We start from the raw sequence: 57,671 nt of genomic DNA on the forward strand, positions 1-57,671 counted from the left end.
TGTCGCAATTGGCCGGCGCCACGCTGCAGGTTCATAGCCGCATCGATAACTACATCAAGGTCGGCGACCCGTCTGAACCGCAACCTTACGTGCATGCGCCGACGGTGCTGATGGAGTTGTCCGGCGATGAGTTGCTGGTGCAATCGCAAGTGAGTGAAGAGTTGCCGGGCGCGGAGTTGAAGGTGTCCCTCGAAAGGACAACCGCTGCGCCGCTGCCTCGTGAACTGCAAGGGCAAATCGAGCTTGCCCGGTTGAATCTGGAGCAGGGGCGTGAACATCCATTATTCATCTGCGCCCGGCAGCGCGATCAATCCCGAGTCTGGACCTCGGCGCTGTTTCTTACGTTATAAACGGCCATAAAAAAGGGCAGCTCAAAGCTGCCCTTGTCCCAACCCATTCCTTAGGCCGCGGTAAACAGCTTGTGCGGATCCATGACGAATTTCTTCGGCGCCCCGGCATCGAACTCGTGGTAGCCACGCGGCGCGTCGTCCAGGCTGATCACCTGCACGCCGACGACCTCGGCAATCTTGATCCGGTCCCACATGATCGCCTGCATCAGCTGACGGTTGTACTTCATCGTCGGGGTCTGGCCGGTGTGGAAACTGTGGGACTTGGCCCAGCCGAGGCCGAAACGGATGTTCAGGCTGCCATGCTTGGCGGCTTTATTGACCGCACCCGGGTCTTCGGTGACATACAGACCGGGGATACCGATATTGCCGGCGACCCGCACCACGCCCATCAGCGCGTTGAGCACATCGGCCGGGGCCTCGTGCTGCGCGCCGTCATGGCCGTGGCCACGGGCTTCGAAGCCGACCGCATCGACCGCACAATCGACTTCCGGCTCACCGAGCAGGTTGGCGATTTGCTCGTGCAGCGGAGTGTCCAGGGTCAGGTCGGCGATCTCGAAGCCCTGGGCCTTGGCATGCGCCAGGCGCAGCGGATTGACGTCGCCGACTATCACCACCGCCGCACCCAGCAGACGAGCGGAGGCGGCGGCAGCCAGTCCGACCGGACCGGCGCCGGCGATATACACCGTGCTGCCAGGGCCGACACCGGCGGTCACCGCGCCATGGTAGCCGGTCGGCAGGATATCGGAGAGGCAGGTCAGGTCGCGGATTTTCTCCATTGCCTTGTCGCGGTCGGGCAGCTTCAACAGGTTGAAGTCGGCATACGGCACCAACACATATTCGGCCTGGCCGCCAACCCAGTCACCCATGTCCACATAGCCATAGGCACCGCCGGGGCGCGCCGGATTGACCGTCAGGCAGACGCCGGTGTGCTGCTCCTTGCAACTGCGACAACGGCCGCAGGCGACGTTGAACGGCACCGATACCAGGTCACCGATCTGCACGTTTTCCACGTCACGGCCCTTCTCGATGACCTCGCCGGTGATCTCATGGCCAAGCACCAGCCCGACCTGGGCCGTGGTCCGGCCACGCACCATATGCTGGTCGGAGCCGCAGATATTGGTCGAAACCACGCGCAGGATCACGCCATGGTCAATGCGCTTGCCGCGCGGGTCTTCCATTTTCGGATAGGGGATGGTTTGCACCTCGACCTTGCCTGCGCCGAGATACACGACACCACGATTACCAGACATGATTTCACCTCGCTTTTGTTGTTGTGAGAACACGGCCCTTGTACTGCGAAGGGTCGCGCGGCCTTACAGTGCGGCGGTAAATGTCTTGCGTTTGCGCGTGAATGCAGATGGGTTGGAAGTCACCTTCCAACGATGCGTGATAAGCAGTCATCGTATTGATCCTACGCCTGGTATCAGCACCCTGCGAGGGCATTTAGCACCCAATTACCCCCCCGGTTGGCAGGGCTGTCGCAGGAGTAACGGGCGCTGAACGCCGTGTTTGCCCCCCCATCAAAGCACAGCGCTTAAAATATTTTTATCTGATAAATGTTTTATTGACTAAAAAATAATACCGGGTAATTATTTCCCTGCATCTGCTTTCACGCAGAGTCATTTTGCAGGGGAAACCCGATGAGTCAGAACACCGTGCCGTTGTTGGCCAGTCTTTACATCGAGACGAATGAATCGTCACTCCACAGGCGCTTGGCGCCTTTGTTTATGCAGGGTTTTCCGGCCGAGCCGAAACGCCGCGTCACCTGGAACAACTGGATGCGTCCACCGTTCAATCAGTGGGGGTTCCGCAATCTGGCGCGCCTGCGTCCCTCCATTGATGTGGAGGCGGGTGGCGGACCGGTCAGCGTCTTGAAGGAAGCACCACAAGCGCTGGACGAACTGCACTTCGACAGTGAATGTGGCTTGAGCGTCAGTGTCATCGATCATCTGGTGGTCAGTCAGACCGACGCCTTTTTGGTGATGCAGGGCGACACCGTGCTGTTCGAGCGTTACTTCAACGGCCAGCGTCCCCGGGACCGGCACGTCATGTTCTCGGTGACCAAGTCGCTGATCGGCACCCTGGGGGAGCAACTGGTCTGCGATGGCATCCTCAATCCGGAGTTGCCGGCGGCGTTTTACGTGCCCGAACTGTTGGGCAGCGCGTTTGGCGATGCCACGGTGCGCCAGCTGTTCGACATGGCCGTGGGCATCGACTACAGCGAAGTCTATGACGATCCCAACTCCGAGAGCTCGCAGTACGGCTATGCCTGCGGTTTCCAGCCGGCACCTGCGCAGTACGCTCAGTTCGAGTCGCTGTATCAGTACCTGCCGTCGCTGAAAAAACGCGGCAGTCATGGCGGCTTTTTCCATTACGTGACCGCCACCACCGAAGCCCTGGCCTGGGTCATGGAGCGCGCTTCGGGCAAGGCTTGCAATCAATTGCTGCAAGACATCTGGAGCCAGTTGGGGTGTGAGCGCGACGGCTACTTCATGGCCGATCCTTGGGGGCGTAGCGTTGCCGGTGCCGGTTTCAACGCCACCTTGCGAGACATGGCGCGGTTCGGTCGGCTGCTGGCCGACGACGGTCGCCATGATGGGCTGCAATTGCTGTCGACCGAGACGGTTGCACGCATTTGCGCCGGCTCCGATCCCGCGATCTACGCCAAAAACTCCGAGTTCTCCCAATGGACCCCTGACGCCTCCTACCGCAGCCAGTGGTACGTCTTCAACGACCACAGTCAGGCGATCATGGCCGGCGGTATCCACGGCCAGTACCTGTTCGTCGATAAGCCGTCCGGTGTGGTGATCGTCAAGCAGTCATCGCTGACCGAGGCTGTCAGCCCGTTCGATGCTGACAGCGTGCGCATGCTGCGTGCCATCGCCGCGCACCTTACTCACTGAAACGCCTCATAACGACAAGAAGTTTGCGACCTATTCGCCTGGCTCGACCAGGTGTTGGCGGCGCTTTGCGCCGCCATTCACTGCCCTGTAACAACAATAATCACACAGGAGCTTCATATGGTTCTCATGACGCGTTTCTCTCGAACGCTCTTAGCGGTCAGCTTACCCCTGACCGCCCAAGTCGCACTGGCGGGCTACACCTTCGAGGATGGCAACCTCAAGGGTGAGGTCAACTTCACTGCCGGCGGTGCGACCCTTTCCACCCGTAACGTCAACTTCGGCAGCGGCCGCGTCGATGCGCGCAGTGGCAAGAATGGCGGTACGAAAATCGACTGGCAGGAGCTCTACGTCAAGCCCGGCGTCAAGCTGGAATACGCCCTGCAGCCAGACTTCAGCCTGTTGGCCGGTGGCTCGCTGGTGGCGGCGACCACCTTTGGCGACGGCGATGCCGGCGGCTTCACCCGCAGCTCTGATGGTGATGTAGCCACCGAAGAACTCTACGGTGGTTTCCGGGCCGGGGAGTGGACGCTCACAGCCGGTCGCCAGAACTACATGATCGGGACCGGCTTCATCGTCATGGACGGTAACCTCGACCAACTCAAGGACGGCGCCTACTGGCTTGGCCCCAGAACCGCCTTCAAGGATTCGGCCATCCTGGCCTGGGATCATGGCGCATTGAAGACCCAGGCCTTCACCTTGCGGGTCGATGACGATCTGGGTGACTTCCGCATGACCGGCGCTAACCTGGACTACAACCTCGACGACCAGGTGACACTGGGGGCCATGGCGATGAAGGTCAACGCGCTGGGGCCCAAGGGCAGTACACTGCCACGACGCCGGGACGGGATGCAGGTGTACAACGTGCGTGCGTTGAAGGCCAAAGTACCGGGCGTGCCGGACTTGACCCTGAATGCCGAATACGCCGTGGAACGGGGCAGTGGTGAAGGCGTGGATTACGATGCCAACGCCTGGTACGGTCAGGCGGATTACGCCTTCAACACGTTGCCGCTGACCCCGGTGATCGGCTATCGCTACGCCAGTTTTTCCGGCGACGACAACCTCGCCGACAACCGGCAGAAAGCCTGGGAGTCACTGAGCAAGGGCTTCGTCGACTGGAGCACCTGGCTGGTGGGGGATGTCGTCGGCAACTACCTGCTGTTCAACAGCAACGAAAACGTCCAGCAGTTCTCGCTCAAGACCCACCTCAATGAAACGCTGACCCTCGGCGCGATCCACTATCAGTTCTGGCTGGACGAGAAAAACTACATGGGTGCGCAGGTCAGCGATCGGCGCTTTGCGGACGAGAGTGTGGTTTTCCTCGACTGGACCCCGACGCCGTCGTTCTATACGTCGCTCTCCTATAACTGGGTCAAGCCGCTGGCCGCCGCCAGGCAGGTGTTCGGCGATGACCAGAAATTCAGTGCGCTGGAACTGTACTTCACCTACCGCTATTAAGTGCCGCGAGCCTTCGCGGCCGCGCAGGAGTGCTTCACCATGAACACGTTTTTGCGTAACACCTTATTGGGCGCTGTAGTGTCGTTGCTGGCCAGCGGTGTGTGCCTGGCTGAAGAGCGCACGGTGCGGATCTACAACTGGATCGAATACCTGCCACCTGAAGTGCTCAAGAGCTTCCAGGAGGAAACGGGCATCCGTCCGATCTACGACGTTTTTGACAGTGTCGAAACCCTGGAGTCCAAGCTGCTGACCGGCAATTCCGGGTATGACGTGGTGTACCCCGGCAGCGCCAACCTGAGTCACCTGATCGCCGCCGGTGCCGTCCAGCCGCTGGACCGCAACCAGCTGCCGAACTGGCGGCACCTGGACCCGGAGTTCATGAAAACCCTGGAAGCTGCCGGTGATACGGGCAACCGCTACGCAGCACCGTATCTATGGGGCACCACGCTGATCGGCTACAACGTCGACAAGGTTCAGCAAGTCCTGGGCGCCAATGTGCAGATGAACACCTGGGACATGATCTTCAAGGAAGAGAACCTCGCCAAGCTGGCCAGTTGCGGTGTCGGTTTCCTCGACGCGGCCAATGAAATCGTGCCCATCGCCTTGCACTACAAGGGCCTCGACCCCAACAGCCAGAAGCGCGAAGACTACCCGCAGGCCCAGGCGGCGATGATGAAGATTCGCCCGCACATCACCTACTTCAACTCCTCACGCTACGGCATGGACCTGGCCAACGGTGACATTTGCGTAGCCGTCGGCTGGTCGGGTGGCGTGGCGCTGGCCAAGCAACTGGCCGATGCGGCCGGCAAGGGCGTCAGGGTGGAGATGGCGTTACCCAAGGAAGGCGCGCCGATGTGGTCGGACGTGATGATGGTGCCGACCAACGCCCCCCATACCAAAGAAGCTTATGAGTTCATCAACTACATCCTGCGCCCTGACGTCATTGCCCGGATCAGCAACAAGATCGGTTACCCCAATCCGAACAAGGACGCCACCGCACTGGTGAACGCCGAGATCCGTAATAACCCCAACATGTATGTGCCGGACGAAGCGCGCAAAACACTGTTCGCTCTGCAGCCCATGCCGGCAGCCGTGGAGCGGATCCGCACCCGCACCTGGACCACCATCAAGACCAACCGCTGATCATCGTGACGCCGGGCTCGCCAGCGATGACGCGCCTCGGCTATGGCATGCAGCCAGTCTGGGAGGAGGCTGGCGTTCTCAGGCCCGCATTCCGTAAAAGAGCAGCTCGGTGATACGCCTTACCTGGGCGGAGTGTGACTCGATGTCCGGCTGTTCCTGGTTGACCAGCCTGAACAACTGCAGGTGTGAGTAGTCGTTCAACAGGAAGGCGGCCAGGTCGACGTTGAGGTCGGCGCGTAGCTTGCCGGCCTGTTGCAGTTCTCTGAGTAAACCGCTGATTTCGGCCCTGAGCGCATCGTTCATGGCCCGATAACCTTCGGGCAGTCCGTTATCACCACCAAATAGAATCAACGGCAGCAGTTCACGCCAGAGACTGGGATGCATGACTTCCAGGGCGTAACCGGTCAGCAGGCGTTCCAGGTAGCACAGGGCGTCGACCGGATCCTCAATTTCAGGGATCTGGTTGCGGGTGTCCTTGAGTGCGCGCTGGTCGGCGTCGTGCAGGATTTCCAGGATGATTTCCTGCTTGTTGCCGAAATACTTGAACACGGTGGGCGCCGACACCCCAGCCTGGTTGGCGATCTGTTCGATGGTGGTGTTCTGGAAACCTTGACGCTCGAACAGTTCGATCGCCGCCTTGCTGATGGCTTGGCGTCGTTCGACTTTCTGACGTTCACGCAGTCCGCTCACGGTTGATCCCTTGTCGCTATGAATAAAGGGGGCGCATGTCGCCCAATCATCCATGCAAAATACTTAATCGGGTAAAACTTTTAAAGCGCTAATTTCTGTAGTGCGCGTTTATCCCGGAAGCGAAAAGTCTCGTTGGCTGATGGCGAGCGTCCTCAGGCTTAATAGTTAATTTTATTAATCTTTTACGCACTGTTCAGCGTGCATTGACCCGCCTGAATCAAGCCGATGCCTGTCGGTATTTTTTCAGTCGATAGGCAAACTGCGCACGACTCAAACCCAGCAGTCGCGCGGCAGCGGCCAGATTGCCTTGGCTTTTTTGCAGCGCTTCATCGATCAGGCGCGACTCCAGCCCTTCAATGGAGAAGCCGTGTTCCAGGCGAGCCAGGGTCTCCAGCAAGGCCGGGCGAGGCTGTGTGCCGGCGGGACTCTGGTCGGTTGCGGCGAGGCTGCCATTGTCGTCCAGAGAGTACGCATCCTGCGGCATGGGTTCGTTGCGAAACAGGTGGACCAGATCGATGGCTTGGCCGTCTTCGCTGGCGATCAGGCCGCGCTCCACCAGGTTCTGCAGTTCCCGTACGTTGCCGGGGAAGTCATAGCGCAATAACACCTTGAGTGCGCGCATGGTCAGGCCGGCGGGTTTGCGGGCGTAGGCCTGACAGAAGCGCCGCAGGAACGCGTTGACCAGCAACGGAATGTCGTCGCGACGTTCGCGCAGCGGTGGCAGCACGATGGGGTAGACATTCAGCCGGTAGAACAAGTCTTCGCGAAATTCTCCGGCCGCCACGGCTTTGCGCAAGTCGACATTGGTGGCCGCCACCACCCGGACGTCGACCTTGATGGGCTGGCCACCGCCGATGCGCTCGATCTCTCGCTCCTGCAATGCACGCAGCAACTTGCCCTGACCCGGCAGGCTGAGGCTGGCGATTTCGTCGAGAAACAGCGTGCCGCCCTGGGCGCGCTCGAAGCGTCCGGGGCGCGAATGGGTCGCGCCGGTGTAGGCGCCACGCTCGACACCAAACAGCTCAGCCTCGATCAGATTGTCCGGGATGGCGGCGCAGTTGAGCGCCACGAAAGGTGCTTGATGGCGTGGGCTGAACTGATGCAACTGACGGGCGAACAACTCTTTGCCGACCCCGGACTCGCCGCTGAACAACACCGTGGCGGGCGTCGGCGCCACGCGCTGCAAGGCGAGGGTAGCGGCATTGAAGGCCGCGCTGGCGCCAATCGGTTTTGGCCCGCCGGGGTTTTCGCTGTCGTCATCCTGGGGGGCGGGCGCCGGGGCTTGAGGCTGTTTGGGCTCGGCGCTTGAGGGTGAGGCGGTGAGATAACTCAGGTCCTGCTCGACATCGCCCCATTGCTCGGCGGTCTTGCCGATCACCCGGCAGCTCTCATGGCCCATGCCCCGGCATTCGGTTTCGCGGAAGATCACCAGACGGCCGAACAGCCCGCTGACATAACCGATGGCATAGCCCAGTTCGGTCCAGCACACCGGATCCTGGCCGATCCCGTAGGCGGCGATATGTTCGTCGGCCTCACAGGAGTGGTGCCAGAGGAATTCACCTTCATAGAAGCCTGAGTCGGCGTCGAATTTGAAGTGCAGGGGTTCGACCTTGGTCATGCCTTCGAGTGTATGCAGACGCGTGCCGGCCGAGAAAACCGCCGCGGCGTCGGCGTCCGGCCAGCGCTCGCGGATCAGTCGCGCATCGCGTGCGCCGGAGAGATAGCCGGTGCGGGTAAACAGGCCGCGGCTCTGTTCCAGTCCCTGGCGCTCGATAATTTCCCGTCGCAGCGCGCCGAAGGATGAGCTGTGCAATAGCAGCATGCGCTGGTCGTTGAGCCAGATACGTCCGTCAACAGGGGAAAAGAACAGGCATTCGGTCAACTCGGCCAGGGTCGGTGAGTTGCCTTCGGCCAGTTGGGTACTGTCGCCTCGGGGCGAGAAATGCTCCTCCTGCACGGCAAGATGAGGAAGCAGCGAATGGGGATTGTTCATTGTTATGCCCCTGAGCGAGTCGACTGATCGAAATGATCAACTAGCAAAACAGTTATTAAACATAACTTTATCATTTGGACAAGTGGCGAGCTGCCGGCTGTACGCCAAGCACCTTGTCCTATTCGCAAACACCCCTCTACAGCCCGCAGGCCAGAGCCTTCGCCACTTGAAATGCGGCGCGACGCAGGAAGTCGGCACAGCCCTTGCTCTAGCGCTTTCACCACGCAGACGCCTTGCATCGTTTTAGCAAGGCCGCGTCAGGCAATGACAAACACAAGAGCCGGGAGACCGAAATGTCGGTAAGTGAACCATCTGATTTTCTGCGGGACGAGCCATGGCGTGAACGCATCTTCAATGGCGACTGGCTACGTCCATTGGGCGGCAGCCATAGCGTCATCGAACCGGCCACCGGCGAGGTGTTGACCGTCACCGGCTTGGCCGATGCAGCGGACATCGCGTTTGCCAGCCTGAACGCTGCTCGTGCTCAACCGGCCTGGGCGGCATTGGGGCCACGGGAACGCGCAGAGATCTTTCGTAAAGCTGCCGCACTGGCCCAGCAACACTTTGCCGAACTGGCGTTGTACATCGCCCGGGAAAGTGGCGGCAGCCTGTTCAAGGGTGAACATGAGGTCCGTGAGGCGATCGTGTTGCTGCATCAGGCGGCCGGGCTGCTGTCGCAACCCCATGGTCTGGTTCTGCCGAGCGAAGCGGGGCGTTTGTCCTATGCACGCCGATTGCCCCATGGCGTGGTCGGGGTGATCTCGCCGTTCAACTTTCCCCTGGTGTTGTCCCTGCGTTCGGTGGCGCCGGCGCTGGCGGCGGGCAACGCCGTGGTGCTCAAGCCCGATCCGCAGACCCCGGTCAGTGGCGGTTTCATCATTGCCCGGTTGTTCGAGGCGGCCGGTCTGCCCAAGGGTTTGCTGCAGGTGTTGCCGGGTGCAGCGCCAGCCGGAGAAGCGCTGTGCCGCGATCCGCATGTGCGGATGATCGCGTTCACCGGCTCCACCGCAGCGGGGCGCAAAGTCGCGGAGCTGGCTGGGCGTCATCTAAAAAAAGTCGCCCTGGAGCTGGGCGGCAAGAACTCGTTGATCGTGCTCGAAGACGCCGATCTCGAACTGGCGGCCAGCAACGCCGCGTGGGGTGCCTGGCTGCATCAGGGGCAGATTTGCATGGCCACCGGACGCATCCTGGCCCATGAGTCGATTGCACAAGAACTGGTCCGCCGGTTGGCAGAAAAGGCACGGGCAATCACGGTCGGCAATGCCGCTCGCGGTGAGGCGGTGCTGGGGCCGTTGATCAACAAACGCCAGCTGTTGCGAGTGCATGAAATCGTCACGGAGAGTGTGACGGCCGGGGCAACTCTGCAAGCCGGCGGCGAGTATGAGCAGCTCTTCTACCAACCCACGGTGCTTTCCGGTGTGCGCCCGGGCATGCGTGCGTTCGACGAGGAAATCTTCGGCCCGGTGGCCACGGTGGTGAGTTTTGCCAGCGACGATGAGGCCATCGACCTGGCCAACCGCACCGAGTATGGCTTGTCCGCGGGGATCATTACGCCTTCGGTCGGGCACGCGATGGCGATGGGCGAGCAACTCAATTGCGGGCTGCTGCACATCAACGACCAGACAGTGGCCGACGAATGCATCAACCCCTTCGGCGGACGCGGCAGCTCAGGAAATGCCGGCAGCGTAGGCGGCCCGGCCGACTGGGATGAATACACCCAATGGCAATGGGTGACGGTCAAGGATAAGGCGCCGCGTTACCCGTTCTGACGGGCCGGTTTTGCCGGGCCGACAAGGTAGGTCGGCCCACCGAGTACACAAAAATAATAAGAGGACTCAACATGAAACTCGACAACAAGATTGTGCTGGTGACCGGCGTCTCTTCGGGTATCGGCGCGGCCACGGCAAGCCTGCTGCGCAGCCACGGCGCCCACGTGATTGGCGTGGACCTGAAGGCGCCGCACATGACCCTGGATGGTTTTGTTCAGGGCGATCTGAGCAGTGCCGAGAACATCGACCGGTTGCTGGCGCAGCTACCGGCACGGATCGACAGCCTGTGCAATATCGCCGGGGTGCCGGGCACTGCAAACCCGCAACTGTTGGCGCGGGTCAACTACCTGGGATTGCGCCACTTGAGCAGCGCGTTGCTGCCACGCATCAACGCTGGCGGCAGCATCGTCAATATCGCCTCGATCCTCGGCGCCGAGTGGCCGTTACGTCTGGAACAGCACAAGGCGCTGGCGCGCATCGAAGGTTTCGCCGCCGGGCAGGCCTGGCTGGCCGAGCACCCGGTACCGGACCAGACCTGCTACCAGTATTTCAAGGAAGCCTTGATCGTCTGGAATTACCTGCAGGCCCAACCCTGGTTTCTCGAACATTCGGTGCGCATGAACAGCGTCGCGCCAGGTCCGGTTTTCACGCCGATCCTCGGCGACTTCGTGAGCATGCTCGGTGAGGCCCGAACCCAGGCCGATGCCCATCGCATGAAACGCCCCGCTTATGCCGATGAGGTAGCGGCGGTGATCGCTTTCCTGTGTGCCGACGAGTCGCGCTGGATCAACGGCGTCAACCTGGCCGTCGATGGCGGATTGGCCTCCACCTACATCTGAAATGCACACCAGTAGACGGCGGCGCAAGCCGCTACCTGTGGCGAAGCCATGCCAAAAATAAAAATAATGAGGAGCGTCCATGGACAACGTTAAACGTTGCTTTCGTTTCAAGCATTGCGCCCTGTTTCTGGCGTTATGCAGCGCCGGTGTGATGGTCGAAAGGGTCGAGGCCATGCAAATGGACCTTGGTGATTCCGACTGGAAACTGCGTTGGGACAACACCATCAAGTACAGCCAGGCCTGGCGTCTTCAGGGGCAGGACAGCCGATTGGTCAACGCACCGACCGCCAACGGCCTGTATCCCTCGATCCAGAGTCAGGGCGATAAAAACTTCAGCAGTGGCCTGGTCTCCAATCGTCTGGACCTGTTTTCCGAAATGGACCTCAGCCGGCAAAACTATGGCCTGCGCGTGAGCGGCGCAGCCTGGTACGACGATATCTACAACAAGGGCACCGACAGCAGCGAGCAAACGCATTTCCTCAGCGAAACCCGCAAGCTCCACGGTCGCGACGCGGAAATTCTCGACGCCTTCGTGTTCCTGCGCGGTGACCTCGGTGAAGACTCCCAGGGCGTGGTGCGTCTGGGCCGACACAGCCTGATCTACGGCGAAAGCCTGTTCTACGGTGGCAACGGCATTGCCAATGCCCAGGGCCCGACCGATGTGGTCAAGTTGCTCAGCGTGCCGGGGACCCAGTTCAAGGAGATCCTGCGTCCGGTCAATCAGATCTCCGGGCAGTTGCAGATCAACCCGCAGTTGTCGGTGGGCGCTTACTACCAGTTTGAGTGGGAACGCTCCAATGTGCCCGGCGCCGGCAGCTACCTGAGCGATATCGATGCCATCGGTTACGGCAGCGGTTCACTGCGCGAAGTGTTCGGCAACGACACGGTGAATGGCGGTGATTTGAAACCGCGAAATTCGGGGCAGGGCGGTATGCAGATCCGCTTCAAGCCGACCGGCACCGAGCTGGAGTTGGGTTTCTACGCTGCGCAGTATCACGACAAAACCCCGACCGGCCTGTACGCCTACCTCGACGGTGCGGCTGCGGCCGCCACCGGGTTGCCGATCCTGAGTTCCTATCGTCAGGTCTACGCCGAAGACATCAAGACTGCCGGCGTCAGCTTCTCCACCGCTTATGGGCCGTTCAACTTTGCCGGTGAAACTTCCGTGCGCTGGAACGCGCCGCTGGTGAGCAATCTGCAAGTGGTGGCCCCTGGCGTGGCGGCCGATGGCGACGATAACTCACTGTTTGCCAGGGGCAAAACCGCTCACGCCAACCTGTCGGCGATTTACCTGTTATCGCCCACCGCATTTTGGGATGGCGGCTCGGCACTGGCCGAGCTGGCCTGGAACCGCACCCTGAGCGTGACCGAGAACGCCGCCGCGCTGGATGCCAACACCACCCGCGATGCTACGGCACTGCGGGTATTGGTGGAGCCGGCGTACTTCCAGATTGTCGACGGGATCGACCTGACCGTGCCGATCGGCATGGGTGTGGTACTCGATGGGCGCTCTTCGGCGGTCAACAAATCGGGCTTCGGCAATACCCATTCCGGCGACTGGAGTGTCGGGCTCAAGGCCACCTACCTGCAGCGCTGGGATGTCGGCCTGAACTACGTGAACTTCTTCGGTGCCCCAAAAGCCGGGCTACGCGAGGACGGCAATTTCAGTTACGGGCAGTCGTTGGCCGACCGCGACTTCGTCTCGCTCTACGTGAAAACCTCATTCTAATAAGGTGGATTCGCCATGCAGAACAAAGCATTTCTCAACACTTGCGTCCTCACCCTGGCCCTTGCCGGCATGAGCCTGGCGCAGGCGGCCGTGTCGCCTGAGCAGGCTGCACGTTTGAAGACTGAACTGACACCCCTTGGTGGCGAGCGCGCCGGCAACGCCGATGGCAGCATCCCGGCCTGGCAAGGTGGTTACACCAAGGTCGCGCCTGGCTACAAGCCAGGTGACAAACGTCCCGATCCATTCGCCGGTGAAAAACCGTTGTATTCGATCAAGGCCTCGAATATGGAGCAGTACGCCAATGTATTGGCCGAAGGCACCAAACTGCTGCTGAAGAAATACCCGGACTATCGCCTGGACGTCTACCCGACCCATCGCTCGGCGGCAGCCCCGCAATGGGTGTATGACAACACCGGCAAGAATGCCACCCGCGCCACGCTGGACGTGGCGAGCGAGAAAGTCACCGGCGCCTATGGCGGCATTCCGTTCCCGATCCCGGAAAACGGTACGCAAGTGCTGTGGAACTATCGATTGTCCTGGCAGGGCGGCGACACCATCAGCTCGCCTTTCGATACCTGGCTGATGACCGCCGGCGGCAAGAAAGTCCAGGCAACCCGCGCCCAGTACACCTACCAGTTTCCCTACTACGTCGAAGACGGCAGCCTGGAAAACTTTTCCGGCAAGTACCTGGTGGGCAAGCTGCTGACCGAGTTGCCATCGTCCAAGGCCGGTGAAGGCCTGATGACCCATTGGGACCTGGACCCGGCCAACCGCGCGGCCTGGCAGTATCTGGTCGGCCAGCGCCGGGTGCGTCGTGCGCCGAACATTGCCTACGACACCCCGGACTTCGTGACCTCGGGGGTCGGTCTGTTCGACGAAGCGTTCATGCTGTTCGGGCCTACCGATCGCTATGACCTCAAGCTGATGGGCAAGAAAGAACTGATTGTCGCCTACAACAATAACCGCGCCGGCCTGGCTAAGAGCGACGACCTGGTCAAGCAGAACTTCCTCAATCCTGACCTGGTGCGTTGGGAGAAACATCGGGTCTGGGTGGTCGAGGCCACGCTCAAATCCGGCAAGCGCCATGTGGTGCCGCGTCGCACCTACTACATCGACGAAGACTCCTGGCAGATCCTGATGGCCGACGGGTATGACGCGCAGGGCAAGCTCGGACGGCAGATGTATTCGCTGACGCTGCTGGCGCCGGACCTGCCGGCCCTTACCGCGCAGGTCATGTGGGGTAGCTACAACCTCGACACCGGGGCTTACTTCCTCAACTCCTCGAGCAACGATCTGGCGGTCCAGTACCAGAAAGTCGCGAAACCTTCGGCGTCCTATTTCACGCCGGATGCCATGGCCAACGAAAACATGCGTTGAACCTGAGGGGGCCGTGGTGGGTGAGGGTGCGCGCTACGGTCGCTTGTGACTTTGCGAGTGGGATACCGACATGATGGTGCAAAAACGCTATGCGGGCTTCGGCCTGCGCCGGGGCGCCTGCGTCCTGGCATTGGGTTTGATGGCGTGTGTATTCAGCGCCCAGGCGAATACGTTTGCAGTACTGCAGCAGCCGGCACTGCCGACCGCCAAGGCCCAGCGCGCGGCATTGCTCGGGCTGACCCGGGCCGGCGAGCGACTGGTGGCGGTCGGCGAGCGCGGGATCGTGCTGCTCTCGGATGACGCTGGAGTGAATTGGCGCCAGGCCAGTGTGCCGGTCAGCGTCAGCCTGACGGCGGTGCAGTTCGTCGATGCCGAGCAGGGTTGGGCAGTCGGTCATCTGGGCGTGGTGTTGCACACCGAGGACGGCGGTGAAACCTGGCACAAGCAACTCGACGGTGAACGCGCCGCCGCGCTGGCGGTGCAGGCCGCTGAGCGCGATGCCGATCAGCCGGGCGGCGCCGGCAACCTGGCGCAGGCCCGGCAGATGCTCGACGACGGACCGGACAAACCGTTCCTCGACCTGTACTTCAGTGACCGCCTGCATGGCTACGTCGTTGGCGCCTATAACCAGATCTACCGCACCGACGACGGTGGGCGAAGCTGGCAGCCGTGGATGCAGCATGTGGACAATCCGCAGGGCCTGAACCTGTATGGCATTCGCGTCTCGGGCAACGATTTGCTGCTGGTGGGGGAGCGCGGTTTGCTGTTGCGTTCGACCGATGCCGGGCATTCATTCCAGGCCTTGAAGTCACCTTATGAAGGCAGCTTTTTCGGCCTGTTCGGCACCCGCGGCGGCGCCTTGATTGCCTATGGTTTGCGCGGTAACGCCTGGTGGTCCGATGACCGTGGCGGCAGTTGGCGACGCCTCGACACCGGCATCGAATCAACACTGGCGAGCGCCATCGAACTGCGCGATGGCAGCCTGCTGTTGGCCAGCCAGGGCGGCGAGCTTTTATTCAGCCATGACCAGGGTCGTAGCTTCGACAAACGCCAGAGCCGCAGCGGCGGGACTGTCGCTGCCGTGCAACAGGCGGCCGATGGCAGTCTGGCCAGCGTTGGTTTGAGCGGTGTGGCCGCTGACCAGGATCCACGAGCCTCTGGCAAACCTTGAATCTTCACGGTGCAGCGCTATCGGGCCACGGCCCGTGCAACAGGAGTCAGACTTGAAAGACGACAAAACCCAAACCGTGATCGGCCGCCTGGCAGACTTCGACCAGGCGTCGGGCAACTTCGCCGAGCGGGCGATCTTCAACCATCGACCGCTGGTGATCCTGCTGTGTCTGCTGGTGACGCTGGTGCTCGGCTGGCAAGCCACGCGCATCGGCATCAATGCCAGTTATGAGAAAACCATTCCCACGGGGCATCCCTATGTCGCCAACTTCCTGGAGAATCGCAGTGAGTTGAGCGGCCTGGGCAACTCGCTGCGGATCGCCGTGGAGGTCAAACAAGGCAGCATTTTCACCAAGGACTATCTCGACACCTTGGCCAGGCTCAACGACGAGCTCTATCTGCTGCCGGGTGTCGACCGGCCCTACATGAAATCGCTATGGACCCCGACCACGCGCTGGACCGCCGTGACCGAGGAGGGGCTTGATGGCGGCACCGTGATCCCCGACGACTACGATGGCTCGGCGGCCAGTATCGAACAGGTGCGGACCAACGTCGCGCGTTCCGGTGAGGTCGGTCAATTGGTGGCCGGCAACTTCAAGTCCAGCGTGATTTTCGTGCCGTTGCTGGACATCAGTCCGCAGACCGGCAAGGCCCTGGACTACGGCGAGTTTTCCCGGCAACTGGAAGCCCTGCGGGACAAGTACCAGAGCGATGACCTGCGGATTCACATCACCGGTTTCACCAAAATCGTCGGCGACCTGATCGAGGGGCTGACTCAGGTCTTGCTGTTCTTCGTGGTGGCGGTACTGGTGACGGTGTTGGTGCTGTTTGGCTATACCCGCTGCGCGCGCAGCACGCTGGTGGTGGTGACGTGTTCGCTGGTGGCGGTGCTCTGGCAGCTGGGTCTGCTCGCCACCCTCGGTTATGAATTGGACCCGTACTCGGCGCTGGTGCCGTTTCTGGTGTTCGCCATTGGCATGAGCCACGGCGCGCAGAAGATGAACGGCATCATGCAGGACGTCGGTCGCGGCACCCACCGGGTGGTGGCCGCGCGTTATACCTTCCGCCGACTGTTCGCGGCCGGCATGACCGCGTTGCTCTGTGATGCGGTGGGCTTCGCGGTGCTGCTGCTGATCAATATCCGGGTGATTCAGGATCTGGCGATCACCGCCAGCCTCGGCGTGGCGGTGCTGATTTTCACCAACCTGATTCTGTTGCCGATCCTGCTCTGCTATATCGGTGTCAGCCCGGCAGCGGCGCAACGCAGCCTGAGTTCGGAAAACGCCGAACTGCAGGCACAGATCAAGCATCCGTTGTGGCGCGTGCTCGATTTGTTCACCCAGCGGCGCTGGGCTATTTGCGCCATGCTGGGCGGTCTGCTGCTGGCAGCGTTCGGTTTTGCCGTGAGCCTGCATCTGAAGATCGGCGATCTCGATCCCGGCGCCCCGGAGTTGCGGGCTGACTCGCGCTACAACCGCGACGCGCTGTTCATGACCCAAAACTATGCGGCCAGCTCGGATATTTTCGTGGTCATGATCAAGACTCCGGAAGATCAGTGCACCCGTTACGCGAGCCTGTCGGCAGTGGATGCGTTGGCCTGGCGGCTGGAGCAATTGCCAGGCGTGGAGTCGACCACCTCGATGGCGGCGCTGAGCAAAATCGCCACGGCCGGTTACAACGAAGGCAACTTCAAATGGTATGAGCTGATCCCCAATGATGGTGCGCTGGGCGCCGTGCAAACCCGTGCTCCGCGGGAGCTGTTCAATCAGGGCTGCTCGATGTTGTCGCTGTACGTTTACCTGGCCGATCACAAGGCCGATACCCTGAGTCGGGTGGTGGAGGCCAGCGAGAAATTCATCAGCAAGCATCAGATGCCAGAGGTCAAATTCATGCTCGCCGCCGGCAGCGCCGGGATCGAAGCCGCGACCAATATCGTGGTGAAAAAATCCATGCGCGAGATGCTGTTCTGGGTCTACGGCGCGGTCAGCCTGTTGTGCCTGCTGACCTTCCGCAGCTGGCGTGCAACCCTTTGCGCGATGCTGCCGCTGATGCTCACCTCGATTCTGTGCGAGGCGCTGATGGTGGGACTGGGCATGGGGGTGAAAGTGGCGACCCTGCCGGTAATCGCACTGGGCGTGGGCATTGGCATCGACTACGCGCTCTACGTCTTGAGTGTGATTCTGGCCCGCATGCGTGCCGGCGACACCCTGGCCCAGGCGTATTACCAGGCGCTGCTGTTCACCGGCAAAGTGGTGTTGCTGACCGGCATGACCCTGGCGGTCGCAGTGTCGACCTGGGCGTTCTCACCGATCAAGTTCCAGGCCGACATGGGGATTCTGCTGGCGTTCATGTTCCTGGTGAACATGCTCGGCGCCCTGATCCTGCTGCCGGCCCTGGCCTGGCTGTTGCTGCCGCAGAAGGTCTTCGCAAAAAAGCCTGAAGCGAGCCTGCATGGGCTGTTGGTCAAGGAGGGCTGAGGACTCGGCAAGCGCTACACGAGGACGGGGACAGTGAGGACCGACTAGCCGTTTTCGGCACAATTGCGCCAATGCCTGTTACGGCGGAATGGAACTTGCCTCCCCAACGGCCTGCAAGCCTTGTGTGCCCAACAGGAAAGGTCCATGAATAACAATAACCCTAGCGTGGAAGGCGCCACCGGTACGCCGGACATGACTGCGGCGATTCATCGTTATCGCACCAACGACATCGATCAGCACGCACAGAACATGGACGGCTGGCAGGTACGCTATGACCAGCTGACGCCCGGGCGCTTTGAAGGCGAGTTGATCGAGTTTCGCGCCGGATGGATGCAACTGGCGCGCGACCGCTCTAATCAGGCGATGCTCAAGAGTGGCAGCGCCTGGAAGGGAGCCATCACCTTCAGCGTGCCGCTGAGCGCTCAGGGGGCGGTGTTTTGTGCGGGGCATCCGATTCATGATGCGAGCCTGTTGGTGGCCCATGGTGATCACTTGCCCGATCTGCGCACGCCCGAACATCTGGATCTGTTGGGGGTGGCGGTTGATGTCCAGGCCCTTGAACATGTGCTGGAGCGCCAGGGCGCCCGGTTTCAAATTACCGATCTTCCCAAGTGTTACCGTCTGGGGGCTTCCTCGGTGCAGGCTGAGTTGGCGGCGCTGTTCGACGAGCTGGCCGCTGCCGATCAGGGCCACGACACCCTGCTGGGCTATGAGGCGATCCGTCATGGCATTCGCGATGCCGTGATGGTGCAACTGCTGGAGCTGGTCGCGCCGGATCAGGCCGCGCCCCTTAACCCGACGGCGCGCAAACGCATGGTCGATCGTGCCAGGGAATACGCGTTGGGGCATCTGGACGAACCATTGTCGATCCTCGATCTGTGCAATCACATCGGCGCCAGCCGACGCAAACTCCAGTACTGTTTTCAGGAAACCCTGGGTATCAATCCGGTGGCGTATTTAAGGGCGTTGCGCCTCAATGCAGTGCGTCGTGAACTGCGTGACAGCCCCCATGAACATGGGGTGCAAGAGGTGGCGGCGCGTTGGGGCTTCTGGCACCTGAGTCGCTTTGCCAGCGATTACCGCACACTGTTCGGAGAGACGCCCTCACAGACCTTGCGTCGCCATTAACTGTGCTGAAAACGGATAACCCGCCTACCGGAGTCGTTACTAGGATGGCCCACACCATTTGGTTGGGAGGGGCATTCGATGAATCACAAGAACAACAACTCAGGCATCAGCCGCGTCACTGTGTTTACCCTGGGGCTGTTCGGCCTGTGCGCCGGCGCACAGGCCACTGAAAACGGAGCGCCGACCACCGCGGTAGGCGTCTATGACTTCGGCGCCGGGATGATGCCGCCGGCCACGCCATTCGGCACCCTGGGCCTGCGCACGGCCTACTATTCGGCCAACGTGCAGAAGGACCGCCACGGTCGTTCTCTGGACAACAATCTCTCCCTGGACGTGCTGTCCATCGGCCTGGCCTATATGCGCATGACGGACTACAGCGTCCTCGGTGCCCAATACGGTTTCGGCACGGTGGTGCCTTTCTTCAAGATGGATGCTTCCCTGGAGGTGCCGACGCCGGGCGGTCCGTTGAAGCTTGAGGCCGATCCGTTCCGCCTGGCAGACGTGCAGTTTCTGCCGCTGATCCTGCAGTGGAACCTGTCGCCCAACCTGTTCGTCAACACCCAGTTTCAGATCCAGACCTCCACCGGCGACTACGACAAGAACCGGCTGATTTCCCCCGGGCTCAATCACTGGACTTTTTCCCCCATCGTCAATGCCACTTACATCAGTGACACCGGCTTCGAGGTGTCATCGAGCTTCGAGGTGGACATCAACACGCGCAACCCTGCCACTGACTACAAGAACGGCGTGGAGTACCGGCATGAGTTCGCCGTGGGCCAGCACTTCGGCCCCTGGACCGCCGGTATCGGCGGGTACTACTACCGTCAGTTCACCGATGACGACGCCCCGGGCCTGACGAGTGGCAATCGCGCCAGGGTGCTGGCTGTGGGACCAGCGGTGAGCTACGTCAAACCGGGCCTGCCGCCGGTCTGGCTGCACCTCTACAAAGAGCAAGGCGCGAGCAACCGCGCCGAAGGCTACACCGTCGCCTTGCGCGTTTCCCAAAGTTTCTGAGGACCGGACCATGACTTCTGTGCATTGCGCTTCAACCCTGGCGACGCCTGTCGTGCGTCAGGCCACGGGACGCCGCGAAGGGCTGGTGCTGGTGCTGGGCAGCAGCCTGACCATCATGGGCTCGGTGATGATCGCGCCGATCCTGCCCAAACTCGGTGCCGAGTTCGGGCCGCTCACTTCCCGGGCCGACCTGCTGGTGCCACTGGCGGTCACCGGACCGGCGCTGGCGATTGCGGTGTGCGCGCCTCTGGCTGGTTGGCTCGCCGATCGAGTCGGGCGCAAGGCGTTGCTGGTGATCGCCACCTTGCTCTATGCCTTGCTCGGCGCGTTGCCGGCGGTGCTGGGAGATCTGCAGTCCATCGTCGCCGTGCGCCTGCTGTTCGGGGTGGCCGAGGCGGCGGTGATGACCTGTTGCGCGACCCTGATCGGCGACTATTGGCAGGGCGAGGAACGCTTGCGCTACATCAATCGTCAGGTGGTCACCATCGGTTTGGTCGGTGCGTTGTTCTTCGTCGTTGGTGGCGCTTTGGGCGAGCACTCCTGGCGCTTGCCGTTCCTCCTCTATTTGCTGCCGCTGCTGCTGGTGCCGGCCATGGTGAAGGTGCTCTGGGAGCCGGTTCGTACGCAGCCGTCCGTTGAGGTTCAGGGACCGGAGCGGGTGGCGATTCTGCCGCTGGTGTTGGGTTATCTGCTGATCCTCGCGGGCATGGTGCTGAGCTTTGTGGTGCCGGTACAGACGCCCATTTTGCTGGTGGGTCTCGGGGTCACATCCAGCACCCTGATTGGCCTGTCCGCCGGCTTGAGCTTGCTGGCCACCCTGGGCGGTTCCCTGGCCTGGCCGCTGCTGCGTCGACGCTTGGGGATCGCCGGCACCAATGCGGTGTTGCTGCTGTTGCTGGCGCTCGGGTTGTGGTTGCTGATGCGCGGGCAAAGCTACAACCAAGTGGTGTTGGCTGTGGTGATCCATGGCCTGGGCGCGGGATTGCTGGTGCCCAATGTCATGGCGCCGATGATGGAGGCCTTGAGTGCTAGAACCCGTGGTCGGGGATTGGGAGGCTTCACCGCGTGCCTGTATTTCGGTCAGTTCGTCAGCCCCTTGGTGGTGGCGATGCTCGGCGCATTTGCCGGCGACCTGCGTCACGCCATCGAATGGCTGGCCTTTGCCAGTCTTGCTGCCGCGTTGCTTTGGGCGATCGCCGGGTTATCGCGCCGCCGCTCGAACTCTTCCGTGCCATCCACCCATTCGTCATTGAAATAGATCCGGAGTATCAAACATGCAAGACATCCATCAGTTGTTGGACAAGGAAGACGCCACCGGCCTGGCCGCTTGGGTCAGGCGTGGTGAAGTGCAGCCCGTGGAGCTGGTCGACGCAGTGATCGAGCGACTGGAGCGGGTTGAACCGCAACTCAACGCAGTGGCCGAGCGGCTGTACGACAAGGCCCGCGAGGCAGCGCTCGAACCTCAGGTTCGGGACGGACTGTTTGCCGGTGTGCCGACCTTGATCAAGGACCTGTTCGCGCCGGTGCAGGGTGCCGCAATGACCAATGGTTCGCTGGCGCTGGGCGGGGCCCGCGCCGATTTCGAATCCGAGGTGGTGATCCGCCTGCGCCGCGCCGGTTGCCTGATCGTCGGCACCAGCACGGCACCAGAGTTCGGCACATCCTATTCCACCGAGTCGACACGTTTTGGCGCCACCCGCAATCCGTGGAACACCGAGCACAGCGCCGGCGGCTCCAGCGGCGGGGCGGCGGCCCTGGTGGCGGCGCGGGTAGTGCCGTTTGCCCATGGCAATGACGGCGGCGGTTCGCTGCGGGTGCCGGCGTCCTGCTGCGGAGTCTTCGGCCTCAAACCCAGCCGTGGTTTGCTGCCCTCCGGGCCAATGATAGGCGAGGGCTGGGCGGGCATGGGCACCAACCACTGCATCACCTTATCGGTACGTGACAGCGCGGCTTTGCTCGACGCCACGGCGGGAATCGATTTGGGTGCGCCCTATGCTGCGCCGCTGTCGGTGCAACCGTATGTGACTGCTGTACAACAGACTCCGCAGCCATTACGTATCGCCCTGGTGGAGCAGATCGGGTCTTGGCCGATTTCCACACAAAGCCTGGAGGCGGTGCGTCAGGCTGCGAGCCTGTGTGAGTCGCTGGGGCATCGGGTAGAACCCGCCCGGTTACCGGTGGTGCTGCCTGAGTTTCTTGACCAGGTGTTCACTATCATCGGTGCCAGCACGCGAAACTACGTCGACCTGTTGGGCCAATTGCGTGGTGCGCCTGTACAGCCCGAGGAGCTGGAAGCCCGTACGCGGATCATTCTGCGCGACAAGGGCGGGGTCAGTGGCGCGCAATACGCGGCAGCGGTGGAGTGGATTCATGCCCTGGGCCGGCAACTGGCGCTGTTCATGCAGGATTACGACCTGATCCTCAGCCCGACCCTGACCCGTGAACCGGTACCGATCGGCGAGCTGGACCTGCGGGACGACCGCTTGAGTCTCGATGAATTGATCGAGCGCTTCCACAGTTACTCGCCGTTTACCGCGTTGTTCAATGCCAGTGGGCAACCGGCAATGTCGGTACCGCTTCACTGGAGCCCGCAAGGCTTGCCCATGGGCGCGCACTTCGCAGGCCGCTTCGGCGAAGAGGCGACCTTGCTGAGCCTGGCCGCGCAACTGGAGCAGGCTCAACCCTGGCGGCAGCGCGTACCGCCGGTGAATGCGTGCCTGCGCACCACGCCGTAACACGATTGGTAGCAGCTGCCGAGCCTGCGAGGCTGTGTTCGGCTGCGCAGCAGTCGTGAATCCGGCTGATGCGGTCTGCCAGACGTACCGCAAGTTCTGGTTTGACGACTGCTTCGCAGCCGAACGCAGCCTCGCAAGCTCGACAGCTGCTACGGCCGAACGCGGTCACGCAGGCTCGGCAGCTGCTACAAGGAGTGCACCCCGGTCAGGTTTTATCCGCAATCGGGTTCGCCGTACGCAACGGCGGCTCGGCCGAGCGGGCAATCACGCTGATGATCGCCAGTGCTGCAATCAGCAGCCCGGGCGAGGTCGCCAGCAAAACTCCGGTGGTGCCGGCCCCGGCCGCCAGAATCTGCCCGGCGGCCAAGGGCCCGGCTACTGATCCGAGGCGACCGATCGCCACCGCAGCGCCGACGCCGGTGGCGCGCACCGAGGTCGGGTACGACGGCGGTGCCAGGGCGTAAAGCACCAGCTGCGCGGCCATCACAAACAACCCGGCAGAAAAACCGGCGATGGCCATGGGGACGATGCCCACCGACAGGCCGACTCCAGCCAGCGCCGCCAGCAACCCGGCGTAGACAAACAGCACCACTTTGATGCCGTTGCAGCGATCCAGCAGCAGTCCGCCGAGCAGGGAACCGAGGGCGCCGCCGATGTTGAACAGCATCTGCACCAGGCCTGCCTGGGGTTTGCTGAAACCCTGTTCCAGCAACAGCGATGGCAGCCAGTTGAGCAGCATGTACATCACTGTCAGGGTGAAGAAGTAGCTCAGCCACAACGCCAGGGTGACGCGGGTCCGGTCTTCGCCGAACAGCGCCTGGCCGGTTGACGCGCGCGCCACGTTGACGCTGTCTTGTTGCTGGCGAAAGACGCTGGACTCAGGCAGCAGCAGGACCATCAACGGCACCACCAGCAAGGGCACGAGACCACCGATGATGAAGGTCATCTGCCAATGCTCGGCAAACAACATGGCGACCACCGCCGCCAGCGCGCCGCCCAACGGCACGCCGGCATACATGATGCTGATCGCGGTGCCGCGACGTTGCTCACCCACGGCTTCGGCACACAGCGCGATCAGGTTGGGCAGGGCGGCACCCAGACCCAGGCCCGTCATGAAGCGCGCCAGCAGCAGGCCGGAAAAACTGCTGACATAGGCCGTGTTGAGGGAGAACACGCCGAACAGCAGCACGGCGCCGATGAGGATTTTCTTGCGGCCGATGCGATCGGCGATCCAGCCGCCGAAGAAGGCGCCCGGCAGTAAACCGATAATGCCGGCGCTGAATACCCAGCCCATCATTTTCGGGTCCAGGGCAAAGGTCTGGCGCAGGCCCGCGGCGGCAGTGCCGGCGGCTTGCAGGTCGAAGCCTTCGATCAGTGCAACGATAAAACACAGGGCGATGGTCAGCGTCGTGCGACGTGATGGGGTGTCCATGGCGAACCTCATTATTGTTTTTGTTGGGGTTTACGGGGGAGCGCGAGCCTGATTGCTGTAGGCGATAGCAGGCTGAAATTAAGATTAACAAAGATAACTAAAAAATGAATGTCCAAGATTTTTTTCTGAAAAATGCCATTAATTTCATTTAAATCAATGTGATGACATAGGGTGGAAGATATATTTAAAAAATAGATAATAATATTAATGTTCGATTATCGGTCATTGCGGATTGACTCCACTCTCAGGCGTTTCCATTCTCTGACCGGAGATCCTTGGGGCAACCCGACGATCCCGTTCAAAAAAACAACAACAATAAGTGGACATCGAACATGCCAAATCTCCCTCGGGACGCCCTCGTGGCGATCTCAACCTTACCTGTTCGCGCACGTCATCTGGCCCTGTTGGGTTTGAGTGTGATTGCCACTCCGGCGCTGGCCGAAGGCTTTATCGATGACAGTCACGGCACCTTGACCCTGCGCAATTACTACCTGGATCGGGACTACAAGGATGACGGGGCGAAGACCGCGGCCCGGGAATGGGCCCAGGGTTTCATCATGAATATGGAGTCGGGCTTTACCCCGGGGACTGTTGGTTTTGGCCTGGACGCTCGCGGCCTGATGGGCGTCAAGCTGGACTCGTCGCCCGACCGCAGTGGCACCGAGTTGTTGCCGGTGTCTGCCAGTGACAAGCGTGCGGCGGACGAGTATTCGCGCCTGGCCATGACCGCCAAGATGCGTTTTGCTCAGACCACGGTGAAGACCGGCGATGTGTCGATCTTCCTGCCGTTCGCTTTCGCCAGTCCGTCTCGGCTGCTGCCGCAGACGTTTCGCGGCACCACCCTCAGTTCAAAGGACATCGACGGGCTGACCTTCAACACTGGTTACATCGATCGCATCAACAAGCGCGACTCCACCAACTACCAGCCGATGAGCATCGCCTCTCCGAACCGGCGTTTCAACGGCGCGGCCACCTCATCGCACATGGCCTATGTCGGTGGCGATTACCAGGTGAACAAGGATCTGAGCCTGCGTGCCTATCACGCCGAAGTGGCGGATCTGTATCAGCAGAACACCCTGGCCTTGCTGCACACGCTGCAGGTGGGCGAGGGCACGTTGACCACTGACTTGCGCAGTTTTTTCAGCGACGAGGACGGCAGCGCCAAGGCCGGCAAGGTGGACAACCGCAACCTCTCGGCGCTGTTCGGCTACCGCTTTGGCGGCCATCGCCTGAGCCTGGGTTATATGCACTCCAGTGGTGACACCGCGACGCCTTACGTGTCGGGCACCGAGTTGATGGGCATGAGTGAGCTGACCATGAGCTCGGACTTTCTCAATGCCAAGGAGCGAACCTGGCAGGCGATCTACGACTATGACTTCGCCGCCGCCGGGGTGCCCGGCCTGAAGAGCCGGCTGCGTTATGTGCGCGGTGACCATATCGAACTGGCGGCGCTGAATGCCGACGACCGCAAGGAGCGGGAGTTCCAGATGGAGCTGGGGTATGTGATCCAGAGTGGGCCGCTGAAGAACGTCGGGCTGATGGCGCGCAAGTCGATCTATCGCAATGACTTCCCCACTGGCGCGGCGTTTCGCGATGAAAACCAGACCCGCTTTCTGGTGCTCTACACCGTGCCGATCTGGTAAGTCGTTTCAGGCCTGATAGACCTTCTTCAGCAGCCTGAGCAGTTCTTCGCGTTCCTGACTGTCGAGGGCGGACGTGGCATCCATGTCGCTCTCGGCAGCGATCAGTTTCAGCTCCTTGAGCAGGGTTTCGCCGGTCTTGCTGAGAAAAATCCCGTAGGAGCGTTTGTCCGGTTTGCAGCGCACTCGCACCGCCAGCGCCCGGCTTTCCAGTTTGTTCAGCAGCGGCACCACTTGCGGTGGCTCGATGGCCAGTGCCTTGGCCAGGTCGGCCTGCATCAGCCCGGGGTTCTGGTCGATGATCGCCAGGGCCGAGAACTGCGCCGGGCGCAAGTCGTGGGCCGAGAGCCGGCCAATCAGGTTCTGGAACAGTTTCAGTTGTGCCCGGCGCATGGCGTAACCGATCAGGTCGTCGAGGGCTGCGTCCAGCGACGCCTGGGTTTCGGGGCTGTCGGCAGGCGCCTCGGGGGCGGCGGCAATCTTGGAAGACTTGGCCATTGCAGGGTGAATCCTCGGGCTGGCGGTTAAGAAGGCTATCTAGTTTGCCGAGATTGGCCGGGGATAGCCACGACCTCTTTCAGATTTCTAGGCGCTGCGCCCGTTTCAGGCACGAAAACAACTCGGTTAATTTTATTAATAGTTAATTGACATAACTATATTTGCGGTTTAGTTTTTACCCATCGTCAAGCCAAGAACAAGAGAGCATCGCCATGAGCAATTACGAAGGTCGCTGGACAACGGTCAAAGTGGAAATCGAGGAAGGCATCGCTTGGGTCATCCTCAACCGTCCGGAAAAACGCAACGCCATGAGCCCGACCCTGAACCGCGAGATGATCGACGTTCTGGAAACCCTGGAGCAGGATCCGGACGCCGGTGTCTTGGTGCTGACGGGGGCGGGCGAAGCCTGGACTGCAGGCATGGACCTCAAGGAATACTTCCGCGAAGTGGACGCCGGCCCGGAAATCCTTCAGGAAAAAATCCGCCGCGAAGCCTCTCAATGGCAATGGAAACTGCTGCGCATGTACGCCAAGCCGACCATCGCCATGGTCAACGGCTGGTGCTTCGGTGGCGGTTTCAGCCCGCTGGTGGCCTGCGATTTGGCGATCTGCGCCGATGAAGCCACTTTCGGCCTGTCGGAAATCAACTGGGGCATTCCGCCGGGCAACCTGGTGAGCAAGGCCATGGCCGACACCGTGGGCCATCGCCAGTCGCTGTACTACATCATGACCGGCAAGACCTTCGGCGGGCAGAAAGCCGCCGAGATGGGCCTGGTCAACGAGAGCGTGCCGCTGGCGCAACTGCGTGAGGTGACGATCGAACTGGCGCGTAACCTGCTGGAGAAAAACCCGGTGGTGCTGCGCGCAGCCAAGCATGGCTTCAAGCGTTGCCGCGAACTGACCTGGGAGCAGAACGAAGATTACCTGTACGCCAAGCTCGATCAGTCGCGCCTGCTGGACACCGAAGGTGGCCGCGAGCAGGGCATGAAGCAGTTCCTCGACGACAAGAGCATCAAGCCCGGTTTGCAGGCTTACAAACGCTGAAGCCTGGCGTTGCATCAGGCGAGCTGGCCGGGCGATCGAGCGTCCGCCAGCTGTTCGCCCCGGCGCCCAGGCGCTACTGTGAACCCCTCGACTGTATTCCCGATAAAGACAATAAAGAGGAATCACCATGCTGGACGTGCCCCTGCTGATCGGCGGCCAGTCGTGCCCCGCCCGAGACGGTCGAACCTTCGAACGGTGTAATCCGGTGACCGGCGAAATCGTGTCGCGGGTTGCCGCCGCCACCCTGGAAGATGCCGACGCCGCGGTGGCTGCGGCCAAAGCGGCATTCCCCACCTGGGCGGCCCTGGCCCCCAATGAACGACGCACCCGGTTGCTGCGCGCCGCCGAGCAGTTGCAGGCCCGCAGCGCGGAATTCATCGCCGCCGCCGGTGAGACCGGCGCCATGGCCAACTGGTACGGTTTCAATGTGCATCTGGCGTCGAACATGCTGCGTGAAGCGGCATCGATGACCACCCAGATCACCGGCGAAGTCATTCCTTCGGATGTGCCCGGCAGCTTCGCCATGGCCCTGCGTCAACCGTGTGGCGTGGTGCTCGGCATCGCGCCGTGGAACGCCCCAGTCATCCTCGCCACCCGCGCCATCGCCATGCCGCTGGCCTGCGGCAATACTGTGGTGCTCAAAGCGTCGGAGTTGAGCCCGGCGGTACACCGGCTGATTGGCCAAGTGTTGCAAGACGCCGGCCTCGGTGACGGCGTGGTCAACGTCATCAGCAACGCGCCCCAGGATGCCGCGGCGATTGTCGAACGGTTGATCGCCAACCCGGCGGTGCGTCGGGTCAACTTCACCGGCTCGACCCATGTCGGGTGCATCGTTGGTGAGCTGTCGGCGCGTCATCTCAAGCCGGCGTTGCTGGAACTGGGTGGCAAGGCGCCGTTCCTGGTGCTGGAAGATGCCGACCTGGATGCGGCGGTGGAGGCAGCGGCCTTCGGTGCCTTTTTCAATCAGGGGCAGATCTGCATGTCCACCGAGCGCCTGATCGTCGATGCCAAGGTGGCCGATGCCTTTGTCACCAAACTGGCGGCGAAGATCGCCACCTTGCCCGCCGGCAACCCCAATGCGGAAGGTTCGGTGCTTGGTTCCCTGGTGGACAGCAACGCCGGCGAACGGATCAAACTGATGATCGACGATGCTCTCGACAAGGGCGCAACCCTGGTCGCAGGTGGCCGGTTGGAGGGCAGTATTCTGCAGCCGACTTTGCTCGATAGCGTCACCGATGCCATGCGCCTGTACCGCGAAGAATCCTTTGGCCCGGTGGCGGTGGTGCTGCGCGGTGAGGGCGATGAAGAGCTGCTGCGTCTGGCCAATGATTCCGAGTTCGGCTTGTCGGCGGCGATCTTCAGTCGTGACACCGGCCGTGCTCTGGCCTTGGCCCAGCGGGTCGAGTCGGGCATCTGCCACATCAACGGCCCGACCGTGCACGACGAGGCACAGATGCCTTTCGGCGGGGTCAAGTCGAGCGGCTATGGCAGTTTTGGCGGCAAGGCGTCCATCGAGCACTTCACCCAATTGCGCTGGGTGACCTTGCAGAACGGCCCGCGGCACTACCCGATCTGAGCAGCTGTCGCCGCGTCGGGCGACGTACGCTTGAGAGCGCTCGTCGCCCGCGTGCAGGCCAGAAATAACAATAACAAGGCTGCCATGCCCCAGTTGACTGCTTCGCAGCGGACCGGTGGCGTGCCTTGATGGAGAACAAGCACGTGAGTTCCGAATTCAGATCGCCACCCCAGACCGAAGCCAGTGCACCGCGCTATCGCCAGGTATCCATTGGCTGTCCTGCGGTCGAGGTCAGCGAAGAGCAGGGCATATTGCATATGCGCTCCCTGGAACCCTTGGCCGAGTTGCCCGTACGCTTGCTCGATCGCCTGGTGCATTGGGCCCGGGTGCGCCCGCAACAGACCTTTGTCGCCGCTCGCCAGGACGGCGGCGACTGGCGCCGGGTGAGTTACGCCGAGATGCTGACCAGCGTCCGCGCCGTTGCCCAGAGCCTGCTGAGTTACGGCCTGTCGGCCGAGCGACCACTGGCGATCCTCTCGGGCAACGACATCGAGCATTTGCAGATTGCCCTGGGCGCTATGTATGCCGGCATTCCCTATAGCCCGATTTCCCCGGCCTATTCGTTGTTGTCCCAGGATTTCGCCAAGCTGCGGCATGTCTGCGATCTGCTGCAACCGGGGCTGGTGTTCGTCAGCGACGCCGCGACCTATCAGCGGGCGATCGACGCGGTGCTGCCGGCCGAAACGCCGCTGATTACCGTGCATGGTCAAGTACCGGGCCGCCGTCAGGCGAGTTTTGCCAGCCTGCTGGAACAACCCGGCGGTGCCGAGGCCGATTGCGCCTTCACGGCTACCGGGCCAGACAGCATCGCCAAATTCCTGTTTACCTCAGGCTCCACCAAACTGCCCAAGGCGGTGGTCACCACCCAGCGCATGCTCTGCGCCAACCAGCAGATGCTGTTGCAAACCTTCCCGGTGTTCGGTGAAGAACCTCCGGTGCTGGTGGACTGGCTGCCGTGGAATCACACCTTCGGTGGCAGCCACAACGTCGGCATCGTGCTGTACAACGGCGGCACTTTTTACCTGGACGACGGCAAGCCGACCGTTCAGGGTTTTGCTGAAACACTGCGCAACCTCAAGGAAATATCGCCCACCGCCTACCTGACCGTGCCCAAGGGCTGGGAAGAGCTGGTCAACGCTCTGGAGCAGGATGGCGAGTTGCGCGAGCGTTTCTTCTCGCGCATGAAGCTGTTCTTTTTCGCTGCCGCCGGTTTGTCGCAACGGGTTTGGGATCGCTTGGACCGGGTCGCTGAACAGCATTGTGGCGAACGCATTCGCATGATGGCCGGGCTTGGCATGACCGAGGCGTCGCCGTCCTGCACGTTCACCACCGGGCCATTGTCCATGGCCGGCTACATCGGCCTGCCGGCACCCGGTTGCGAAGTGCGGTTGGTGCCGGTGGACGGCAAGCTGGAAGGGCGTTTTCGCGGACCGCACATCATGCCCGGTTACTGGCGCGCGCCGCAGCAGACCGCCGAGGTGTTCGACGAACAGGGTTTCTACTGTTCTGGCGATGCGTTAAAGCTGGCTGACCCCCGTGATCCGCAACTTGGGCTGATGTTCGACGGGCGCATCGCCGAGGACTTCAAACTCAGCTCCGGCGTGTTTGTCAGCGTCGGTCCGCTGCGCAATCGCGCGGTGCTCGAAGGTTCGCCCTATGTTCAGGACCTGGTGGTGGCCGCGCCGGACCGCGAGTGCCTGGGTGCGCTGGTCTTTCCCCGGTTGTATGAATGCCGACGTCTGGCGGGTTTGAGTGCCCACGCCAGCGATGCCGAGGTTCTGGCCAGCGCGTCGGTGCGTCAGTGGTTCAGCGATTGGCTGCAGCGGCTCAACCGCGACGCCACCGGTAATGCCAGCCGCCTGGAATGGATCGCGCTGCTCGACGAACCTGCTTCCATCGACCGTGGTGAAATCACCGACAAGGGCTCGATCAATCAGCGTGCGGTGTTGCAGTGGCGTGCCGACAAGGTCGAGGCGCTGTATCGCGGTGAAGATCCTTCCGTCCTGCGTGCCGGACCTCTGCTGTGAACGGTGCGGGGCAGTATTCGAGCTTTAGCGATGTGGCGATTTTCGAAGCCCTGCGCACGCCTTGGGTCGACCTTGGCGGGGACTTGGCTCAGGTCTCGCCGATCGATCTGGGGATCAAGGTCGGGCGCGAGGTATTGGCCCGCGCCGCTCTCGATCCCTCCTCGGTGGACAGCGTGCTCGCCGGCTCCGTGGCTCAGGCCAGTTTCGATGCTTACCTGCTGCCTCGACATATCGGCCTCTACAGTGGCGTGCCGCAAGAGACTCCGGCGCTGGGGGTGCAGCGCATCTGCGCCACCGGTTTCGAACTCTTGCGGCAGGCCGCCAGGCAGCTGGATGACGGCGTGCAGCTGGCCCTGTGTGTGGCAGCCGAATCGATGTCACGCAACCCGATTGCCGCTTACACCCACCGCAGCGGTTTCCGGCTCGGCGCCGAGGTGGCGTTCAAGGACTTTCTCTGGGAAGCCCTCTTCGACCCGGCCCCAGGCGTAGACATGATCACCACCGCCGACAACCTGGCCCGGCGGCATGGCCTGAGCCGCGACGAAGTGGATCGATACGCTCTGTGCAGTCATCAACTGGCATTGCAGGCGCAAGCCGACGGCTGGTTCGAGCCGGAACTGGTAGCGATTGGTAATGAGCGTTTTGAGTTGGCCGGCTATCAGCCACGCAATATTCAGTTGCCACGGGGCGTGGACCGCGTAACGCACGATAGCCACCCGCGACCTACCGACCTGAGCGCTTTGGGCCGGTTGCAGTCGGTGCATGCCGGCGGTGTGCAAACGGCCGGCAACAGTTGCGCGGTGGTCGATGGTGCGGCGGCCGCGCTGGTGGGGCGAGCCTCTGCGGCTCGGCGTCCGGTGTTGGCCCATTTGCTGGCCAGTGCCGTGGTGGGGGTGGCACCGGAGTTCATGGGCATCGGCCCGGCACCGGCGATCCAGTTGCTGCTGCAACGCAGCGGCCTGGCCATTGACGACATCGGCTTGTTGGAAATCAACGAAGCCCAGGCGGCACAAGTGCTGGCCGTGGCGCAGGTGCTTGAACTGGACGGCGACCGCCTCAACCGGCGGGGCGGCTCCATCGCCCTGGGGCATCCCTTGGCCGCCAGCGGATTGCGTCTGGTGCTGACCCTGGCCAGGCAACTGCGCGAGGGCAATCTGCGTTATGGCATTGCCGCCGCGTGTGTTGGCGGCGGGCAGGGTATGGCGCTGCTGATCGAGAATCCTGCCTATCAAGGCTGAACACCGCGACCTCTGCCCAAACCTGGCGTCTCTCTCTTGCGTTACTATGCAGGCCCACCTTTCTGGAAGTTGCCTGGATGAGTAAGCCCGGTCAAACGGTGTTGGTCGCATTGCGCAAGATGATCGCCTCGGGCGAACTGGCGGCGGGCGAGCGGTTGATGGAAATCCCCACGGCGCAGCTGTTCGGTGTTTCGCGGATGCCGGTGCGCATGGCGTTCCGCACGCTGGAGCAGGAAGGCTTGCTGGTGCGTTTTGGCGGGCGCGGGTTTCAGGTGCGTTCGGTCAGCCCCGATGACATTGCCGGTGCGGTCGAAGTACGGGGCGTACTCGAAGGCCTGGCGGCGCGTCAGACCGCCGAGCGCGGGCTCTCAGACGAAGCCCGGGCGACCCTCGAACAGTGCCTGATGCAGGGTGATCAGCTGTTCGATAAAGGGTACGTGACCATAGAAGACCTGGAGGTCTATCACGACCTCAACATGCGTTTTCATGAGGTGATCGTCGAAGGCAGCCATAACCCGGCGATCGCCGACGCCCTGGCGCGCAACGATCATTTGCCCTTCGCTTCGGTGACTGCCCTGGCCGTGGACCGCAACGACATGGTCCGGGAGTACCGACGTTTCAACTATGCCCACATGCAACACCATTCGGTGTTCGATGCCTTGGTTAACCGCCAGGGTGCGCGTGCCGAAGCGATCATGCGCGAACACGCCAACGCCACGTTGCGCTACGCCGAGGTCTTCGGCTCAGCGACGGCCGAGGAGCGGATGAAGGTCATTCTCCGCTCGGAATAAGCGCGGTTTATCAGATATCCAGCACCAGCAGCGGCGTTTTCGAGCGCGAGCAGCAAGGGGTGAACTGGTCGTTGCAGGCCTGTTCATCCTCGGTGAGGAACAGGTCGCGATGCTCCGGCACCCCCTCCAGAACCCGAGTCAGGCAAGTACCACAAATGCCTTGTTCACAGGAAATGGCGATTTCGATGCCGTGGTCTTGCAGTACTTGCACCACGCTCTTGTCGGCCGGCACCTCGAAGACCTGACCGCTACTGGCGAGCTTGATCGAGAAACTGCCATCGGCGCCAGTGTCGACGGGCGCGGCGGCGAAGTACTCGCGGTGCAGGCATTGCTCCTGCCAGCCCTGCTTCCTGGCCGTGTCCAACACGTGCTGCATGAAGCCGCCGGGGCCACACACATATAAATGAACGTCGTTCAGCGGCGTGGCCAGAACCTTGGCCGCGTCCAGCACGGTGTCGGGTTCCTGATCGAAATGCAGGAACACCCGGTCGGCAAAAGGCGAGCGTTGCAGGCGTTCGACAAAGGCTGCACGGTCCCGTGATCGGGCACAGTAATGCAGCTCGAAATCCGCGCCACTGTGTGCCAGGCGTTCGGCCATGCACAGGATCGGCGTGATCCCGATACCGCCAGCGAACAGCAGGCTGCGCCTGGCCTCATGGACCAACGGGAACAGGTTGCGCGGTTCACTGATCGGCAGGCGGGTGCCGGGGTGGATCTGCTCGTGCATGGCCAGTGAACCACCGCGGGAGGTGGGGTCCTTGAGCACGCCGATCAGGTAGCGATGGCGTTCTTCGGGGTGGTTGCACAGGGAGTATTGCCGGATCAAGCCGCCGGGCAGGTGCACATCGATATGCGCACCGGCGCTGAAGGCCGGCAGCGGTCGGTCATCGACACTGGCCAGCTCATAGCTGCAGATGTCCTGGGCTTCGTTGTTGCGCGATACCACCAGCACTTCGATCATGCCATTGACTCCTGCGGGGCTTGCTCCCTGGCGATCAGGCGCTCCAGAACGCGACGCGACTGCACGCCGCCAGCGTCGATATTGAGCTTGAGCAAGTTGCGCGCGGGATGGCTGAGCAGGTTCTGTTGCTGGCGCTCGAGCATCTCCAGGTCCTCGCTGAAAATCTTGCCCTGGCCCTCGCGGATGCTCGCGGTCAAGGCTTCATCCTGCGGATTGAAATTGCGCGCCATGCCCCAGAAGTACCAGATCGAGGTCTCGGTTTCCGGCGTGATGAAATCGACGACGATGCTCGACGCCTTGAACTGCTGGGGAGCGTGATAACCGCCATGGCCGGCATGGGCCACGCCGACTTCGATCAGCACATGGCTGGGCGGGGTGAAGCGGCAGATCTGCCAGCGGTCCACCGGCACATCGTCGGCCAGGTTGTTGCCACGCAGGGCCATGCGCCAGAAGGGCGGGGCCATGATGTTTTCCATGTGGCGGGCGGTGACCACCTCGTCGCCGTCGACCGTGGTCACCGGCGGCGCTTCGTCGATTTCCTTTTGGCCAATGCTGGACGCGTGAACGTAGGTTTCATGAGTCAGGTCCATCAGGTTGTCGATCATCAGGCGGTAGTCGCACTGGATGTGGAACAGGCCGCCGCCATAGGCCCACTCGTCACTGACCGCCCATTCCAGATGATGGATCAGCGCCGGGTCGGCCAACGCCTGATCGCCGGGCCAGACCCAAATAAAGCCGTAGCGCTCGACCACGGCAAAGGTCTTGTTGCACGGGAAGCCGCGAACCCGCTGCCCGGGCATTTCCACAGTCTTGCCGTCGCACCCCATCACCAGGCCGTGATAGCCGCACACCAGATTGCCGTTTTCCACATAACCCAAGGACAGCGGCGCGCCGCGATGAGGGCAGAAGTCCTCGACAGCCGCCACCTTACCCTCGTGGCCGCGGTAAAAAACCATCTTTTCACCGCAGATCTGACGGCCCAATGGCTTGCCAGCGATTTCATCGGGCGTGCAGGCGACGTACCAGGTGTTCTTGGGGTACATGGAGATTCTCCAAGGTTGTTTGTTGTTATTTAGTGGATCCATTAATGGTGATTTATTGAGGTTTTGTCAAACTGATTCTGTTTATTAACGATTTAGTGGATCCACTGGTGACTTTGGAATCCTCCGAATCAATAGCGGATCATCACGGATTTCAGCTCCGTGTAGTCGTCGATAAACGCGCCGCCGAATTCACGGCCGATGCCTGAAGACTTGATGCCGCCGAACGGTACTGCCGGGTCGAGGAGGGTGTGCATGTTCACCCAGACGGTGCCGGCTTCGATGCTCGGGATCATGCGCATGGCTTTGGACAAATCGTTGGTCCACAGGCTCGCGCTCAGGCCATACGGTGTGTTGTTCATCAGTTCGAGCAGCTCGTCTTCGGTGTCGTAGGGGAAGAAAGTGGCGACCGGGCCGAAGGTTTCTTCGTTGAGCAGGGTGTCGTTGACGGTGTTGGCGAGGATCACCGTCGGTTCGACATAACAGCCGGGGCGGTCGATCAGGTTGCCACCGCAGATGATGGTGTTGTTTTCGTCACGGGCCTTGTCGAAAAACGCGCCGAGCTTGAGTTGATGCTGGCGGTTGGTCACCGGGCCGAACTCGGTGCGCTCGTCCAGGGGCGAGCCGATGTTCAGCGTGCTCAAACGTTGGGCCAGTTTGTCCATGATCGGCTCGATCTGTGAGCGATGGGCGAAGAACCGTTCGGCAGCGGCGCAGATTTGCCCGGAATGCAGGAAGCCGGCTTCGATGATGCCATTGACCGCTTTATCCAGATCCACGTCGCGCAGGAACCCCGCCGAGTTTTTGCCGCCCAGTTCCAGGGTGGCGCGGGTCAGGCCGGCACCCATGGCGCTCTGACCGACGGCAATGCCGGTCGGTACGGAACCGGTGAACGAAACCTTGTCGGTGCCGGGGTGCTCGATCAGCCCTTTGCCAACCAGCCCGCCCCCTGTCAGTACGTTCAGCGCGCCGGCCGGGAGACCGGCTTCAATGGCCAGTTCGGCGATCCGCAGGATGGTCAGCGGGGTGAACTCACTGGGTTTGATGATGATGCTGCAACCGGTCACCAGCGCCGAGGCGAGTTTCCAGATGGCGATCATGGTGGAGAAGTTCCACGGCACGATGCCGACCACCACCCCGACGGGTTGGCGCAAGGTGTAGGCGGTATAGCGTTCGCCGGCGAAGGAGGGCAATGACGGGGTGATGGTCTGGCCGCTGATCTTGGTCGCCCAGCCAGCGTAGTAACGCAGAAAGTGAGCGGCCTGATCGACTTCGAAAGCCCTGGAAATCTGGATGATCTTGCCCGATTGGCAGGTTTCGATCTGTGCCAGTTCTTCGCGGTGGCGCTCCAGCAAGTCCGCCAGTTTCAGCAGCACATTGCCCCGCGTCGCCGGTGTGGCCTGGGACCATTGTTTGAAGCCACGTTTGGCCGATTCCACCGCCGCGTCGATATCGGCTGGATCGGCATTGGCGACCTGGGCAATGACCTTGCCAGTGGCAGGATTGATCACTTCCAGTGTCTGGCTGGAACGGCTCTGGACGTAGCCGCCGTCGATAAACAATGCATGGCTTCGACGGAGGAAGGCTTCAACTTGAGGCAGCAGCGCAATATCGCTCATGGGGGTTTTCCTGATCGCGAACAAGAGAAAAACCCGAGGTTAATCCGTGGGGGCATGCGTGGCTTGACTGTGCCTGCCGTGCTACATGCCCGTGGGTGCCAGAACGGCTTCAAGTGTGGGCAGTATGATTGGGCCATTGCCTTTGAAAAGTACAATCTTGGCTCTGGAAGGTGCATTTTCTATCGCGATGGCGGGTTCCATACTGGCCCTGTATCCAGCGCCGTGCCTCGATTTGGGCACCGGGCGGACATCCAATAATAAGCAGGGCCGTCCATGAAAAAGCCAAACCCGCTCCTCGAAGACCTCAAGTCCATTCTGCCAACCATCGCTGCCAATGCCTTTGAGGCCGAGCGGAACCGCAAGGTCCCCGACGAGAACATTGCGCTGCTCAAAAGCATCGGCATGCACCGTGCCTTTCAGCCGAAGCAGTTCGGCGGCATGGAAATATCGCTACCGCAATTCGCCGACTGCATTGCCTTGCTTGCAGGCTCTTGTGCCAGCACGGCTTGGGCCATGAGTCTGCTGTGTACTCACAGTCATCAACTGGCCATGTTCCCGGCCAAATTGCAGCAGGAAGTCTGGGGCACTGACCCGGATGCCACCGCCAGCAGCAGCATCGCGCCTTTCGGCCGTACCGAAGAGACCGAAGGTGGCGTGCTGTTCAGCGGTGAAATGGGCTGGAGCAGTGGCTGCGATCACGCCGAGTGGGCGATTGTCGGTTTCCGTCGCAAGAATGCCGAGGGGACCCAGGATTACTGTTTCGCGGTGCTGCCGCGCAGCGACTATCAGATCCGTGACGATTGGTTCGCCGCGGGCATGAAAGGCAGCGGCACCAAGACCTTGATCATCGACAATGTGCTGGTACCGGAGCACCGCATCCAGAAAGCCAAGGACATGATGGAGGGCAAGTCCGCCGGTTTCGGTCTGTACCCGGACAGTAAGATCTTCTACTCGCCGTACCGTCCTTACTTTGCCAGCGGTTTCTCCACCGTGAGCCTGGGTGTCGCCGAGCGGATGCTCGAGGTGTTCCGTGAAAAAACCAAAACCCGCGTGCGTGCCTACACCGGTGCGGCGGTCGGTGCCGCGACCCCGGCATTGATGCGCCTGGCCGAGTCGACCCATCAGGTTGCAGCGGCCCGGGCCTTTCTCGAAAAAACCTGGCAGGAGCATGCCGAGCACAGCGAACGACATGAATACCCAAGCCGCGAAACCCTGGCGTTCTGGCGCACCAACCAGGCTTACGCCACCAAGATGTGCATTCAGGCAGTGGACCGGTTGTTCGAGGCCGCCGGCGGCAATGCCTGGTTCGAGCATAACGAGATGCAACGCCTGTTCCGCGACTCGCACATGACCGGGGCCCATGCCTACACCGACTACGACGTCTGCGCGCAGATCCTCGGCCGCGAGCTGATGGGACTGGAGCCCGACCCGAGCATGATCTGAGCCAGATCGTCACCGCGTCCCCATAACAACAATCAGGACTGCTCCTGAAAGCAGTCCGGGAGTCTTGCATGTCTGATAACAGCGTTTGTGCAGCTACTGAAACGACCTTCGACCCACGGGCCTTTCGCCGGGCGCTGGGCAATTTCGCCACCGGGGTGACGGTGGTGACTGCCGCCAGCGCATCCGGGCGCAAAGTCGGGGTGACCGCCAACAGCTTCAACTCGGTATCCCTCGATCCGCCGCTGGTGCTGTGGAGCATCGACAAGCGTTCCAACAGCCACGAGGTGTTCGAGCAGGCCAGCCATTTCGCGGTCAACGTGTTGGCGGCGGACCAGATTGACCTTTCCAATAATTTCGCCCGGCCCAAGGAAGATCGTTTCGCCGAGATCGAGTTCGAACCGGGCGAGGGTGGGGCACCGGTGTTCGCCGATTGCTCGGCGCGTTTTCACTGCGAGAAGTACCAGCAGGTGGATGGCGGTGATCACTGGATCATGATCGGCAAGGTGGTGGCGTTCGATGATTTCGGTCGCTCGCCGTTGCTCTATCACCAGGGCGCCTACTCCATGGTCTTGCCTCATACCCGCATGACTAAACGCGATGAAAGCCAGCCACCGAGCAGCCATTTTCAGGGGCGCCTCAGCCACAATCTGTATTACCTGATGACCCAGGCGGTGCGGGCCTACCAGTCCAGCTACCAGCCACGGCAACTGTCCACCGGCCTGCGCACCAGCGAGGCACGCATGCTGATGGTGCTGGAAAGTGACGCAAGGCTGAACCCCAACGATCTGTTGCGTGAGGTGGCGATGCCTGTTCGGGAAATCGATGAGGCCGTCGCCAACCTCAAACGCAAGGGGTTGGTGAACGACGATGACAACGGTGTACGTCTGACGGCTGCCGGTATCGAGCAGACCGAAGACCTTTGGGCGATCGCTCAGGCGCAACAAGAGAAAGTCTTTGCCGAATTCAGCGAGACGCAGATAGAAACGTTCAAAACCGTGTTGAAACGACTGATCAGCAACTGCTGACCGTTTGATCTTGGGGTAGAAAAATCCGATGCCGGTAATGGCATCGGATTTTTTTTTTGCGTCACGCTCGGGCCGTTGAACTGCGCTGCAACATTGTCAGCGCCAAGGCTCAGCGTGCTACGGCCAACTCATCGATCAAGTGCCGTTGAAATGCCGCAAACGCTTCCTTCGGTTGCTGCAGCTGCACAAACTCCAACATGGGGTCGGTGACTTCAGTCCTGATGCCAGCCAATTCCTCAATGGTCGCTAACCCGCAAAACGGCACATACGCTTCGGAGTACCCGCCTTCATGCACCAGAACGAGACGGCCTTGACACAACCGTTCGGCGGCTTCGCGCACGCAGCGAGTCATCTGCCGGTACGAGTCGCTGTGTAACAGCATCCGGGCGAGGGGATCGACGGCGTTGGCGTCGTAACCGCAGGCAACGATGATCAACTCGGGCTCGAAGCGCTCCAGCGCCGGAATCACGATACGCTCCATCGCATAGAGATAAGCCTCATGACCGCAGCCTGGGGGCAACGGAATATTGATATTCGCTCCCAATCCCGCGCCGCGGCCGCGATCGGCTTCACCGCTGTAACCGGCGGGGAAACAGCTGTCTTGATGCAGCGAAATGGTCAGCACATCACCGCGTTCCTCAAAGATTGATTGAGTACCGTTGCCGTGGTGCACATCCCAGTCGATCACCGCGACTTTGCCCAGGCCACGGTGTGCTTTTGCGGCTTCAATGGCGATGGCGATATTGGCCAGGAAGCAGAAACCCATGGCGCTGTCGGCCAGGCAGTGGTGACCCGGTGGGCGTGACAGAGAGTAGGCATTGTCGACCTCGCCGGACAGTACGGCATCGACCGCTGCCATGGCCAGTCCGGCGGACAGCCTGGCTATTTCATAACTGCCGGGCCCAATGGGAGCGTTCGGCCCCAATTCGCCGCCGCCGGCATCACTCATGGCCTTGAAGCGTTGCAGGTAGTCAGGCGTATGAACCCGTAGCAGATCCTCATCCGCTGCCGCATTGGCGCTTCGTACCTGTAAGTGTCGGGTCAGGCCGGAAACGTCCAGCAGGCTCTTCAGACGGCGCTTGGTTTCCGGCGATTCGGCGTGGCCGGCAGCGGCAGGCGGTTGCACCCAACCTCCCACCGGCAAGGTCAAGGCGTGCAGTCCGGCGCTGTGCCAGAGGCTGAGTTCGTCGAAGAAAAACGCACTTTTTCGGCTCATCGTTCTTTCCATTTTCTTTAGGGTAAAAGGACCACTCACGCGCTAGGGCGGCAGCTCAGAATCAACACCAGGGACAGCAAAGTGATGCAGGCCGCTCCGATAAGCAGCGATTGGAAACCGCCGCTGGCTTCGATCAGCCGGCCAGCCACTGTCGGGCCGATGGCGAGGCCACCACCGATCACAAGGTTGGAGGCATTCATCAGTTTTCCGGAACGGTCGAGGTCGGCCAGGCAGGCCAGAATCAACGGCAGAATGAAGGTCCAGGTGAACTTGAAAAGCAGCGCAGCCAAAGCAAAGCGCAGCATTTCAGGTTGGCCCAGCAACAGCAGCACCGAGCCTGCCATCAGCCCGTAACCCAGCAGCAACAACAGCAGGCGTGGCAGACGATTGCCGATCAGCGAGGCACAACCCGCACCGACAATGCCTGTCACCGTAGCAACGGCAAGAATCTCGCCGCTGGACTCGGCAGAGAGGCCGGCGTGGGTGCTGATGGAACCGATAAAGGTCCAGACGCCGCTCAGGCTGATGTAAAAACTCAGGATGGCAAGAATGCCCAGTGCCGCCTTCCACTTCGAGGCGAGGGCTACTCGCTCGGCGGTTTTCTCAGTCGGCGGGCTGCCTTGGGGAAAGTAACGGGCCATTGGCAAAAAGACCGTCATCAGCCCTGCAAGGATCAAGTAGCAGGCTGACAGCCCGTAGTGTTCGAACAGGCGTGGCAGGATGCTCAAGCCAATCGCCCCGACCACCAGTTGCCCCATCACCCATAAGCCATAGACGCGATCGGGGTTGGACGTCGAGGCGGCACTGGACAGACAGATGATCATCAGTGAACCGCCGGCCAGGGCGCTGCAAAAGCGCAATGCCAGGAGTAGCGAATAATCGTGGGCAAGCATCGAGAGCAGGTTGGCTGCAATGAACAGTATCCCGGCCAGCAATGCGGCGCGGCGCCAGTCGATACGTTTGAGCCACCAGAGAGCGGGCAGGGTGGCCAGGCTCATGGCACCGAGTTCGGTGGAGAACAGATTGCCTATCTGTGACGGGCTCAGCTGCCATTGAGTTGCCAGTTGCGCCGCCACAGCCGGTGCGGTCATGAGGATGGTCGGGGTGATGGCGGCGAACAACACAATGGCTGCCAGCAATGCCAGTTGGGATGATGCGAGCGAGCGTTGATTGGTCAGCGGTTTGGTCTGGGTGTTCATGTTCAAGCTCCGATGAATGAATTCAGAACACACGGACCAGACGCAGCAATGCGTCGGTACCGTGATAGCCGTTGTCGGTGGCGACGTTCTGCGAGAGGCTGAACATCAACTGATTCTGTTTATCGAGCCAGTGACCGACTTCGAAACCCACCTGGGTGTAGCGCTTGTGGGTGTCATCGATGCGTTGTTCATTGATCCGCAACTCGCCGCCATCGGCGTGGATCAGTCGCAACGCGCCATAGGTGCTCGACGTGAAGTCATAAGAGGCAAAAGCTTGCAAGCGATACAGAGGGTCCTGTTTGAGGTCATTGCTGAAGTAGTCGTCGTTCTTGCCATAGAGCTGGGCTTCGAGGTTGGCTTCCAGCACCCATTTTTCACCGATGCCCTGGGTGTAGTTGTAAACGAAGGTTGCCCCCCAGCGATTGGCACCGGGTGACACATCGGGATTTGTGCTGTGGTACTCGCCCACCGGCAGGGTAATCAGGGTCAGCAACCCGCTGTAGGTGCGCGAGGTGGGGTCGTTGATGAAGAACAGGGTGCCGCCGACCTGAGGATCACCGAAACCGCTTTCTCCGGTGTGCTGACTGGCACCTGGCAGGCGGGCGCTGATGTCGGCGAAGGGCACGATGAATTGTGGGGTGCAGAGGGTGCCGCAGATGTCGGTGAAAAAGACCTGGCGATAAGCTACGGCGTTGACCTTCAGGTCGGCCTTGCCCGTGCTGTCGGCGGGGCCGTGGAAATCATTGGCGCGGCTTGCCGGCAAATACAGCACGCCCAGGGTGGTGCCCGAAGGGGCACCGAAAAAGTCCCGGGCGTTGAGGTCGGCGGCGCCAGCATGCAGGCTCGACAGACCACTGATAAGAGCCAGTGCAGTGTTGCGAGTGAAGGTACTGGTCATGGGCATTGCGTCTCTTCTTTGAGTTGTTGTGCGGCGAACGGATCGCCCCTACGTGGCATAGGGAAAAAAGGGCAAAAGTGTCCCGTGGCTGTCAAAAAGGCAGCTAAAAAGTCAGCGCGAGTCAGCGGGGTAGATCAGTCAGGCGGGGCGTGCAGCAGATGGGCAATTCGGGCTTTGTCCTTGACCCCGAGTTTGCTGTAGATGGCGCGGATGTGGTGGCGCACGGTATTGGGTGACATGCCCAGATCGCGGGCGACTTCCTTGTAGGTCTTGCCTTCGCCGAAGCCTTGAGCCACATCGTTTTCTCGTGGACTCAATTGCATCAGCACAGTTCGGCTGCGGGCTGCCAGCAGGAACAGATCACCGACCGTCGAGGCCTCGATCTGCAGATGCTTGCCTTCATACCCATTAGCGTCCATTGCCACCGGCAGGCAAGGGCCGGTCCAGTCCGTCCACTCGGTCAGCAGCAAGTCGACGAAACCACGTTCCGCGCAGTGCAGTGTGCCGCGCTGGTCGCATACGGCGAGCGCCAGATTGCGCGGGCGGGTGAGGGTTTCGCGCATGGCCACAAGGGTGCGGATCTGGTTGGCCGATACCGCGGCAACCAGATGAAGCATGAGGTTGTTCAGCAACCGACAATCCTGATCGGAAAAGCGCGGTGCTTCGGGAGCGCGATACACCGTGAGGTGATCGCTGAGGTGGGTTTGTGGGTCGACGTACGCAATGCACAGCAATTCGCCAATACCATAGGATTCGCCGAGCCAGTTGAGTCCGGAACCGTTGGAAGGGTCGCGCATGTCGACGATGACCGCTTGCCCGGGGATGTCGTGGACCCTGCCGACGGTCACGTCGATATGGCGAATCGATTGCCAGTCCGACAGGTAGCTGCGGGGCAATTTGTAGAGATAGGAGTTGTGTTCTTCAGGCAACCCCTCAATCAGCGCCGCACGCCCCCACCAGGCACTGTCGAAGGGTAACAACTGATTGATGCAGCCCAGCGCGGCGTGGTGGAAATGCTCGATGTCTTTGTCCTGTGCCAGGCGCTGAAGCTCCAGTGTCATTGCACTGAACGCCTCCAGGAGGCTGGCGTGACCATGATCATGACGGCTCATTCGTATGTACCTCTGTGCGACATTTTTATTGTTTTCGTCACGAAGTCATTAAGGACCGAAACGTCGTTTGGACGTGGGCAGGGCCTGAGGACGAGTATCGGCGGGTTGAGAGAGTATCGCTATCCTACAGATGCACGATGGCTGCTACAGGAAGGCCTTTTGTGTGTGGCAGACAGGAGCAAACGCCTCAGCAGCCAGGTACAAGCAATCATCTCCCGTTTGCTATCAGATCCAGTGTCTCGACTCGATGAACAAAGGACAGGCTGATGTTCTTCAAGAAACATAAACAGCAGCAGGCGCTCACCGAGGCCTTGCAACTGGAACGGTTTACACAAGAAAAAAACCAAATCGTGCAACGTCTGCGGGTCGCCGAGGAGCTGTCCAAGGGCCAGGCCTGCCAATTGGAGCGCAGCGAGCAGGCGCTTGAAACGCTTCGCCAACAGCTGGAACAGACCCGGCTCCGCGAGCAGGCGCTGGAGGCCGAGTTAAGCCTGCACGTGCAGTTGTCCCACCAGCACCGGCAGGAGGAGCAGATCTGGGAGCTGTTGCAGTCGACGCTGACCGAGGGTTGCTGGGACATCACCGTGGTCAACGGTGATGTGCAGGATCCAGCCAGTTGCATGCGGTTTTCCAGTCAGTTCCGCCTCCTCATGGGGTATGCCCCGCACGAGCTGCCCGACGGTTGGGATGCTCAAGTCAACATCACCCATGCTGACGATCTGCCGAAGATCATGGCGATCTTCGATCGGGAAATCCTCGCAACCCACGGCAGTGGTGAATACGTCTTTGAATACCGGATGCGCCACAAGACCCGAGGTTACATCTGGTGTCGCGAGCGTGGTCGCGCAGCCCGTGATGAGCAGGGCCGCTTGACCCGAGTGATCGGCGCGGTGCGCGACATTAGCGATGAGCGTTCAGCCGAGGCCACCCATCAACGAATGCTCGAGCAGAATCAGGCGACCTACGGCCAGATCGCGACGGTGGTAGGAGTCATTAAAGGCATCGCCGACCAGACCAACTTGCTGGCCTTGAACGCCGCCATCGAAGCGGCCAGGGCGGGGGAGGTCGGGCGCGGGTTTTCAGTGGTGGCCGATGAAGTGCGCAAACTGGCGGAAAATACCCGCCAGGCGACTCATCAGATTCAGACGATGTTGCATCAGCACAAACAGTAAACCGCGTCAGGAGCTGCGCCAGGCAGCTCCTGACATGGATTAGAAAGGCACGGCCACGGTCAGTTGGCTGTAGACATTAGTGCCGTTGCCACCAACCTGATTACCGCCGTTGCTTTCATCCTTTTCCGGCTTATACAGGCCCACCAACGGGGTGACGATCAGGTGCTCGTTCACCGCCCATTCGGCATACAGGTCCAGTTCACGACCATCGAGGTCCAGCGCATTGTTCTTGTGCAGGGTCTTGTAGTCGAAAAACAGCACGCCAACGGTCACTGGCTCCAGTGGTTTGACTTTGAGCGCCACATGCTGGATCGCGGTGTTGCTGTTGAACGGGCCCGAATAATTACCGGCCACTTCGCCCTGGAACCAGGTGCCGTAGCCACGGTTGACACCGTTGAACATCGAATCCCAATCTTTGGAATAGCGGCTGTAACGGTACGTCAGGTCCGGCGACCATGGCAGGTCGGCAAAGGTGTAGCCGGCTTCGGTGTACCAGGCTTTTTCCGGGCCGGCGTCCTTGTCCTGCCAGGCATATTCGAAGGAAAAGTGAGCGTTCTCTATTCCGGCATTGCCAGCGCCCCGCAGGCTATAGATGTTCATGCCTTCACGTTGCTTCTGGAAGTCGCTGGCATAACGATCATCGACGTCAATGCCGTGAATATACGTCAGCCCGAGGGTACCTGGCGCGGCGGTGTATTCCAGGGTGCTGGCGGCCATCTCGGTCTTGGCCTGGGCGCGGTTGTCCGACTTGATCCACATCAGGCTGCCGTGCACGCCTTCCTTGCCGCCCAGGCGCAGGACGGCCGTTTCGTCGAATGCGTGGCGCGCCGCGAGATAATAGGCACCACCTCGGTTGAACTCACCATCCGCCACACCTTTACCCAGGTTCAGGCCGTCGTCGTTGATGATGAAACCGTCACCGAGAGTAATGACCTGGCGCCCAAACGACACATCCACGCCATCCTTGCCAAGTACCGGGAACAGGTCGCCGGAACGCCAGCCGGCGAAGGCTTCATCAAACTTTGTGGTTCGTTCGGTACCGTCGGTGATGCCCGCGGCATCGCCATCGCCCCAGGTGCCGGAACTGACCAGATTGGCCGTGCCGTAGGCGCTGCCCAGGCCGCCGAGCGTTTGCTCGACACTCAAGCCATACTTGATAAATCCTTCGCGCCAGCTAGACCCGCCTGTGGTGCCGTCATAGTTCTTGCGACTGTTGAACATCCCATAGACCGCGAGGAAGTTGCCCGTGACCTTGGTGTCGTTATCGGCATACAGCTCGTACGCCTGGGCCGACGAGTCGGCGATCAAGAGCGCGATACCCAGACCAACGGCCTTGGGCAGCGCTCGTGCTTTCAGTGTTTGCTCCATTGTTGTTTTCCCCAGCTTTTGTTGGACAGTTCGATAGGTCGAGTGCGCATTAGGGCGACTGGAGGTGGGGGAAGTCTTTCACCTGCGTGCCAGGCATTTGATCCTGTCAGCCACGCGGTGAAGCATGGCAGGGAGCAACAAGACCGGCGGCAGACATGGGCAAGACGATCTGGGTGGCAGAGGAGCACAGTCACTCTGCACACGGCGCCGTTTCGCTCAGGGACTGGCTGGGGAGGGCTTTATCGCCGGCTCCTTGAACGGCTCGATACATCCACTATAAAAATCCGCTTTCGAGGATCTGCACTATGTCGATCAATGACAGACTCACCGAGCATTTGAACCGGGGCACGGTCGGTTTTCCCACTGCGCTCGCCAGTACCATTGGTCTGATCATGGCCAGCCCGGTGATTCTCACCGCGACCATGGGCTTTGGCATCGGCGGCAGCGCCTTCGCGGTGGCCATGCTGATTGCCGTGGTGATGATGTTGGCCCAGGCGACCACCTTCGCTGAAGCGGCATCGATCCTGCCGACTACCGGTTCGGTCTACGACTACATCAATTGCGGCATGGGCCGCTTCTTTGCTATCACTGGCACGTTGTCGGCCTACCTGATCGTGCATGTGTTCGCAGGCACTGCCGAGACCATTCTTTCCGGGGTCATGGCCCTGGTGAACTTCGAGCACCTCAATACCTTGGCAGAATCTGCCGGTGGTTCCTGGTTGCTTGGGGTTGGGTTCGTCGTGGTGTTCGGGATTCTCAATGCCTTCGGCGTCAGCGCCTTCGGCAGGGCAGAGATCATTCTGACCTTCGGCATGTGGACCACGTTGATGGTGTTTGGCGTGTTGGGGTTGATCGCGGCGCCAGCGGTGCAACTGGATGGCTGGTTCGGTGTATCCCTTGTGGGTACTGACCTGATCACCATCCTGTCGCTGGTGGGCATGGCCATGTTCATGTTCGTCGGTTGTGAGTTCGTCACCCCTCTGGCGCCGGACTTGCGCCAATCGGCCAAGGTCATGCCCAAGGCGATGATTCTGGGGTTGTTGAGCGTTGCGTCGTGCATGTTCATCTATGGCGCGGCAATGAAGCGTCAAGTGGAGAACGTGTTGCTTGATGCCGCCGGTGGCGTGCATCTGCTCGATACACCGATGGCCATTCCAAAGTTCGCCGAGCAGGTGATGGGCAATATCGGTCCGATGTGGCTGGGGATCGGCTTTCTGTTTGCCGGGGCGGCGACCATCAATACGCTGATGGCGGGTGTGCCGAGGATTCTTTACGGCATGGCAGTCGACGGCGCGTTGCCCAAGGTCTTCACCTACTTGCACCCACGCTTCAAGACGCCGCTGCTGTGCATTCTGGTGGCGATGCTGATTCCTTGCCTGCATGCGCTGTATCTGGGCGGTAACACTGACAACATCATGCATCTAGTGTTGGCCGCCGTTTGTGCCTGGAGTTTTGCCTATCTGCTGGTGACGCTGTCGGTGGTAATGCTGCGCATCCGTCGTCCCGATCTGCCACGGGCCTATCGCTCGCCCTTCTTCCCGTTGCCACAGATCCTTTCCAGCGTCGGCATCCTGCTGGGCATGTGGTTTATCACGCCGCCCGGCATGAACCCCGCGGATATCTATGTCCCGTTCGCGGTGATGCTTGGTGGCACCGCGGTGTACGCGCTGTTCTGGACGTTAGTCGTGCAGAAGGTCAATCCATTCAAGCCTGCTTCGGTGGAAGAAGTGCTGGCCAAGGAGTTCTCCAATGAACCGGGGCACCCTGACAACGGGTATATCGACCATGCTGCAAAAACTGTCTGAGCTGTTCAGCGCCAGACGCGCCCCAGCCGGTTATCGACCTGGGGTGACGCTCGAGCACCTGCGGCGCAACCTCGGTCTGGCCAGTTTCGAGCAGACAGAGCCGACAGCGGCCCGGGCTTCGCTGGACGATGGCAGCCTGCAATTGGAGATCGTCGAGCGCACCGAGTCGCAGCTGTTGATGCACCTGGTCATGACCGAGTTCGTGATCCGGGTGCCTGCCTCGACTGAGGGCGCGGCGAGCTTCGAACTGCACCATAGCGGGGCTGTTCGACGGACCGGGATCCGCTGTCGGCAGCGTGCTGGAGATCCCGCGCTATTAGCCAGGTTGCAAGCCAGGTTGCAGGAAGACAGTGCGCTGCACCAGGCCTTGATGCCGTTGGACTTCAAACGCTTGCGCATCGATCTGCAAGGGCATCAGTGGTGCGTACGGCTGGAGCATATGGGTGGCAGCGAGGTGGTCAACCGGATGCCGGCCTTTCGTCGCTACATCGCTTTGAGCCGTGATCAACGCACTTGGCTGCTTGAAGCGTTGACTGGATTGCAGCGCTTGTTGCGCACGCTTTGATTCGCGATTTTTGGCATCATTAGTGCTACCCACTTTGGCAGACACGTACTTGTTGCGCGCATATAGATAACATGTTAACTATTGTGCAACAAAAACAAAAAGCCATTGTGGAGAGCCCCATGAGCATCCATCAGTCTATGCAAGATGGGTTGGAAACCTGGACCCGGGATCTGCGAGCAGCCTGTGGTCATTTCGACACAGAATTGGCCTACAACCGTTCGCTGTTCATTGGCGAGGTTTCCGAGTGTTCCCGGGGCGGTCTGTCCTTGGCGAACTTGCGTACCAACGCAGGGCTTATCAAGCGCGACAAGCCCAACGCCGATCACGACAACGAACAGGATTGCTTCCTGGTCAGCCAGCGCAGCGGTTACTGCCAGATCACCCAGTACGGACAGAGCATCCAGTTGGCACCCGGGGACCTGCTGCTGATGGACTCGGCAGGTTCCATTGAAATCAGCCCATTCGGGCTGATCGAGCATGTCTCGGTCTCCTTGTCCCGCAACGAAGTGTGCAAACAGCTTGGCAGCCAGTCCCGGACGTTCGGCAAGATTTCCTCGAGCAAGGCCTGTGGGCGGATGCTGCATGTGCTGGTGGATCAGCTGTGCAAGGACGCGTGGGTGGGCGAGGGCGCAGTCGGTGAGGGTGAGGCGTTGCAATCGGCTTTTGTATCGTTGCTGGGTTCGGCATTCGATCAGGATCAGGTGTCGGGGGATGACGTTACTTCGTTGCAGGGCAACAACCTGCGCAGTTATGTGCAGAAAGTCATCGACGAGTCCCTGACCCAGCCGGGCTTGAGTCCCGTCGGGCTGGCCAATCGATTGAACATTTCAGTGCGGCATTTGTATCGGTTGTTTGAAGAGCAGGACGATAGCGTCTGTCGCTACATTCAACGGGCGCGGCTCAAGCGCAGCGCCGATGACCTGACCAATCCGTTCTTGCGTAGCGAATCGATCACCTCCATCGCTTACAAATGGGGTTTCACCGACTCGGCGCATTTCAGCCGCTCGTTCAAGAAGCAGTTCGAGCTGTCACCCAAGGATTTTCGTTCCAGTCATTTGCAGCAGGCGGTGGGGACGGCTTGACTCTTTGAATGAAAAAGGGGGGCTTTTCAAAGCCCCCTTCCAGCATGAAAAAACGCTACATCAAACCTCTGGCAAGGTCGAGCCGCCATCGACCACCAGCGTCTGTCCGGTGATGTAAGTTGCCAGATCCGATGCTAGAAACAGCATGGCTCCGGCAATATCCGCCGCCTTGCCAAGCCGTCCCAGGGGCACTCGACTGGCGATATTTTCGTTCAGTTGGTCGTCCCCCAGATTGCCCATGGCTGGCGTCGCGATCATGCCCGGCTCGACGCCATTGACCCGCACGTTGTGTCCGGCCAGTTCCAGTGCCGCGTTGCGGATGAAACCGTTGACCCCGGCTTTTGATGCCGCGTAATGGCTCAGCCCCGGATAAGCCACTTTTGGGCCGGTAACTGACGAAGTGACCAGCACACAACCACCGCCCTGACGGTGAAACATCGGCAAGGCCGCCTGGGTCAGCCAGAACAATGCCGAGAGATTGACCGCCAGGGTGCGCTCGAGAATGGATGGCGTGATGTCGGCAAACGGTGTCAGCGGAAAATACCCGGCGTTGTGCACCAGAATATCGAGCCGACCCCAGCGTTGCTCCAGTGCCCGGACCATGTCGAACACTGCCGTGGCATCGGCCAGATCGACGCCCACAGCTTCGACCTGACACGTCTGCCCGGACAATTCGCTGGCCAGTGCCTGAGCCTGTGACAGTTGCAGGTCGGCGATTACCACTCGCGCACCGCGCCAGGCGAAGGCTTCGACGATCGCCCGGCCAATGCCTTGGGCGCCGCCGGTCACCAGTACGGTTTTACCGCTGAAATCCAGGTCATCAGGCATGAGACGGCTCCATGTGGGTGTAGGCCAGGGTCGGCACATCGACGATGCTCGAGCCGCCGTCGGCCACCACGGTTGCGCCCGTGATAATCGACGCTTCGCTAGAGGCCAGGAAGCGGCAAACCCTGGCAATTTCCTCGGCGCTGGCCGGTCGTCGCAACGGCACGTCGGCGCAGACCCGGTCATAGGCTTGCTGCAGCGTTTCGCCATAAAAATCCATCAGCGGCTGCATCTCCTGATCGGCCATGGGCGTGCGCACCCAGCCCGGGCAGACGGCGTTCACTCGTACACCGCGCGGGCCGTAATCTCTGGCCAGCGAACGATTGAGGCCGAGCAGCGCATGCTTGGCGGTGGTGTAGCCGCAGACTTCGGGGCCCGCCGCCAGTGAGGCAATGGACCCGATCAGCACGATGTTGCCGGTACTTTCCAGCAGCAGAGGCAGGCAGGCCCGGGCACTGTAGAAGGCACTGTCCAGGTTGCTGCGCAACGCTGCTTCCCAAGTCTGCGGGCTGGTGTCGGTGGCGCTGCCCAGGCCAAGGCCGCCGGCACAGGCCAGCAGTACATCAAGGCGCCCGTAGCGCTGACGAATCTGCGCCACGAATCCTTCCCAGGTGTCCGGGCAGGCGGCATCGCCGACCAAAACCAGCCCGCCGGTTTCCCGGGCAATTTGCTCCAGGGGCTCGCGGCGGCGGCCGATCAACACCAGATTGACGCCTTCGGCTGCGTACAGCCGGGCACAGGCAGCACCGATGCCCGTCCCGGCACCGGTGATTGCAACGGTACGTGGCTCAGGCATTGGGATACTCCGTCCGGTTGAGAACCTGGCAGTAAGAGCTGACCGGAAAGTTCGACAGTTCATCGAAGGACGACCCGGCATAACCGAAGATCTTGCCGTCGCTGCGGTGCTGTTGCAGATCGATCAGCACCAGGCCGAGGGTCGGGATGATCTTTTCGCGCCAGACGAACAGGTACAGCTGATCGGCGATCTTGTAGTAGTGACAACGGTCGGTGTCGCACAGGCCTTGCTCGACGCCCTTGAGGCACTGCCAGGAATAGAACTGATCGTTGAGGTAGATGTGTTCGTAGACTTCACTTGGGCTGTAGCGATACAGGTTGCGCAGGCCGCTCAGTTCGCTGGTCGGTGCGTGAGGGCATTGGCCTTCCTGCCACGGACGATCAAGGCTGCCATGCAAAAACTCGACTTCGACCGAGGTCAGGTGCTTGCCCGCCAGCGCACGGCTGTAGAGGCCTTCACGGGTTTGATCCTGGGTCGGCATGCGGCCGATCACGGCGGTGAATGCAGCGCTAACGGTGTCGAGCACCAGGCTGATCGACCAGGCTTGACCACCTTCGTGCTTGATGAAGTCCACCAGGTACAGACCTGGACGCACTGAGGTGGCTCGATAGTTTGCAGTGCCTGTGGAGTGCCCATCGGCAGCGGTCCAGGATAGGGCTTCGGTGTCGAAACGATGTTCGATCTGCCAGCCATTGGCGAAGTTCAGCGTGAAGGCCTTGCCGTTCAGGTCGGCCAGGTTCGGCAGGATGAAGGCTTCAGGGGCGAAGCCGTCGGCCAGGGCGCCAACGGTGATCCAGTCGGATGATGTTGTCATTGCAATGCTCCAGTTGAGTGAAATAACAATCTGGAGCATGCGGTTCGCAAACAAGCTCGCCTATCAACCGGATGGTTGAGCCGGGCTAAAAAATCAGAGCTGGAGAAACAGGGTTCCGACCAGCTCGGTGCGGCTGCTGACGCCGGTCTTGCGAAACAGGTTGATCAGGTGGGTCTTGATGGTCGGCAGACCGACTTTCAGTTCCAGGGCCAGTTGCTTGTTGCTGGCGCCCTGGCGCAGTAACAACGCGATCTGCCGCTCCTTGGGCGTCAGGCCGGTCAGCGGATCTTCGCAGGGCTGTATGTTCGCGACGGCGAGTTGCAGCAGGGACTGCAAGGCATTGAGCTGGGCCAGTTGGTCGGTGGTGAAGGCGCCTTGTTCGGCGGTGCGTAACATCGAGATCGCGGCCTGAGGCTGGCCGGCGCGATGGGCGAGGATTTCCACCACATCGACAATGCCATAGCGCTGCAGAAAGTCCCGATAGCGCCGACTGTCCCGTGTCGGCTGTCGGGCCATGGCAAAACCCAGAGGCACCACGGCTCGCCCGCTGGACAGACAATTTCGCGGTTGCAAAGGGTCGAACCGACGGTAGTTGTCCAGATAGTCGCGATGCATCTCATCGCTCATGCAATGCAGCCGGAAGTCACGGGCTTGCAGTTGCCGGTCGACACAGTAGAACGCCGCCTGACTGGCAGGTACGAGTTGAGTGAAAGCTTGCAGACAATGGCCGGCGATTTCCTGGGTGGGGAGGGCATTCATGTTCGGTACCTCGCCAAGGGGCTACCGGCTGTTCGCCGGCAACCCGAATCGGTCAAGCGACAGCGAAGTAGTGTTTGACGAAGCTTTCGCTGACCACTTCCCACAGCACGGGAGTGCCTTTGGTCACGAACCAGCTGTCGCCGGCCTTGTAGCGAGCACTCTGGCCGGTGGATTCGTTGGTCAGGACCACTTCGCCGGTAACCACCGTAGCTTGTTCGGCGAACGGATAGACCATGCGGAACTTGCCCTGGGTGGTGCCGAAATAGGCACTGCTGACCGGGTCGGTCGGTGCGCCGAAAGTCATTTTGCCGAAGGCTTTGACTTCGCCTTCGAGGATTTCCGAGCCGAGGTCGGCAACGGAGCCCCAGGCGTCCAGTTCGGACAGCTGGATGTCTTTCTTGAGGGTGGTAAGGGTCATGGCAGTTGCTCCTGATGAGTAAAAAAACAGAAAAGGGAAGAGCGCCTTGGCAGTTACCGACGCCCGTTCCAATAACCTGACAGCTGGTGCCAGGACTTGCCGGCGGTCAGCAACAGTGGGCGAAACGCATCTTTGCCAAGGATGGTAGGGCGGTGGATCGAGCTGACCAGGTCATAGCGCGCCGAGCCTTCACTCATGCCTTCGGCCAGCACCTTGCAGATGATGTGGCTGGGGGTGACGCCGAAGCCCGAATAGCCCTGAACGAAGAAGGCGTTGCTGCGACCGGGCAGGGTGCCGATCTGCGGGAACAGATTCGGGCTGCAGGCCATCGGACCGCCCCAGGCCAGATCGATTTTCACGTCCTTGAGGTACGGGAAAATCTTCAGCATCAGGTTGCGGTTCCAGGCTTTCAGGTCCAGGGGAATGTGCTCGACCAGCGGTGTGGCCGCACCGAACAACAGACGGTTTTCGTTGGTGACGCGGTAGTAGTCGATCACCGGACGAATGTCGCTGTAGGCGCCGCGAATCGGGCTGATGCGGTTGATCAACTCGTCCGACAGTGGCTCGGTCATCATCTGGAAAGCGTAAGTGTTTATGGTCGAGCGGTGCAGCTCAGGTTCCAGCTTGTTGAGGAAACTGTCGCAGGCCCACAGAAGCTTGCTGGCCTTTACTGAACCACGGCCGGTGCGCACGGTGATGCGCTCGCCATAGCTGACTTCCAGCGCTGGACTGTTCTCGAAAATCCGCACGCCGTGCCCAACCAGTGCCTTGGCTTCACCGAGTAGCAGGTTCAACGAATGGACGTGACCGCCGCCCATGTGCAGCAATGCGCTGCTGTAGGCATCTGAGCCGATGATTTGCTTGACGTCCGAACCACCGAGAAAGCGAATCTCGTGTTTGCTGTTGATCGATTTGAAGTCTTTTTCCCAGGCGCGCAGGGTCTTTTCCTGGCGAGCGTTGAAGCCCATGTAGCCGTAGCCGTGGCAGAAGTCGGCATCGATGTTGTACTTGGCGATGCGGTCCTTGATGATGTCCGCGCCCAGGTCGCTGATCTCGAAGACCTGGCGCAGACCGTCCTCACCCACGTCCTTCTTGATCTTCTCCAGGTCGTGACCGATGCCGGCCATGATCTGCCCTCCATTGCGCCCGGTGCCACCGAAACCCAGGTAACGCGCCTCCAGCACAACGATGTTGGTGATGCCTTTTTCGGCGAGCTCAAGCGCGGTATTGATGCCGGAGAAACCACCGCCAATGACCACAACGTCGGCTTCCACATCCTGTTCCAGGGTCGGGAAGCTGAGATTGTATTTTTTGGTGGCCGTGTAATAGGTGGGAGTTTCGATATTGATCATGGCGCAGCCTGAAAAAAGTGAAGAAAAACTCAACGCAGGGCCTTTGATTAGCTCTGTACCGGATGACTCCTATTAAGAGCCTTGGCTCGGTGGATGTCTTGATTCTCTATGCCGGGATTTTTGATTCAGCGCGCCAGAAGGCCTTTGCGATAAGAAGTTATGGCGCGTTCGGGAGGACAGGATGATAGAGTTTCGTTAAATTATTAACTAAATCAACCGTGATCCTGACTCCGATGCTCAAACCCCGGCAATCCCTGACCTTGACCCTGCTGCAAGCACGTGAAGCAGCCATGAGTTTTTTTCGTCCCTCGCTCAACCAGCACGGGTTGACTGAACAACAGTGGCGGGTTATCCGCATTCTCAGTCAGCACGGGGAGCTGGAAATCTACCGGCTGGCGGAACTGGCGTGCATCCTCAAACCGAGCATGACCGGTGTGCTGGTGCGCATGGAGGCGGCCGGCATGGTCCATCGGCGCAAGGCCGAGCAGGACCAGCGACGGGTGCTGGTGACCCTGGCCGAAAAGGGCGAGGCGTGCTTTGAGTCCATGAGCCAGTGCATGGAAGAGAACTACCAACGGTTGCAGGCACAGTTGGGAGAGGAGAAGTTGCAGACGTTGCTCGGGCTGCTCAACGAGTTGAAGACCATCAAGCGCTGACAATATCGGAGCGATTTCGCGAGCGAGCTTGCTCGCGAAATCGAATGACGCGTTGTACAGAGATTATTTGATGCTCAGGCACATGTACTTCTGCTCGATGTAATCATCGATCCCATACTTGGAACCTTCGCGGCCCAACCCTGACTGCTTTATCCCGCCGAACGGCGCCACTTCGGTGGAGATCAGTCCTTCGTTGACTCCGACCATGCCGTACTCCAGCGCCTCGCTGACGCGCCAGGCCCGGCCCAGGTCGCGGGTGTAGACATAGGACGCCAGACCGAACTCGGTATCGTTGGCCATGGCGATTGCCTCGGCTTCGGTGTCGAAACGGAACAGCGGTGCCAGCGGGCCGAAGGTCTCATCCCGGGCCACCAGCATGACCGGGGTGACGTCGCCGAGGACCGTGGGCTCGAAGAAGTTGCCGCCCAGTGCGTGGGGTTTGCCGCCGGCCAGCAGCGTCGCGCCCTGGGCCAGTGCGTCGTTGATGTGTTCCTCGACCTTGGCCACCGCCTTGGCGTTGATCAGCGGCCCTTGTTGCGCGCCTTCGGTTTCTGCCCGGGCGACCTTGAGGGTGTTGACCGCCAGCACCAGGCGGCGGGCGAACTCGTCATAGACACTGTTTTGTACCAGCAAGCGGTTGGTACAGACACAGGTCTGGCCGCTGTTGCGGAATTTCGAGCCGATGGCACCCTCCACGGCGGCATCCAGGTCGGCGTCTTCGAAGACGATAAAGGGCGCGTTACCGCCCAGTTCCAGGCTGACTTTCTTGATGGTTTGCGCACACTGGGCCATCAGCAATTTGCCGATGCCGGTGGAGCCGGTGAACGAGAGTTTTTGCACTGCCGGGTTACCCGTCAGCTCCGCACCGATTTCTCGAGAGCGGGTGCCGGTGACGACGTTCAGCACGCCCGCCGGAATGCCGGCGCGTTCGCCGAGTTCAGCCAGGGCCAAAGCCGACAATGGGGTTTCTGAAGCCGGTTTAAGCACCACGGTGCAACCGGCGGCCAACGCCGGACCGACCTTGCGGGTGATCATCGCATTGGGAAAGTTCCACGGTGTGATGGCCGCCACCACCCCGATGGCTTGCTTGATCACCACCAGCCGCCGACCTTGCTTGTCATGAGGAATCACATCGCCGTAGACCCGCTTGGCCTCTTCGGCGAACCACTCGATAAAGCTCGCGCCATAGGCAATTTCGCCACGACTCTCGGCCAGCGGTTTGCCTTGTTCCCAACTGAGCAGGCGGGCCAGGTCTTCCTGATGGGCCATGATCAGCTCGAACCATGTGCGCAATACCTTGCTGCGTTCCTTGGCGGTTTTGCCGCGCCAAGCGGGCAGGGCAGCTTGGGCCGCGGCGATGGCGCGGGCGGTTTCGGCTTGGCCGAGGGAGCTGATTTGGACGATGACTTCGCCATCCGCCGGGTTGGTCACCGCGAAGCGTGAACCGTCATCGGCGTCGACCCATTGGCCATTGATGTAAGCCTGCTCGCGCAGCAGTTTCAAATCGTTAAGTTTCATCGGGCTTCTCGAAAAATCAGTACACGCCGCCGGAGCTGGTGGGCACCGGAGCATCTTTGAATTTGCCGGCGAGGGTTTGCAGGCCACGCATCAGCACGGTGGTGTCGACACCCACGGCAACGAATGCCGCGCCCAACTCGATATAGCGCCGGGCGAGTGTCTCGTCGGCGCTGAGAATGCCTGCGGCCTTGCCGGCCTTCTGAATCCGCACGATGGCGTCCTCGATGGCCGCCTGCACCTCGGGATGCCCCGGATTGCCGCGATGGCCCATGGACGCGCTCAAATCCGCCGGGCCGATAAACACCCCGTCCACGCCCTCGACCGCCGCAATGGCATCCAGGTTGACCAGGCCTTCGCGGTTTTCGATCTGTACCAGCAGGCACATTTGTTCATCCGCTTTGTCGAGGTAACCGGGAATGCTGTTCCAGCGTGACGCACGGGCCAGCGCACTGCCGACACCGCGTATGCCCTGGGGCGGATAGTGAATCGCACGCACCAGTTCCCGTGCCTGTTCGGCACTTTCAACCATCGGCACCAGCAGGGTCTGGGCGCCGATATCCAACACCTGCTTAATCAGTGCGATATCGCCGATCACCGGGCGTATCACCGGATGACTGGGGTAGGGCGCCACTGCCTGAAGCTGGCCGAGCAACCCGCGAAGATCATTGGGTGCATGTTCGCCGTCGATCAGCAGCCAATCGAAACCGGCATTGGCTGCCAGCTCGGCACAGTAGGCATCGGCCAGACCGAGCCAGAGGCCTATCTGAGCTTCGCCGCTTTTGAGGCGTTGCTTGAAACGGTTGATGGGCATGTCCATGGAACAGTCCTCCAGGGATCAAACAAAGCGGCAGGAGATGGAACCCAGCATGTCGTAATCGACATGGAAGGTATCACCGGGGTTGGCCACCACCGGGCGGGTGAAGGAGCCGCCGAGAATGATTTGGCCCGCTTCCAGGGTGACGTCGTAGGCGGCCAGTTTGTTCGCCAGCCATGCCACGCCTTTGGCCGGAT

Annotated in this window: 48 protein-coding genes and 1 pseudogene (1 of these 49 running past the window's edge); 27 read left to right on the plus strand and 22 right to left on the minus strand. The window is 60.9% G+C overall.

Going from position 1 to position 57,671, the window contains the following annotated elements; all coding sequences use genetic code 11:
• Positions 1-350: pseudogene (locus F475_RS24585) on the plus strand (hypothetical protein); the annotation flags it as partial.
• Positions 351-400: 50 nt separating this feature from the next.
• On the opposite strand, the gene fdhA reads toward F475_RS24585, so the two are convergent.
• The gene (fdhA, locus tag F475_RS24590; protein ID WP_018927872.1) at positions 401-1,600 is read right to left on the minus strand and encodes a formaldehyde dehydrogenase, glutathione-independent; all 1,200 of its coding nucleotides are present in this window, start codon (positions 1,598-1,600) and stop codon (positions 401-403) included.
• A 390-nt stretch (positions 1,601-1,990) separates the two neighbouring features.
• On the opposite strand from fdhA, the gene F475_RS24595 reads away from it, so the two are divergent.
• From F475_RS24595 to F475_RS24605, 3 genes are all read left to right on the plus strand, one after another.
• Entirely contained in the window at positions 1,991-3,253 is a 1,263-nt protein-coding gene (locus F475_RS24595) for a serine hydrolase (RefSeq protein ID WP_111454913.1), read from the plus strand.
• A gap of 117 nt (positions 3,254-3,370) precedes the next feature.
• Entirely contained in the window at positions 3,371-4,708 is a 1,338-nt protein-coding gene (locus F475_RS24600; protein WP_111454914.1) for an alginate export family protein, read from the plus strand.
• Positions 4,709-4,747: 39 nt separating this feature from the next.
• Positions 4,748-5,851, plus strand: a complete 1,104-nt coding sequence (locus tag F475_RS24605) for a polyamine ABC transporter substrate-binding protein (RefSeq protein ID WP_064617327.1) — start codon at positions 4,748-4,750, stop codon at positions 5,849-5,851.
• 78 nt (positions 5,852-5,929) lie between these two features.
• Here F475_RS24605 and F475_RS24610 read toward each other — a convergent pair whose 3' ends face one another.
• Together F475_RS24610 and F475_RS24615 are read right to left on the minus strand one after the other, a co-directional pair.
• Complete coding sequence (locus tag F475_RS24610; protein ID WP_018927876.1) at positions 5,930-6,541, minus strand: TetR/AcrR family transcriptional regulator; 612 nt, start codon at positions 6,539-6,541, stop codon at positions 5,930-5,932.
• A 217-nt stretch (positions 6,542-6,758) separates the two neighbouring features.
• Complete coding sequence (locus F475_RS24615; RefSeq protein ID WP_111454915.1) at positions 6,759-8,534, minus strand: sigma-54-dependent Fis family transcriptional regulator; 1,776 nt, start codon at positions 8,532-8,534, stop codon at positions 6,759-6,761.
• A 293-nt stretch (positions 8,535-8,827) separates the two neighbouring features.
• On the opposite strand from F475_RS24615, the gene F475_RS24620 reads away from it, so the two are divergent.
• From F475_RS24620 to F475_RS24665, 10 genes are all read left to right on the plus strand, one after another.
• Positions 8,828-10,303: a benzaldehyde dehydrogenase gene (locus tag F475_RS24620; RefSeq protein ID WP_111454916.1), complete on the plus strand. Its 1,476-nt coding sequence runs from the start codon at positions 8,828-8,830 to the stop codon at positions 10,301-10,303.
• Positions 10,304-10,374: 71 nt separating this feature from the next.
• Complete coding sequence (locus tag F475_RS24625) at positions 10,375-11,142, plus strand: coniferyl-alcohol dehydrogenase (RefSeq protein ID WP_019578612.1); 768 nt, start codon at positions 10,375-10,377, stop codon at positions 11,140-11,142.
• Between the two features lie 79 nt (positions 11,143-11,221).
• Positions 11,222-12,871 (plus strand): DUF1302 domain-containing protein, encoded by a 1,650-nt coding sequence (locus tag F475_RS24630; RefSeq protein ID WP_018927880.1) that lies wholly within the window; start codon positions 11,222-11,224, stop codon positions 12,869-12,871.
• A 15-nt stretch (positions 12,872-12,886) separates the two neighbouring features.
• Positions 12,887-14,248, plus strand: coding sequence for a DUF1329 domain-containing protein (locus tag F475_RS24635; RefSeq protein WP_018927881.1), 1,362 nt, complete (start codon positions 12,887-12,889; stop codon positions 14,246-14,248).
• 70 nt (positions 14,249-14,318) lie between these two features.
• Positions 14,319-15,419, plus strand: a complete 1,101-nt coding sequence (locus tag F475_RS24640) for a YCF48-related protein (protein ID WP_111454917.1) — start codon at positions 14,319-14,321, stop codon at positions 15,417-15,419.
• A 52-nt stretch (positions 15,420-15,471) separates the two neighbouring features.
• A complete protein-coding gene (locus F475_RS24645; protein WP_111454918.1) occupies positions 15,472-17,895 on the plus strand; it encodes an RND family transporter in 2,424 nt (807 codons plus the stop codon).
• Positions 17,896-18,039: 144 nt separating this feature from the next.
• Positions 18,040-19,023, plus strand: a complete 984-nt coding sequence (locus F475_RS24650) for a helix-turn-helix domain-containing protein (RefSeq protein WP_111454919.1) — start codon at positions 18,040-18,042, stop codon at positions 19,021-19,023.
• Between the two features lie 78 nt (positions 19,024-19,101).
• Positions 19,102-20,037, plus strand: a complete 936-nt coding sequence (locus F475_RS24655; RefSeq protein WP_111454920.1) for a transporter — start codon at positions 19,102-19,104, stop codon at positions 20,035-20,037.
• 10 nt (positions 20,038-20,047) lie between these two features.
• Positions 20,048-21,295: an MFS transporter gene (locus F475_RS24660; RefSeq protein WP_111454921.1), complete on the plus strand. Its 1,248-nt coding sequence runs from the start codon at positions 20,048-20,050 to the stop codon at positions 21,293-21,295.
• 16 nt (positions 21,296-21,311) lie between these two features.
• Positions 21,312-22,772, plus strand: coding sequence for an amidase (locus F475_RS24665; RefSeq protein WP_111454922.1), 1,461 nt, complete (start codon positions 21,312-21,314; stop codon positions 22,770-22,772).
• Between the two features lie 205 nt (positions 22,773-22,977).
• Here the strand turns inward: F475_RS24665 and mhpT are convergent, their stop codons facing one another.
• A complete protein-coding gene (gene mhpT, locus F475_RS24670; protein WP_111454923.1) occupies positions 22,978-24,204 on the minus strand; it encodes a 3-(3-hydroxy-phenyl)propionate transporter MhpT in 1,227 nt (408 codons plus the stop codon).
• A gap of 332 nt (positions 24,205-24,536) precedes the next feature.
• Between mhpT and F475_RS24675 the strand changes: the two genes are divergently transcribed.
• Positions 24,537-25,847 carry an OprD family porin gene (locus tag F475_RS24675; protein WP_019649001.1) on the plus strand — a complete coding sequence of 437 codons (1,311 nt, stop codon included), beginning with the start codon at positions 24,537-24,539 and terminating at the stop codon, positions 25,845-25,847.
• Between the two features lie 6 nt (positions 25,848-25,853).
• Here the strand turns inward: F475_RS24675 and F475_RS24680 are convergent, their stop codons facing one another.
• The gene (locus tag F475_RS24680; protein ID WP_018927890.1) at positions 25,854-26,342 is read right to left on the minus strand and encodes a MarR family winged helix-turn-helix transcriptional regulator; all 489 of its coding nucleotides are present in this window, start codon (positions 26,340-26,342) and stop codon (positions 25,854-25,856) included.
• 212 nt (positions 26,343-26,554) lie between these two features.
• Between F475_RS24680 and F475_RS24685 the strand changes: the two genes are divergently transcribed.
• The 5 genes from F475_RS24685 (at position 26,555) to F475_RS24705 (ending at position 33,017) form a co-directional block, all read left to right on the plus strand.
• Positions 26,555-27,385, plus strand: a complete 831-nt coding sequence (locus tag F475_RS24685; protein ID WP_007895816.1) for a p-hydroxycinnamoyl CoA hydratase/lyase — start codon at positions 26,555-26,557, stop codon at positions 27,383-27,385.
• Positions 27,386-27,512: 127 nt separating this feature from the next.
• The gene (locus F475_RS24690; RefSeq protein WP_111454924.1) at positions 27,513-28,961 is read left to right on the plus strand and encodes an aldehyde dehydrogenase; all 1,449 of its coding nucleotides are present in this window, start codon (positions 27,513-27,515) and stop codon (positions 28,959-28,961) included.
• A 143-nt stretch (positions 28,962-29,104) separates the two neighbouring features.
• The gene (locus F475_RS24695; protein WP_111454963.1) at positions 29,105-30,988 is read left to right on the plus strand and encodes a feruloyl-CoA synthase; all 1,884 of its coding nucleotides are present in this window, start codon (positions 29,105-29,107) and stop codon (positions 30,986-30,988) included.
• Positions 30,985-32,226, plus strand: coding sequence for a thiolase family protein (locus F475_RS24700; RefSeq protein ID WP_111454925.1), 1,242 nt, complete (start codon positions 30,985-30,987; stop codon positions 32,224-32,226). Before F475_RS24695 ends, F475_RS24700 begins: the two co-directional genes overlap by 4 nt.
• A 77-nt stretch (positions 32,227-32,303) precedes the next feature.
• Positions 32,304-33,017, plus strand: a complete 714-nt coding sequence (locus tag F475_RS24705) for a GntR family transcriptional regulator (protein WP_019578625.1) — start codon at positions 32,304-32,306, stop codon at positions 33,015-33,017.
• Positions 33,018-33,027: 10 nt separating this feature from the next.
• Here F475_RS24705 and F475_RS24710 read toward each other — a convergent pair whose 3' ends face one another.
• From F475_RS24710 to F475_RS24720, 3 genes are all read right to left on the minus strand, one after another.
• Complete coding sequence (locus tag F475_RS24710; protein WP_111454926.1) at positions 33,028-33,978, minus strand: PDR/VanB family oxidoreductase; 951 nt, start codon at positions 33,976-33,978, stop codon at positions 33,028-33,030.
• On the minus strand, positions 33,975-35,021 hold the full coding sequence (locus tag F475_RS24715; protein ID WP_086945698.1) for an aromatic ring-hydroxylating dioxygenase subunit alpha: 1,047 nt from the start codon (positions 35,019-35,021) through the stop codon (positions 33,975-33,977). The genes F475_RS24710 and F475_RS24715 overlap by 4 nt, the downstream gene beginning before the upstream one ends.
• 128 nt (positions 35,022-35,149) lie before the next feature.
• Complete coding sequence (locus F475_RS24720; RefSeq protein WP_111454927.1) at positions 35,150-36,637, minus strand: aldehyde dehydrogenase family protein; 1,488 nt, start codon at positions 36,635-36,637, stop codon at positions 35,150-35,152.
• Positions 36,638-36,910: 273 nt separating this feature from the next.
• Between F475_RS24720 and F475_RS24725 the strand changes: the two genes are divergently transcribed.
• Complete coding sequence (locus tag F475_RS24725) at positions 36,911-38,080, plus strand: p-hydroxyphenylacetate 3-hydroxylase oxygenase component (protein ID WP_018927898.1); 1,170 nt, start codon at positions 36,911-36,913, stop codon at positions 38,078-38,080.
• A gap of 68 nt (positions 38,081-38,148) precedes the next feature.
• Complete coding sequence (locus F475_RS24730; protein ID WP_018927899.1) at positions 38,149-39,105, plus strand: p-hydroxyphenylacetate 3-hydroxylase reductase component; 957 nt, start codon at positions 38,149-38,151, stop codon at positions 39,103-39,105.
• A 109-nt stretch (positions 39,106-39,214) separates the two neighbouring features.
• On the opposite strand, the gene F475_RS24735 is transcribed toward F475_RS24730, so the two are convergent.
• The 4 genes from F475_RS24735 to F475_RS24750 form a co-directional block, all read right to left on the minus strand.
• The gene (locus F475_RS24735) at positions 39,215-40,321 is read right to left on the minus strand and encodes a class II histone deacetylase (protein WP_018927900.1); all 1,107 of its coding nucleotides are present in this window, start codon (positions 40,319-40,321) and stop codon (positions 39,215-39,217) included.
• Between the two features lie 35 nt (positions 40,322-40,356).
• Positions 40,357-41,520 (minus strand): MFS transporter, encoded by a 1,164-nt coding sequence (locus F475_RS24740; protein ID WP_111454928.1) that lies wholly within the window; start codon positions 41,518-41,520, stop codon positions 40,357-40,359.
• A gap of 22 nt (positions 41,521-41,542) precedes the next feature.
• On the minus strand, positions 41,543-42,424 hold the full coding sequence (locus F475_RS24745; RefSeq protein ID WP_177431130.1) for a transporter: 882 nt from the start codon (positions 42,422-42,424) through the stop codon (positions 41,543-41,545).
• A gap of 128 nt (positions 42,425-42,552) precedes the next feature.
• Positions 42,553-43,530, minus strand: coding sequence for a helix-turn-helix transcriptional regulator (locus tag F475_RS24750; RefSeq protein ID WP_111454929.1), 978 nt, complete (start codon positions 43,528-43,530; stop codon positions 42,553-42,555).
• Positions 43,531-43,796: 266 nt separating this feature from the next.
• Between F475_RS24750 and F475_RS30915 the strand changes: the two genes are divergently transcribed.
• Complete coding sequence (locus F475_RS30915; protein ID WP_018927904.1) at positions 43,797-44,702, plus strand: methyl-accepting chemotaxis protein; 906 nt, start codon at positions 43,797-43,799, stop codon at positions 44,700-44,702.
• A 39-nt stretch (positions 44,703-44,741) separates the two neighbouring features.
• Here F475_RS30915 and F475_RS24760 read toward each other — a convergent pair whose 3' ends face one another.
• Entirely contained in the window at positions 44,742-46,070 is a 1,329-nt protein-coding gene (locus F475_RS24760; RefSeq protein WP_018927905.1) for a hypothetical protein, read from the minus strand.
• A gap of 305 nt (positions 46,071-46,375) precedes the next feature.
• Here F475_RS24760 and F475_RS24765 point away from each other — a divergent pair, with 305 nt between their 5' ends.
• The 3 genes from F475_RS24765 (at position 46,376) to feaR (ending at position 49,522) form a co-directional block, all read left to right on the plus strand.
• Positions 46,376-47,875, plus strand: a complete 1,500-nt coding sequence (locus F475_RS24765; protein WP_064617366.1) for an APC family permease — start codon at positions 46,376-46,378, stop codon at positions 47,873-47,875.
• Entirely contained in the window at positions 47,856-48,440 is a 585-nt protein-coding gene (locus F475_RS24770; RefSeq protein ID WP_064617369.1) for a DUF3156 family protein, read from the plus strand. Before F475_RS24765 ends, F475_RS24770 begins: the two co-directional genes overlap by 20 nt.
• A 119-nt stretch (positions 48,441-48,559) precedes the next feature.
• On the plus strand, positions 48,560-49,522 hold the full coding sequence (gene feaR / locus F475_RS24775; protein ID WP_064617372.1) for a transcriptional regulator FeaR: 963 nt from the start codon (positions 48,560-48,562) through the stop codon (positions 49,520-49,522).
• A gap of 60 nt (positions 49,523-49,582) precedes the next feature.
• On the opposite strand, the gene F475_RS24780 is transcribed toward feaR, so the two are convergent.
• The 6 genes from F475_RS24780 to F475_RS24805 all read right to left on the minus strand — a co-directional run bounded on the left by F475_RS24780 (position 49,583) and on the right by F475_RS24805 (position 54,486).
• Positions 49,583-50,350: an SDR family oxidoreductase gene (locus F475_RS24780; protein WP_111454930.1), complete on the minus strand. Its 768-nt coding sequence runs from the start codon at positions 50,348-50,350 to the stop codon at positions 49,583-49,585.
• Entirely contained in the window at positions 50,343-51,143 is an 801-nt protein-coding gene (locus F475_RS24785; RefSeq protein ID WP_111454931.1) for an SDR family NAD(P)-dependent oxidoreductase, read from the minus strand. Before F475_RS24785 ends, F475_RS24780 begins: the two co-directional genes overlap by 8 nt.
• Positions 51,136-51,957, minus strand: coding sequence for a molybdenum cofactor biosynthesis F family protein (locus tag F475_RS24790; protein ID WP_111454932.1), 822 nt, complete (start codon positions 51,955-51,957; stop codon positions 51,136-51,138). The genes F475_RS24785 and F475_RS24790 overlap by 8 nt, the downstream gene beginning before the upstream one ends.
• Before the next feature lie 93 nt (positions 51,958-52,050).
• Positions 52,051-52,716 carry a LuxR C-terminal-related transcriptional regulator gene (locus tag F475_RS24795; protein WP_018927912.1) on the minus strand — a complete coding sequence of 222 codons (666 nt, stop codon included), beginning with the start codon at positions 52,714-52,716 and terminating at the stop codon, positions 52,051-52,053.
• A gap of 52 nt (positions 52,717-52,768) precedes the next feature.
• Entirely contained in the window at positions 52,769-53,134 is a 366-nt protein-coding gene (locus F475_RS24800; protein WP_018927913.1) for a cupin domain-containing protein, read from the minus strand.
• A gap of 53 nt (positions 53,135-53,187) precedes the next feature.
• Positions 53,188-54,486 (minus strand): FAD-binding oxidoreductase, encoded by a 1,299-nt coding sequence (locus F475_RS24805; RefSeq protein ID WP_018927914.1) that lies wholly within the window; start codon positions 54,484-54,486, stop codon positions 53,188-53,190.
• 233 nt (positions 54,487-54,719) lie between these two features.
• Here F475_RS24805 and hpaR point away from each other — a divergent pair, with 233 nt between their 5' ends.
• Positions 54,720-55,142 (plus strand): homoprotocatechuate degradation operon regulator HpaR, encoded by a 423-nt coding sequence (hpaR, locus tag F475_RS24810; protein ID WP_064621252.1) that lies wholly within the window; start codon positions 54,720-54,722, stop codon positions 55,140-55,142.
• A gap of 63 nt (positions 55,143-55,205) precedes the next feature.
• Here hpaR and F475_RS24815 read toward each other — a convergent pair whose 3' ends face one another.
• The 3 genes in view from F475_RS24815 to hpaH are tightly spaced (at most 18 nt apart) and all read right to left on the minus strand, a layout consistent with a single transcriptional unit that may run on beyond the window.
• Positions 55,206-56,660 (minus strand): NAD-dependent succinate-semialdehyde dehydrogenase, encoded by a 1,455-nt coding sequence (locus F475_RS24815; protein ID WP_111454933.1) that lies wholly within the window; start codon positions 56,658-56,660, stop codon positions 55,206-55,208.
• A gap of 16 nt (positions 56,661-56,676) precedes the next feature.
• Positions 56,677-57,477 carry a 4-hydroxy-2-oxoheptanedioate aldolase gene (hpaI, locus tag F475_RS24820; RefSeq protein WP_018927917.1) on the minus strand — a complete coding sequence of 267 codons (801 nt, stop codon included), beginning with the start codon at positions 57,475-57,477 and terminating at the stop codon, positions 56,677-56,679.
• Between the two features lie 18 nt (positions 57,478-57,495).
• On the minus strand, positions 57,496-57,671 hold the 3' portion of the coding sequence (gene hpaH / locus F475_RS24825; protein ID WP_111454934.1) for a 2-oxo-hept-4-ene-1,7-dioate hydratase. 628 nt of this gene lie beyond the right edge of the window; the window shows 176 of its 804 coding nt (coding positions 629-804); the start codon falls outside the window, past its right edge — the gene reads right to left on this strand; it ends in the stop codon at positions 57,496-57,498.

Source organism: Pseudomonas sp. URMO17WK12:I6, from assembly GCF_003253625.1.
Classification (GTDB): Bacteria; Pseudomonadota; Gammaproteobacteria; order Pseudomonadales; family Pseudomonadaceae; genus Aquipseudomonas.

What these genes read in the sequence shown, in the direction of transcription:
- fdhA (WP_018927872.1), bottom strand. Translation starts at nt 1,600, where the DNA reads ATGTCTGGTAATCGTGGTGTCGTGTATCTCGGCGCAGGCAAGGTCGAG.
- F475_RS24595 (WP_111454913.1), top strand. Translation starts at nt 1,991, where the DNA reads ATGAGTCAGAACACCGTGCCGTTGTTGGCCAGTCTTTACATCGAGACG.
- F475_RS24600 (WP_111454914.1), top strand. Translation starts at nt 3,371, where the DNA reads ATGGTTCTCATGACGCGTTTCTCTCGAACGCTCTTAGCGGTCAGCTTA.
- F475_RS24605 (WP_064617327.1), top strand. Translation starts at nt 4,748, where the DNA reads ATGAACACGTTTTTGCGTAACACCTTATTGGGCGCTGTAGTGTCGTTG.
- F475_RS24615 (WP_111454915.1), bottom strand. Translation starts at nt 8,534, where the DNA reads ATGAACAATCCCCATTCGCTGCTTCCTCATCTTGCCGTGCAGGAGGAG.
- F475_RS24620 (WP_111454916.1), top strand. Translation starts at nt 8,828, where the DNA reads ATGTCGGTAAGTGAACCATCTGATTTTCTGCGGGACGAGCCATGGCGT.
- F475_RS24625 (WP_019578612.1), top strand. Translation starts at nt 10,375, where the DNA reads ATGAAACTCGACAACAAGATTGTGCTGGTGACCGGCGTCTCTTCGGGT.
- F475_RS24630 (WP_018927880.1), top strand. Translation starts at nt 11,222, where the DNA reads ATGGACAACGTTAAACGTTGCTTTCGTTTCAAGCATTGCGCCCTGTTT.
- F475_RS24635 (WP_018927881.1), top strand. Translation starts at nt 12,887, where the DNA reads ATGCAGAACAAAGCATTTCTCAACACTTGCGTCCTCACCCTGGCCCTT.
- F475_RS24640 (WP_111454917.1), top strand. Translation starts at nt 14,319, where the DNA reads ATGATGGTGCAAAAACGCTATGCGGGCTTCGGCCTGCGCCGGGGCGCC.
- F475_RS24650 (WP_111454919.1), top strand. Translation starts at nt 18,040, where the DNA reads ATGAATAACAATAACCCTAGCGTGGAAGGCGCCACCGGTACGCCGGAC.
- F475_RS24655 (WP_111454920.1), top strand. Translation starts at nt 19,102, where the DNA reads ATGAATCACAAGAACAACAACTCAGGCATCAGCCGCGTCACTGTGTTT.
- F475_RS24660 (WP_111454921.1), top strand. Translation starts at nt 20,048, where the DNA reads ATGACTTCTGTGCATTGCGCTTCAACCCTGGCGACGCCTGTCGTGCGT.
- F475_RS24665 (WP_111454922.1), top strand. Translation starts at nt 21,312, where the DNA reads ATGCAAGACATCCATCAGTTGTTGGACAAGGAAGACGCCACCGGCCTG.
- mhpT (WP_111454923.1), bottom strand. Translation starts at nt 24,204, where the DNA reads ATGGACACCCCATCACGTCGCACGACGCTGACCATCGCCCTGTGTTTT.
- F475_RS24675 (WP_019649001.1), top strand. Translation starts at nt 24,537, where the DNA reads ATGCCAAATCTCCCTCGGGACGCCCTCGTGGCGATCTCAACCTTACCT.
- F475_RS24680 (WP_018927890.1), bottom strand. Translation starts at nt 26,342, where the DNA reads ATGGCCAAGTCTTCCAAGATTGCCGCCGCCCCCGAGGCGCCTGCCGAC.
- F475_RS24685 (WP_007895816.1), top strand. Translation starts at nt 26,555, where the DNA reads ATGAGCAATTACGAAGGTCGCTGGACAACGGTCAAAGTGGAAATCGAG.
- F475_RS24690 (WP_111454924.1), top strand. Translation starts at nt 27,513, where the DNA reads ATGCTGGACGTGCCCCTGCTGATCGGCGGCCAGTCGTGCCCCGCCCGA.
- F475_RS24705 (WP_019578625.1), top strand. Translation starts at nt 32,304, where the DNA reads ATGAGTAAGCCCGGTCAAACGGTGTTGGTCGCATTGCGCAAGATGATC.
- F475_RS24710 (WP_111454926.1), bottom strand. Translation starts at nt 33,978, where the DNA reads ATGATCGAAGTGCTGGTGGTATCGCGCAACAACGAAGCCCAGGACATC.
- F475_RS24715 (WP_086945698.1), bottom strand. Translation starts at nt 35,021, where the DNA reads ATGTACCCCAAGAACACCTGGTACGTCGCCTGCACGCCCGATGAAATC.
- F475_RS24720 (WP_111454927.1), bottom strand. Translation starts at nt 36,637, where the DNA reads ATGAGCGATATTGCGCTGCTGCCTCAAGTTGAAGCCTTCCTCCGTCGA.
- F475_RS24725 (WP_018927898.1), top strand. Translation starts at nt 36,911, where the DNA reads ATGAAAAAGCCAAACCCGCTCCTCGAAGACCTCAAGTCCATTCTGCCA.
- F475_RS24730 (WP_018927899.1), top strand. Translation starts at nt 38,149, where the DNA reads ATGTCTGATAACAGCGTTTGTGCAGCTACTGAAACGACCTTCGACCCA.
- F475_RS24735 (WP_018927900.1), bottom strand. Translation starts at nt 40,321, where the DNA reads ATGAGCCGAAAAAGTGCGTTTTTCTTCGACGAACTCAGCCTCTGGCAC.
- F475_RS24740 (WP_111454928.1), bottom strand. Translation starts at nt 41,520, where the DNA reads ATGAACACCCAGACCAAACCGCTGACCAATCAACGCTCGCTCGCATCA.
- F475_RS24745 (WP_177431130.1), bottom strand. Translation starts at nt 42,424, where the DNA reads ATGCCCATGACCAGTACCTTCACTCGCAACACTGCACTGGCTCTTATC.
- F475_RS24750 (WP_111454929.1), bottom strand. Translation starts at nt 43,530, where the DNA reads ATGAGCCGTCATGATCATGGTCACGCCAGCCTCCTGGAGGCGTTCAGT.
- F475_RS30915 (WP_018927904.1), top strand. Translation starts at nt 43,797, where the DNA reads ATGTTCTTCAAGAAACATAAACAGCAGCAGGCGCTCACCGAGGCCTTG.
- F475_RS24760 (WP_018927905.1), bottom strand. Translation starts at nt 46,070, where the DNA reads ATGGAGCAAACACTGAAAGCACGAGCGCTGCCCAAGGCCGTTGGTCTG.
- F475_RS24765 (WP_064617366.1), top strand. Translation starts at nt 46,376, where the DNA reads ATGTCGATCAATGACAGACTCACCGAGCATTTGAACCGGGGCACGGTC.
- F475_RS24770 (WP_064617369.1), top strand. Translation starts at nt 47,856, where the DNA reads ATGCTGCAAAAACTGTCTGAGCTGTTCAGCGCCAGACGCGCCCCAGCC.
- feaR (WP_064617372.1), top strand. Translation starts at nt 48,560, where the DNA reads ATGAGCATCCATCAGTCTATGCAAGATGGGTTGGAAACCTGGACCCGG.
- F475_RS24780 (WP_111454930.1), bottom strand. Translation starts at nt 50,350, where the DNA reads ATGCCTGATGACCTGGATTTCAGCGGTAAAACCGTACTGGTGACCGGC.
- F475_RS24785 (WP_111454931.1), bottom strand. Translation starts at nt 51,143, where the DNA reads ATGCCTGAGCCACGTACCGTTGCAATCACCGGTGCCGGGACGGGCATC.
- F475_RS24790 (WP_111454932.1), bottom strand. Translation starts at nt 51,957, where the DNA reads ATGACAACATCATCCGACTGGATCACCGTTGGCGCCCTGGCCGACGGC.
- F475_RS24795 (WP_018927912.1), bottom strand. Translation starts at nt 52,716, where the DNA reads ATGAATGCCCTCCCCACCCAGGAAATCGCCGGCCATTGTCTGCAAGCT.
- F475_RS24800 (WP_018927913.1), bottom strand. Translation starts at nt 53,134, where the DNA reads ATGACCCTTACCACCCTCAAGAAAGACATCCAGCTGTCCGAACTGGAC.
- F475_RS24805 (WP_018927914.1), bottom strand. Translation starts at nt 54,486, where the DNA reads ATGATCAATATCGAAACTCCCACCTATTACACGGCCACCAAAAAATAC.
- hpaR (WP_064621252.1), top strand. Translation starts at nt 54,720, where the DNA reads ATGCTCAAACCCCGGCAATCCCTGACCTTGACCCTGCTGCAAGCACGT.
- F475_RS24815 (WP_111454933.1), bottom strand. Translation starts at nt 56,660, where the DNA reads ATGAAACTTAACGATTTGAAACTGCTGCGCGAGCAGGCTTACATCAAT.
- hpaI (WP_018927917.1), bottom strand. Translation starts at nt 57,477, where the DNA reads ATGGACATGCCCATCAACCGTTTCAAGCAACGCCTCAAAAGCGGCGAA.